The following is a 57,443-nucleotide window of genomic DNA, read 5'->3' on the forward strand; positions in this document are numbered from 1 at the left end:
GTCGGCCCCGGGGGCAGGTGGATCCAGGTCGCCTCGAACAGCACCCGGAATCCGTGCGGGGTCAGGTCCAGGTCGGCGAAGCTGTCCTTCACCGACGCCCCCGGGCCGTCGTCGATGCGGGCCAGCACGGCTGCCGGGTCGACGCCGGGGCGAAGGGTCACCGCGTCGGGGTACCAGGGCGGCGAACGGCGCGACACCGACCAGGCGTCCGCGTCGGTCACGCCGGTCAGACCGTGCGCCCGGCACACCAGGTCGCACCAGGCGGCGTTGTCCCGCGCGGCGGCCCCGATCACCGGACGATCCTAGCGCCGAGCCGGCTCCCAGCGCACACCCAGTGACCTGCCAGGCAAGGGTGGTGCACTGGGGTGAGCCGAGGGAAGGAGCCGCAGATGGGCTGGTTCAGCCGACGGCCGCGTGCCGCGCAGGGCACCCCGACGAAGCTCGACCGCGAGGCGACCAGGGAGGACCTGGCCGCGCTGGAGGAGTTCGTGACCAGCCGGCGGGGAGTGGAGTTCTACCTGGAACCCGAGACGACCGCCACCGACACCACCGTCGTGGCGATCGCCCACGACGGCGAGTGGATCCGCCGCCGGACCGGCACCCCGCGCACGGCCGGTGGCATCGCCCGCAAGCACGCCGTGCCGCTGTACGAGGCGGAGCGTACCGGCTATCCGGAGCGCATGCGGGCCTGGAACCGGTCCCATCCGGAACGCCGGGCCTGCTGAGCGGGATCAGCCGCCGACCGCCTCCCGCGCCTGGTCGGGGGGCATCGCCGTGCCTCCCGTCATCCGGGCGCCGGCTCCCTGTGCGGTCCCGTCACGTTGACCGGCCCGGCGGGGTGTGGCAGCATTCGCGGCCTGACGGCAGTGAAGGAAGCCGGTGCGATTCCGGCGCGGTCCCGCCACTGTCACCGGGGAGCGATCCCCCCTCGTGAGTCACGGCCGTGGGTGCACGGTTGGAAGGCCGGGGGTGAGCGTCGATCCGGGAGCCAGGATACTTCGGCCGTCGGAGCGTGACCCCAGGGCGTGGACACCCGAGGAGGACCCCGATGAGGCCTGGCCTCTGCCGTACCGACGCTACGCGTCCCCGGTCGCTCGACGACCGTCTCGCCGATCTCGGCTCCACCGGCCGGCCCGTGGTCGCCGGCCCGGCTCCTGGCCCCACCCCCACCGTCGTTCACCGCTGAGGTCCGCGCCGCGCCGTCCCCGCGCGCCGTCCACCCCGAGGTGAGCGTGCCGCCGGCTCGTCGCGTCCGCTGACCGCCGCGACCACTCCCTTCCGCGCCACCGGTGCCACGGTGCCGGCTCGCGTCACCGTACGGAGTCACACGTGCGCATCCTGCTGCTGTCCGCCGCCGACACCGATCTGCTGGCCGCCCGCGCCAGCGCCGCCGACTACCGGCTCGCCAACCCCGCCCGGGTCGCCACCGACGCCGTGCCCGCTCTGCTCGACGGCGTCGACCTCGCCGTCGTACGCCTGCTCGGCGGCCGGCAGGCGTGGCCCGACGGTCTCGCCGCGGTGCTCGCCTCCGGCGTGCCCACGGTCGTGCTCGGCGGCGAGGCCGTGCCCGACGCCGACCTGATGGCGGCCTCCACCGTGCCGTCGGGGGTGGCCACCCAGGCGCTGGCCTACCTGGTCGAGGGGGGCCCCGACAACCTGGGCGAGCTGGCCCGCTTCCTGTCCGACACGGTGCTGCTCACCGGCGAGGGTTTCGCCCCGCCCGCGGCCACCCCCGCCTACGGGGTGCACGGCGACCGTCCCACCCGCCCGGACCGCCCGACGGTCGGCATCGTCTTTTACCGGGCGCACGCCCTGGCCGGCAACACCGGCTTCGTCGACGTGCTGGCCGACGCGGTCGAGGCGGCCGGCGGCAACGCGCTGCCCATCCACTGCGGATCCCTGCGCGGCCTGACCGCCGGGGCCGGCCCGCTGGGGCTGTTCGCCCGCTGCGACACCCTCGTGGTCACCGTCCTGGCCGCCGGTGGAACCGTCGCCGCCGACGCCTCCGGTGGGGGCGACCCCGACGCCTGGGACGTCGGCGCGCTGGCCGCCCTGGACGTCCCGGTCATCCAGGCCCTGTGCCTGACCAGCACCCGGGAGCAGTGGGCCGGCAGCGACGCCGGACTGTCCCCGCTGGACGCCGCGATGCAGGTGGCCATCCCCGAGTTCGACGGCCGGATCATCGCCGTGCCGTTCTCGTTCAAGCGGATCGACCCCGACGGGCTGTCGGTGTACGTCGCCGACCCCGAACGCGCCGCCCGGGTCGCCGGGATCGCGGTGCGGCACGCCCGGCTGCGGCACGTCCCCCACGCCGATCGGCGGGTGGCGGTGGTGCTCAGCTCGTACCCGACGAAGCACTCCCGGGTCGGCAACGCCGTGGGTCTGGACACCCCGGCCAGCGCGGTGCGGCTGCTCGCCGCGATGGCCGACGCCGGCTACCACCTCGGCGACGGTCCGCCGCCCGGCGACGGCGACGCGCTGATCCACGCGTTGATCGCCGCCGGCGGGCACGACGTGGAGTGGCTCACCCCCGACCAGTTGGCCGCCGCCGAGGCGCGGGTGCCGGGAGACGTCTACCGGCGCTGGTTCGACCGGCTGCCCGCGCCGCTGCGGGAACGGATGCGCGAGCACTGGGGCGAGCCGCCCGGTGGGCTGTACACCGACGGCGGCGACATCGTGCTCGCCGGACTGCGCTTCGGCAACGTGACCCTGCTGATCCAGCCGCCGCGCGGCTTCGGCGAGAACCCGGTCGCCATCTACCACGACCCCGACCTGCCGCCCAGCCACCACTACCTGGCCGCCTACCGGTGGCTGGCCGCGCCCGCCGCCGACGGCGGGTTCGGCGCGGACGCCGTGGTGCACCTGGGCAAGCACGGCACCCTGGAGTGGCTGCCGGGCAAGGGGCTCGGACTGGCCACCGACTGCGCCCCCGACGCCGTCCTCGGCGACCTGCCGCTGGTGTACCCGTTCATCGTCAACGACCCCGGCGAGGGCACCCAGGCCAAGCGGCGCGCCCACGCCGTCGTCGTCGACCACCTGGTGCCGCCGATGGCCCGCGCCGAGACCTACGGCGACCTGGCGAAGCTGGAACAGCTTCTCGACGAGTACGCCACCGTGCAGGCCCTCGACCCGGCGAAGGTGCCCACGGTGCAGGCCCAGATCTGGGAGCTGGTGCGCGCCGCGCAGCTGCATCACGACCTGCACCAGGCCGACATGCCCGCCGCCGACGACTTCGACGACTTCGTGCTGCACCTCGACGGGTACCTGTGCGAGGTCAAGGACGTGCAGATCCGTGACGGCCTGCACGTGCTCGCCGCCGTGCCCACCGGCGAGACGCGGGTCAACCTGGTCCTGGCCGTGCTGCGCGCCCCCCAGGTGTGGGGCGGGACCCGCGCCCTACCCGGCCTGCGGCAGGCCCTCGCCGCCAGCGTCGGCCTCGACGAGGCGGACCTGCTGGCCGAGCCGGGGCGGCGGATCGCCGTGCCGGCGCAGCTGACCGACGCCGTCGACGGGCCGGCCGTCACCGCCGCCGACGCGGTCGACCTGATCGAGGCCATGGCCCGGCGCCTGGTCGTCGGCATGGAAACCCTCGGCTGGCATGCCGAGGACGCCGAGGCGGTGGTCGCGGAGGTCGTCGGCGCTCCCGTGCCGGACGCCGCCGCCGTGCTGCGCTTCGCCGCCGCCGAACTGGTGCCCCGCCTCGACCGCACCACCGACGAGATCGACCGGGTGCTCGGCGCGCTCGACGGCCGGTTCGTTCCGCCCGGCCCGTCCGGCTCGCCCACCCGGGGTCTGGTCAACGTGCTGCCCACCGGCCGCAACTTCTACTCCGTCGACCCGAAGGCCATCCCGTCCCGCAACGCCTGGGACGTCGGGGTCGCCCTGGCCGACTCGTTGCTGGCCCGGCACGTCGCCGACACCGGGGAGTACCCGCGCGCGGTCGGGCTCACCGTGTGGGGCACCAGCGCCATGCGCACGCAGGGCGACGACGTCGCCGAGGTGCTCGCCCTGCTCGGTTGCCGCCCCACCTGGGATGACCGGTCCCGGCGGGTCACCGGGTTCGAGGTGGTGCCGCTGGCCGACCTGGGTCGCCCCCGCGTCGACGTCACCGTGCGCATCTCCGGGTTCTTCCGCGACGCGTTCCCGCACGTCGTCGCGCTGATCGACGACGCGGTGCGGTGCGTGGCGGCGCTCGACGAGCCCGCCGAGCAGAACTTCGTCGCCGCGCACGTCGCCGCCGACCTCGCCGGCCACGGCGACGCCCGGCGGGCCACCGCCCGCATCTTCGGCTCCAAGCCGGGCGCGTACGGGGCGGGACTGCTGCCCCTGATCGACGCCCGTACCTGGCGCGACGACGCCGACCTCGCCGAGGTGTACGCGGTGTGGGGCGGCTACGCCTACGGCCGGGGCCTGGACGGGCGGGAGGCCCGCGCCGACATGGAGCGGTCCTTCGCCCGCATCGCGGTGGCGGTGAAGAACCAGGACACCCGCGAGCACGACATCGTCGACTCCGACGACTACTTCCAGTACCACGGCGGGATGGTGGCGATGGTCCGTCACCTGACCGGCACGGCCCCGGCCGCGTACGTGGGGGACTCGGCGATGCCGCACGACGTGCGGACCCGCGCCCTCGGCGAGGAGACCCGCCGGGTGTTCCGCGCCCGGGTGGTCAACCCACGGTGGATCGCCGCGATGCGCCGGCACGGCTACAAGGGCGCATTCGAGCTGGCCGCCACCGTGGACTACCTGTTCGGCTACGACGCCACCGCCGGTGTGGTCGACGACTGGATGTACGAGCACCTCGCCGCCGCGTACGTCTTCGACGCGCAGACCCGGGAGTTCCTGGAGACGGCCAACCCGTGGGCGCTGCGCGGCATCACCGAACGGCTCCTGGAGGCCGCCGACCGGGGCCTGTGGGCGAAGCCGGAACCGGCCACCCTGGACCGGCTGCGGGAGGCGTACCTGACCAGCGAGGGCGACCTGGAGGACCGGCAGTGAGCGCGAGGAGTGAGCCGGGTTTGCGAGCGCCGCAGTCGCGATCGAAGGAGCCGCAGTGAGCGCGAGGAGTGAGCCGGGTTTGCGAGCGCCGCAGTCGCGATCGAAGGAGCCGCAGTGAGCGCGAGGAGTGAGCCGGGTTTGCGAGCGCCGCAGTCGCGATCGAAGGAGCCGGCACAGTGACCCCGTTCCCGTTCTCGGCCGTGCTCGGCATGGACGACATGCGTCTGGCGCTGCTGCTCAACGCGGTCAGCCCCGCCATCGGCGGGGTCCTGGTGCGGGGCGAGAAGGGCACCGCGAAGTCGACCGCCGTGCGGGCCCTGGCCGCCCTGTTGCCGCCCGTGGACCGGGTCGCCGGTTGCCGGTTCGCCTGTGACCCGGCGGCCCCCGACCCCGGCTGCCCGGACGGGCCGCACCCGACCCCCGCGGGGGCCGAGCGCCGCCCGGCCCGCCTGGTGGAGTTGCCGGTCGGCGCCGCCGAGGACCGGGTGGTCGGCTCGCTGGACCTGGAGAAGGCCCTGTCCGAGGGGGTACGCGCCTTCGAGCCGGGCCTGCTCGCCGCCGCCCATCGGGGGGTGCTCTACGTCGACGAGGTGAACCTGCTCCACGACCACCTGGTCGACCTGCTGCTCGACGCGGCGGCGATGGGCCGCTGCCACGTCGAGCGGGAGGGCGTCTCGGTCAGCCACGCCGCCCGCTTCCTGCTGGTCGGCACGATGAACCCGGAGGAGGGGGAGCTGCGTCCGCAGCTGCTGGACCGGTTCGGTCTCACCGTCGAGGTCGCCGCCAGCCGCGACCCGGAGGTGCGGGCGGAGGTGGTGCGCCGTCGTCTCGCCGCCGACGCCGACCCGGCCGGGTTCGCCGCCGGCTGGGCCGGGGCCGACGGGCGGGTCGCGGAGCGGGTGGCCGCCGCCCGGGCCCGGCTGGACGCGGTGCTGCTGCCGGACGCGGCGCTGCGCCGGATCGCCGAGGTCTGCGCGGAGTTCGACGTCGACGGTATGCGCGCCGACATCGTCACCGCCCGGACGGCTGTCGCGCACGCCGCCTGGCACGGGCGGGACCGGGTCACCGCCGACGACGTGCGGGTCGCCGCCCGGCTCGCCCTGCCGCACCGCCGCCGCCGCGACCCGTTCGACACCCCGGGGCTGGACGAGAAGCGCCTCGACGAGGCGTTGGAGCGGGCCCGCGCGGCGCATCCCGACGACCCGGACGACGACAGTGGCCCGGCCGACCCGGACGGTGGCCCCGACGGTCCCGGTGGACCGAGCGGTCCCGGTGGTCCCGGCGGCCCCGGTGGTCCCGGTGGACCGGGTGGGCACGATGGTTCCGGTGGACCGGCCGGCGGTCGGCCGGGGGGCTCCCCCGACGGCGCACCGGACGTCGACGACCCCGAGCGGCGGCCGGGAAGCGGCCCGCCGGAGCGCGGCGGGGACGCCGCCGGGCGGGGGCCGGCCGGCGGCGACGGGTGGGACCCCGACGTCGACGGGTGGGACCCCGACGGGGAGCGGCCGGATGCCGACGGCGACGGACGTGCCGACGGCGGCGACCCGCGTACCAACCGGACGGGTCTCCACGAGGGGCGGCCCGGCCGTGACGGCGACGACGGGCGGGCGGCGCGGCCGGTCGCCGTACCCGAGCAGGGGTTGAAAGCGCGGCTGCTCACCGCGCCCGGCGTCGGCGACGGGGTGCCCGGCCGGCGTTCCCGGGCCCGCACCGGACGGGGCCGCACCACGGGTGCCCGGGTGCCCGCCGGACCACCGGGGGCGCTGCACCTGCCGGCGACGGTGCGGGCCGCCGCCCCGCACCAGAGCGCCCGGGGCCGCCACGGCGGGCCGCTGCGGCTACGCCCCGCCGACGTGCGCGAGGCGGTCCGCGAGGGGCGCGAGGGCAACCTCGTGCTGTTCGTGGTCGACGCCAGCGGCTCGATGGGCGCGCAGGAGCGCATGTCGGCGGTCAAGGGTGCGGTCCTGGCCCTGCTCACCGACGCCTACCAGCGCCGGGACAAGGTGGCGGTGATCGCGTTCCGGGGGACGGACGCGCAACTGCTGCTGCCGGCCACCTCCTCCGTCCTGGCCGCCTCGGCCCGGATGGCGCAGCTGCCCACCGGGGGGCGCACCCCGCTCGCGGAGGGGCTGTTCGCCGCGGCCGAGGTTCTGCGGGTGGAGCGGCTGCGTGACCCGCGACGGCGTCCGCTGGTGCTCGTGGTCACCGACGGCCGGGCCACCGCCGGCCACCGGCCCCTGGACCGGGCCGCCCGGGCGGCGGCCGTGCTGCGGGCCACCGGCGCGCCCTGCGTGGTCGTCGACTGCGAATCCGGTCCGGTCCGGCTCGGCCTGGCCCGCCGCCTCGCCGCCCAGCTCGACGCCGATCACCGCCCGCTGGCCGCCGTCACCACCGGCCCCCTCGCCGAGCTGGCCGCCGTTCGCACCGCCCGACTTGAACCGGAGCGTCGCCCCACGGCAGCCGCCGAGGGGCCGCCCACCACCGCCACCGGCCGAAGGAGCGTCGTCTGATGCCGCAGGGAAAGCCCACGCACGTGCCCGCCGACGGGCTGACCACCCGGCAGCGACGGCAGCGGCCGCTGACCATCGTGCACACCGGACAGATGAAGGGGAAGTCGACCGCCGCGTTCGGTCTGGCGCTGCGCGCCTGGACGGCGGGCCTGCCGGTCGGCGTGTTCCAGTTCGTCAAGAGCGCCAAGTGGCGGGTCGGGGAGGAGAACGCCTTCCGCGCCCTCGGCGAGGTGCACGAGCGTACCGGCCAGGGCGCGCCCGTGGCCTGGCACAAGATGGGCGAGGGCTGGTCCTGGATCCAGCGCGGTGGTGACGCCGACCACGCCGCCGACGCCCTGGAGGGCTGGCGGCAGATCCAGCGCGACCTGGCCGCGCAGCGCTACGGCATGTACGTCCTCGACGAGTTCACCTACCCGATGACGTGGGGCTGGGTGGACGTCGACGAGGTGGTGGAGACCCTGCGTAACCGGCCCGGCTTCCAACACGTCGTGATCACCGGCCGGGACGCCGACCCCCGGCTCGTCGAGGCCGCCGACCTCGTCGCCGAGCTGACCAAGGTCAAGCACCCGATGGACGCCGGCCAGAAGGGACAGAAGGGCATCGAGTGGTGACCCCGACACCCGACGACGCTCCCGCCTGGGCGCTGCCCCGCATCGTGGTCGCCGCGCCGGCCAGCGGACACGGCAAGACCACCGTCGCCACCGGCCTGCTCGCCGCGCTGCGGCGCCGGGGTCTCGACGTCAGCCCGCACAAGGTCGGCCCCGACTACATCGACCCCGGCTACCACGGGCTCGCCGCCGGCCGGCCCGGCCGCAACCTCGACCCGTGGCTGGTCGGCGAGGAGCGCGTCGCGTCCCTGCTGCGCCACGGCGCGAGCGTCCCCGCTCCCGCCGACGTCGCCGTGATCGAGGGGGTGATGGGGCTGCACGACGGCGCGGTCGGCCGACGCGGGTACGCCTCCACCGCCCACGTCGCCCGGCTGGTCGACGCGCCGGTGCTGCTGGTGCTCGACACCACCGCCCAGGGGCGCTCCGCCGCCGCGTCGGTGCTCGGCATGGCCGCCTTCGACCCGGGGGTGCGCATCGGCGGCGTGGTGCTCAACCGGGTCGGCTCGCCCCGGCACGAGTCCCTGCTGCGGGCCGCGCTCGCCGAGGTGGACGTACCGGTGCTGGGGGCGCTCCGCCGGGCCGTCGAGGTGGCCGCGCCGTCGCGGCACCTCGGGCTGGTGCCGGTCGCCGAGCGGGCCCCGGAGTCGCTGGCCGTCGTCGACGCCCTGGCCGGGCTGGTGGAGGCCACCGTGGACGTCGACGCCGTGCTCGACCTGGCCCGCTCGGCCCCGCCGCTGACCGCGCCGTCCTGGGACCCGGCCGCCGCCGTCGGTGGACCCGCCGCGACCACCGGCCCGGTCGTCGCCGTCGCCGGCGGGCCGGCCTTCACCTTCTCGTACGCCGAAACCCCCGAGCTGCTCGCCGCCGCCGGCGCCACCGTCGTGCGCTTCGACCCGCTGCGCGACGCGGCGCTGCCGGCCGGTGCCCGCGCCGTGGTCGTCGGCGGCGGCTTCCCCGAGGTGTACGCCGAGGCGCTGAGCGCCAACACCGGGCTGCGCGCCGACCTGGCCGACTTCGACGGGCCGGTCGTCGCCGAGTGCGCCGGGCTGCTCTACCTCGGCCGGGCCCTCGACGACGCCCCGATGTGCGGGCGGCTGCCGCACACCGCCCGGATGACCGGCCGGCTCACCCTCGGCTACCGCGACGCCGTCGCCGCCGCCGACTCCCCGGTCCACCGGGCGGGGGAGTCGGTACGCGGCCACGAGTTCCACCGCACCGTCACCGACCCGCCGCACGGCCGGCATCCGGCGTGGCGGTTCGACGGTGCCGACCACGGCTTCGTCGCCGGTCGGGTGCACGCCTCCTACCTGCACACCCACTGGGCCGGCCACCCGCACGCCGCACGTCGTCTCGTCGAGGCGGCGAGCCGGTGAGCGCGGCTGCGCCCCCCGGCCCGGCGGATGCCGGTCGATCGGGCGTGGCACCGGCCGGGGCGACGCTGACCGGGGTCGGCGTCGGGCCCGGCGATCCGGAACTGCTCACCCTGCGGGCGGTGCGGGTGCTGCGCCAGGCCGACCTGGTGGTCGTACCCGTGCTGGACCGGCCCGACGCGGACGGTTCCGCGCCGCCCGGACGGGCGGAGACCACGGTCCGCGCGCACGTGGCCGAGGACCGGCTGCGCCGGCTGCCGTTCGCCCTCGACGACACCGGCGGCGTCACCGCCCGGCGGGAACGCGCCTGGGACGCCGCCGCGGCGGCGGTGGTGGCCGCGTTCGACGGCGGGGCCTGCTCGGTCGCCTTCGCCACCATCGGCGACCCCAACGTGTACTCCACCTTCGGCTACCTGGCGCAGACCGTTCGGACCCTGCGCCCGGACGTGGTCCTGGCCACCGTGCCCGGTGTCACCGCCATGCAGGACCTGGCGGCCCGCAGCGGCGTGTCGCTGTGCGAGGGCCGCGAACCGCTGACCCTGCTGCCGGCGACCGCCGGGCTGGCCGCCTTCGCCGACGCCCTCGCCGGGCCGGGCACGGTGGTGGCCTACAAGGGCTGGCGGCGGCATCGGGACCTCGTCGCCGAGCTGCGCCGCGCCGGCCGGCTCGACGGCGCCGTGCTCGGCCGCTCCCTCGGCCTGCCCGACGAACGGATCGGCCCCGTCGGGGCCGACGACGACCACCTGCCCTACCTGTCGACACTGCTCGTCCCGGCCCGCCGGGCGCACCGGGGAGGAAAGCTGTGACCGCCACCGCGAAGGTGTGGTTCGTCGGGGCTGGCCCCGGCGCGGCCGACCTGCTCACCCTGCGCGCCGCCCGGGTGATCGCCGCCGCCGACGTGGTGGTCTGGGCAGCCAGCCTGGTGCACGCCGACGTGCTGGCCCACGCCCGGCCGGACGCCGAGATCGTCGACTCGTCCCGGCTGACCGTCGAGGGGGTGCTCCCCCTGTACCGGCGGGCCGCCGCCGAGGGGCTGACCGTGGCCCGGATCCACTCCGGTGACCCCGCCCTGTGGGGTGCCGTGCAGGAACAACTCGACCTGTGCCGGGCCCTCGACCTGGCCGTCGAGATCGTACCCGGGGTCTCCTCCTTCACCGCCGTCGCCGCGCTCGTCGGCCGGGAGCTGACCGTCCCCGAGGTCGCCCAGTCGGTCATCCTCACCCGCCTCGAGGGCGGCAAGACCCCCATGCCGCCCGGCGAGCGGGTACGCGACTTCGCCCGGCACGGCACCACCATGGCACTGTTCCTGTCCGCCGCCCGTTCCGGTCAGGCCCAGGCCGAACTGCTGGCCGGCGGCTACCCGCCGGACACCCCCGTGGTGGTGGCCCACCAGGCGACCTGGCCCGACGAGTTGGTGGTGCGTTGCACCCTGGGGGAGTTGGCGGCCACCGTCAGGGAACACCGGCTGTGGAAGCACACCCTGTTCCTGGTGGGGCCCGCCCTGGCCGCCACCGGCACCCGGTCACACCTCTACCACCCGGGGCACTTCCACGGTTACCGGCGGGCCGAGCCGGCGGCCCGGGCCGCCCTGCGGGCCCACCCCGCCCCGCCCGCCGCCGCCGGCACCGCCCCGCCCGGCGGGGAGGAGACCGCCCGGTGACGTACGCCGAGCCGCCGCTGCGCGAGCCGGACCTGCCGCGCACGGCGAAGGTCCGGCCCACCGCGCTGCGTACCGGCTGGACCACCGGGGCCTGCGCCACGGCGGCGGCGAAGGCCGCGACGACGGCGCTGCTCACCGGCGTGGCCCAGACGGAGGTGGAGATCGCGTTACCCGCCGGGCGGCGGGTGCGGTTCCCCGTCGCCCGCTGCGACGTCGCCCGGGACCGCGCCGAGGCCGTGGTGGTCAAGGACGCCGGCGACGACCCCGACGTCACCCACGGGGCGGAACTGACCGCCACCGTCGGCTGGTCGCCCGATCCGGGCCTGCGCCTCGACGGCGGGCCGGGGGTCGGCACCGTCACCCGGCCGGGCCTCGGGCTCACGGTCGGCGGGCCGGCCATCAACGACACCCCCCGCCGCATGATCGGCGAGGCGGTCGGCGAGGTCGTCGACCTGACCATCCGGGGCGTGCACGTGGTGGTCAGCGTGCCCCGGGGCGAGATCATGGCCCGGAAGACCACCAACCGGCGGCTCGGCATCGTCGGCGGCATCTCGATCCTCGGCACCACCGGGATCGTCCGCCCCTTCTCCACCGCCTCCTGGCGGGCCAGCGTGGTGCAGGCCGTGCACGTGATGGCCGCGCAGGGCGAGCGCACCGTGGTGCTGTGCACGGGCGGGCGCACCGAACGCGCCGCCCGGAACCTGCTGCCGGACCTGCCCGAGGTGTGCTTCGTGGAGGTCGGCGACTTCACCGGCGCGGCGGTCACCGCCGCGGTCGCCGACGACATGCCGTCGGTGGTGTTCGTCGGGATGGCCGGCAAGCTCGCCAAACTGGCCGCCGGCGTGCTGATGACCCACTACACCCGGTCGAAGGTCGACCTGTCGCTGCTCGGCGCGGTCACCGCCGAGGCCGGCGGCGACGCCGACCTGGTCGCGCGGGTCACGGCCGCGAACACCGGCCGGCACGCCTACGAGCTGTGGGACGACGCCGGCCTGCTGCGTCCCGCCGGGGACCTGCTCTGCCGGCGGGTACGCCGGGTGCTGCTGCGCCACGCCGGGCACGCCGTCACCGCCGACGTGGCGATGGTCGACTTCACCGGTGCGCGCCTGGTCGCCTCGTCGGGCCGGTGGACGTGACGACCCGGACCGGGCCCGACCCGGTGCCGGCGGTGACCGTGGTCGGGATGGACGCGGCCGGTGCCCCGCCGCACCCCGTCGTCGCCGCCCTGCTGACCGACGCCGCCCTGGTGGTGGGCGCGGCCCGGCACCTGGCCGCCGTCGCCGTGCCGTCGGGCTGCCCGACCGTGGTCCTCGGACCTCTCGCGCCGGCCGTGGACCGGATCCGTGCCGCCGTCGACGCCGGCACCGGCGTGGTCGTGCTCGCCAGCGGCGACCCCGGCCTGTTCGGTGTGGTCCGGCGGTTGCGGGCGGCCGGGCTCGCCGTGCGGGTGCTGCCGGCGGTGTCCAGCGTTGCCGCCGCGTTCGCCCGTGCCGGGCTGCCCTGGGACGGTGCCGCCGTGGTCACCGCGCACGGGCGTGACCTGCGGCCGGCGCTCAACGCGTGCCGGGCGCTGCCGGCCGTCGCCGTGCTCACCGCCCCCGGTGCCGGGGCCGCCGAGATCGCCGCGGGGCTGGCCGGCTGGCCCCGCCGGCTGCTGGTGGCCGAACACCTCGGCACCGACCGGGAACGGGTGGTCGACACCACCGCCGCGCAGGCCGCCGGCCGGGCCTGGGCCGACCCGCACGTGCTGCTCAGCCTCGCCGAACCGGACCCGGCGGGCGGCATGCGCGCCGACAACCAGCCCGCCGCCGCGCCGGCCGGTGGCTGGGCGCTGCCCGAGTCCGCGTACGCCCACCGCGACTCGATGATCACGAAGGCGGAGGTACGGGCCCTGGTGGTGGCCCGGCTGCGTCCCCGCCTCGGCCGGCTCGTCTGGGACGTCGGCGCGGGCAGCGGCTCGGTCGGCATCGAGTGCGCCCTGCTCGGCGCGGCGGTCGTCGCCGTGGACCGGGATCCGGCCGCGCCGGTCGCGGCCAACGCCGCCCGGCACGGCGTGCGGGTGCGGGTGGTGACCGGCACCGCCCCGGATGCCCTGGCCGGGCTGCCCGACCCGGACGCCGTCTTCGTCGGTGGTGGCGGCGTCGAGGTGCTCGACGCCGTGGTGCGCCGGCGGCCGCCCCGGGTGGTCGCCGCCCTCGCCGCCCTGGACCGGGTCGGTCCCGCCGTGGCCCGGTTGCGTGCCGCCGGCTACACCGTCGACGGCAGCCAGCTCAGCGCCGCCCGCCTGGCCGACCTGCCCGGCGGTTCCGTCCGACTCGCGGCCACCAACCCCGTGGTCGTCCTCACCGGGGAGTGCCCGTGACCGATCACCTGACCAGCGGCCCGGCGGCGTCGGCACGGGCCGACGGCTGCGCCCCCCGGGCGGGACACCGTCCCGGCCGGGTCGGACTCGTCGCGGCCACCGCCGCCGGCCGCCGCCACGCCGCCGTGCTCGCCGCCGCCTGGCCGCACGCGCACGTCGTCGAGGCCGACGGTGTCGCCGAGGCGCTGCGTACCGCCTGGGCCGGGTGCGACGCCGTCGTGGCGTTCCTCGCCACCGGGGCGGTGGTGCGGATCGTCGCGCCACTGCTGCGTGACAAGCACACCGATCCCGCCGTGGTGGTGGTCGACGAGGCCGCCCGGCACGCCGTGGCGCTGCTCGGCGGTCACGCCGGCGGCGCCAACGACCTCGCCGGGCGGGTGGCCGCCGTGCTCGGCGCCACCCCGGTCGTCACCACCGCCACCGACGCCGTGGGCCTGCCCGGCCTGGACACCCTCGGCTGGCCCGTCGAGGGTGCGGTCGCCGCCGTCGGGCGGGCCATCCTCGACGGCGAGCCGGTCCGGCTGGTCGCCGACGCGGCCTGGCCGCTGCCCGCCCTGCCGGACACCGTCGCGCCCGACGCGCCCGGCCCGTACCGGTTGCTGGTCACCGACCGGCTGGTCGAACCGGACCCGTACACCGCCGTGCTGCGGCCCCCGTCGCTGGTCGCCGGTGTCGGTGCCAGCCGGGGCGTGCCGGCCGCCGAGGTGCGCGACCTGCTGCACCGGGTGCTCGCCGACGCCAACCTCAGCCCGGCCAGCCTGCGACACCTGGCCAGCGCCGACATCAAGGCCGACGAGGCCGGCATCGTGGCCACCGCCGACGCGTGCGGCGTACCCCTGGTGACGTATCCGGCGGCGGAGCTGGCGGCGGTCGACGTGCCCCATCCCAGCGAGGTGGTCCGGGCGGCGGTCGGCACCCCCAGTGTCGCGGAGGCCGCCGCGCTGCTCGGCGGCGACGCCGCGCTGCTGGTGCCGAAGACCGCCACGGCGATGGCCACCGTCGCGGTGGCCCGGCACGCCCCGCGCGGCCGGCTGGCGATCGTCGGTCTCGGGCCCGGTGCGGCCGACCTGCGCACCCCGCGTGCGGTGGCCGAGCTGCGGCGCGCCGCCGTGGTCGTCGGACTCGACCAGTACGTCGACCAGGTCCGTGACGTGCTCCGGCCGGGCACCCGGGTGCTCGCCACCGGCCTCGGCGCGGAGGAGGCACGGGCCCGGACCGCCGTGGCCGAGGCCACCGCCGGTCAGGCGGTCGCGCTGGTCGGCTCCGGTGACGCCGGGGTGTACGCGATGGCCAGCCCCGCCCTGGAGTACGCCGACCACCGCGTCGACGTGGTCGGCGTGCCCGGGGTCACCGCCGCCCTCGCCGCCGGAGCCCTGCTCGGCGCTCCGCTCGGCCACGACCACGTGTACCTGAGCCTGTCCGACCTGCACACCCCGTGGGAGGTCATCACCCGTCGGGTGACCGCCGCCGCCGAGGCCGACCTGGTGGCGCTGCTGTACAACCCGCGCAGCCGGGCCCGGGACTGGCAGCTCACCGCCGCCCTGGAGATCCTCGCCGGGCACCGGCCGCCCGACACCCCGGTCGGGGTGGTCCGTAACGCCAGCCGCCCCGGCGAGCGGGTCCACCTGGCGACCCTGGCCACCCTCGACCCGGCGGTGGTGGACATGTACAGCGTCGTGGTGGTCGGCAGCAGCCGCACCCGGACCGTGGCCGGCCGGATGGTCACCCCCCGGGGATACCGGTGGCGGAAGTGACCGCCGCCGGAGGTGGCCGGCCCGGTCCCGGCAGCCGGGCGGCCGAGGAGGCCGGTCGTCGGGCCGCCGTCGTCGTCGACGCCTGCCAGGGCTGCGGCGCGTGCCTGCTCACCTGCCCCACCCACGCCCTGTGGCCCGTGCCCGGTGGCCTCGCCGTCCGCGCCGACCGCTGCACCGGGTGCCTGGAGTGCCTGGAGATCTGCCCGGTCGACGCCATCCGCGTCACCGGCACCCGACCCGAAGGAGACCGATGAGTTCGACCACGGCCGGCAGCCCGGCGACGACAGGCGGGGAGCGGGGGCGGTGAGCCGGGTCGTGCACCCGATCGAGCGGGAGTCGTACCGGATCCTGCGGGAGCGCGTCGCCCTGTCGCACCTGCCACCGTTGACCCGGGCGGTGGTCGAGCGGGTGGTGCACGCCAGCGCCGACCTCGACTACGTCGGCGACCTGGTCTGTGACGAGTCCGCCCTGCGACGGGGCCGGGACGCGCTGCGCGCCGGCGCACCCGTGGTCACCGACGTGGCGATGGTCGCCGCCGGGATCACCACCCGCGACACGGTCTGCCCGGTCGCCGAGCCCGCCACCGCCGAGCTGGCCCGCGCGAGCGGGCTCACCCGTTCCGCCGCGGCGGTGCGCGTCGCGCTGGACCGGGTCGGCCCCGGCGCGGTCTGGGTGGTCGGCTGCGCCCCGACCGCGCTGGAGGAACTGCTCACCCTGGACGCCCGGCCGGCCCTCGTGGTGGGGCTGCCCGTCGGGTTCGTCGGCGCCGCCGAGAGCAAGGCGGCGCTGCGGGCCAGTGGCCTGCCCGGGTTGTCCAACCGCAGCGAGAAGGGCGGGTCGGCGGTCGCCGCCGCCGCCTGCAACGCGCTGCTCCACGCCGAGGAGGAGTCATGACGGGGTTGGTCATCGTGGGGCACGGCACCCGCAGCGAGGCCGGCGTCGCGCAGTTCGCCGCGCTGGTCGACCGGGTCCGGCGCCGCGCCGCCGGTGACGTGGCGGACGTCGCGGGCGGCTTCATCGAACTGTCCCGCCCGCCGCTGACCGACGCGGTCACCGAACTGGTCGACCGGGGCCACCGTGCCCTGGTCGCCCTGCCGCTGGTGCTGACGGCCGCCGGTCACGGCAAGGGCGACATCCCCGCCGCGATGGCCCGCGAGCAGCGCCGCCACCCCGGGCTGACCTACCGGTACGGTCGGCCGCTCGGCCCGCACCCGCTGCTGCACACGGTCCTGGAGGAACGGATCGACGCGGCGCTGGCCGGTGCCGGCCGGGCCGACACCTGGGTGGCGCTGATCGGGCGCGGCTCCACCGACCCGGACGCCAACGCCGAGGTCGCCAAGGTGGCCCGGCTGCTGTGGGAGGGGCGTGGGTACGCCGGCGTGGAGCCCGGATTCGTCTCCCTCGCCGAGCCGTCGGTGCCGGCCGTGCTGGAGCGGCTGCGTCGGCTCGGCGCGCGGCGGATCGTCGTCGCGCCGTACTTCCTGTTCGCCGGGGTGCTGCCGGACCGGATCGTCGCCCGGACCGGCGAGTTCGCCGCCGCGCATCCCGATCTGGACGTGCGGGTCGCCGACCTCATCGGAGACTGCGACGCCCTCGCCGACCTGGTGCTGCAACGGCACGCCGAGGCGCTGGGCGGGGACATCCGGATGAACTGCGACACCTGCGCCTACCGGGTGCTGATGCCCGGCTTCGCCGACAAGGTGGGCCGCCCGCAGACCCCGCACGACCATCCCGACGACCCGGTCGGCGGCCACCACCACGGCCACGGCCACCACCTCCACGACGGCCACGGTCGCGGGCGCGACCACGGCCACGACCACGGGCACGACGGTCACGGCCACGGTCACGGGCACGACGGTCACGGCCACGGTCACGGGCACGACGGTCACGGCCACGGTCACGGGCACGACGGGCACGGGCACGGGCCGGCGCTCGCGCCCGGCCAGGTCGCGGTGGTCGGCGGCGGGCCCGGCCCCGACGACCTGATCACCGTACGCGGGCGGGCGCTGGTCGACGCGGCGGACGTCGTGGTGGTCGACCGGCTCGCTCCGCAGGGGCTGCTGACCGGGCTGCGCCCCGACGTGCTCGTGGTGGACGCGGCGAAGGTGCCCCGGGGCCCCGCCGTGGGGCAGGACACCATCAACGCCACCCTGGTCGCGCACGCCCGCGCGGGCCGACGGGTGGTCCGGCTCAAGGGCGGCGACCCGTACGTGTTCGGCCGCGGCCACGAGGAGGTGCAGGCGTGTCTCGCCGCCGGGGTGCCGGTGACGGTGGTGCCGGGGGTGACCAGCGCGGTGGCGGCGGCGGAGCTGGCCGGGGTGCCCGTCACCCACCGGGGGGTCGCCCACGACCTGACGGTGGTCTCCGGGCACCTGCCGCCCGGGCATCCCGACTCGCTGGTCGACTGGCCGGCGCTGGGCCGGGGGCGCGGCACCCTGGTGCTGCTGATGGCGGTGGACACGATCGCGAAGATCGCGACGGCGCTGGTGGAGCACGGCCGCGCCCCGGACACCCCGGTGCTGGTGGTGCAGGACGCCGGCCATCCCGGGCAGCGGGTGGAGTCCACCCGGCTGGACGAGGTCGGTGCGCTGGCCGTCCGCGAGGGCGTCGCCGCGCCGGCCGTGTTCGTGGTGGGGGAGGTGGTCCGGCTGCGGGCCGCCGTGGACTGAACGAGCCGCCATCGCAAGGTCCAGCCGCCCGAGCGGAGGTCGGTCGGGGCACCCGGCCGGCCAGGGCCGGATGTGCGGGTCGGGACATTCGGCTGGCCAGGGCGGGCGTGGTCGGGTCAGCCGGCCAGGGGGCGGGTCGGGTATCCGGCCTGCCGGGGCGGGGTGCGGGGTGCGGCGCTCAGCCGGCCAGGGCGCGGGCGGCGGCGTGGCCGGCGGTGGCGGCGGCGAGGCCGGCGGCCAGACTCAGCAGCACGTACGCCACGGCCCGCGCGCGGTCGCCGCGCCGGGTCAGGGCCAACGTCTCGTAACTCAGCGTGGACCAGGTCGTCAGGGCGCCGCAGAAGCCCGTGCCGAGCCCGGCGGCGACGGCCGGACTCGCCGCCCCGCCGAGCACCGCGCCGAGCAGCAGCGACCCGGCGACGTTGACGCTCAGCGTGCCCCAGGGCAGGCCGGAACCCAGCCGGGCCTGCACGGCCCGGTCGGTGAGGTAGCGCAGCGGTGCGCCGAGGGCCGCGCCGACCGCGACGAGCAGGGCGGTCACCGGGCATCCCCGGCGGCGGGGCCGAGCAGCCGGCGGGTGGCGGTGTCGCCCAGCCACACCGCCACCAGTGCGCCGACCACGGTCGCGGTCAGGTAGCCGGCCGCGGTCGCCACCGCCCCGGCGGCGAGCGCCCGGTGGACGTCGACCACGGACGTGGAGAAGGTGGTGAAGCCGCCGAGCACGCCCACACCGAGGAACGGTCGGGTCAGCGGCCGACCGCCGCCGGCCCTGTCGAGGACCGCCATCAGCACTCCGATCAGCAGGCAGCCGGTGACGTTGACGCCGAGGGTCGACCATCCGAAGCCCGCCGGCGGGTAGGGGAACGCCTGCCCGAGGCCGGCGCGGGCCAGGGCGCCGAGCGCACCACCGGCGGCCACCGCGCCGAGCACCGCCACCGGGCGCGCGGGCCATTCGTTGCGGTCGGCGGGTACGCGCAGGTCGACGTCGGGGTCGACGCGCGGCTCGGGTGCCTCGGACACGGTCCTCCCACCGGTTCGGGGTGCCCCGGCGAGCATAGCCAGCCAGGTCCGGCGGCGGGCGCGGCGACCGGGCCCGGCCCCACCACGCCGCCGGCCCGGAGCGGGGCCGAGGTGCCAGCCCCGGACCGTACCGTGTCAGGATCGGCGGGCGGCCGGGCCGGGACGGCCCCGGTGTCCCCGTTGCCGCCGTGACGCACAGGAGGCACCGATGCAGGACACCGCCCCGCCCTCCGGGGCCAGCGAGGTCGCCGGGCGGACAGCCGCACACGACATGTTCGACGCCGACGTGGCGTCCCGCGCACTGGGCGTCGAGCTGGTCTCGGCGGGCGGGGGCTTCGCCGAGGCCCGGATGCGGGTCGTCCCGACGATGGTCAACGGTCACCGGATCGCTCACGGCGGGTACGTCTTCCTGCTGGCCGACACCGCCTTCGCACTCGCCTGCAACAGCCACGGCCCGGCCACCGTCGCCGCCGGCGGCGAGATCACCTTCGTCCGCCCCGCCCACGAGGGTGACCTGCTGGTGGCCCGTGCCGCCGAGCGGACCCGCTTCGGCCGCAGCGGCATCTACGACGTCACGGTCAGCGGTGCCGACGGCCAGGTCGTGGCCGAGTTCCGGGGCCACAGCCGCACCCTGACGGCCGCACCCGCCACCCCCGGCCCCTCGAACGACACCGCCCCGTGACCTTAGCCCCCGGCTGCCCTTCGACGCCGGGCTGTGCCCGGACGACCCGGTCGAGCCGCGGGATCGAGGCCGTGCCCACGCCGGTCGAGGCGGCGCGACGGCAGGTGGGGCTGCGGTGAGCGGGCGACCGCGCGGCGGGTCGTCCCTGTCACCGGGGTCCGGCACGATGTCCGGATGGGACACATCGTGCTCTTCCACTCCGTGTACGGCCTGCGTCCGGCCGTCCTGACCGCCGCCGACCGGCTGCGCGGGGCCGGCCACGAGGTGCACACCCCCGACCTCTACGCCGCCGCCGCCGTCGACACGGTGCAGGAGGGTTTCGCCCTGCTCGAACGCACCGGCCTGGACACGGTGCTCGACCGGGCTCGGGCGGCGGTGCGTCCGCTGCCGGCCGACACCGTGCTCGCCGGCTTCTCGATGGGGGCGGGGGTGGCCGGTGCGATGCTCGCCGAGCGTCCCGACACCGCCGGGTTGCTGCTGCTGCACGGCACCGGGGGCTCGCCGGCGGCCGTACGCCCCGGCCTGCGGGTCGCGCTGCACCTGGCCGACCCCGACGAGTACGACGCGCCCGCGGAGGTCGACGAGTGGCACCGGGCCATGACGACGGCGGGCGCCGAGGTCGAACGGCACCGCTACCCGGGCGTCGGTCACCTGTTCACCGATCCCGCGGTGCCCGACCACGACCAGGCCGCCGCCACCCTCGCCTGGGAGCGGGTGCTGACGTTCCTCGCCCCGCGCTGACCCGGGCACCCTCCTCGCCCGACCGGCGAGCGCGGCGCGGGCCGCCCTCGGCAGCCGGGCGTACGCGACCTGCCGCACCGCCGGCTCGGCGAACGCCAGACCACCGGCCGGGTGGGCGACCAGCAGTCCCCGCCCGGTCAGGGTGCGCAGCGCCGACGTGACCCAGTCCGGTGACCGGCCGAGCAGGCGGGCCAACCCGGCGGGCGGGAAACCGTCGGGCAACGCCGACGCCGCCATCAGCGCCGCCCGTGGCGCGCCGTCGAGGCGGTCCAGGCGGGCGTCCACCCGTCGGCGTACGGACTCCGGCACGGGTGGTGCCCCCGGCTCGTCGGCGTCGAGCGCCTCGACGTACGCGGTGGCGTGCCCCGGGTTGCCGCCCACCAGCGGCAACAGCCGGTGCACGAGCCGCACGGGCCGATCCGCCCGGCGCAGCAGGTGCCGCAGCAGCCGGCCCGTGGTGAGCGCGTCCAACGGACGTAGGCGCACGACCGCGTCGGCGGGGATGTCGGCCTCGTCCTCCGGCGGGTGCGTGACGATCACGGTCACCGGCACCCGGCGCGCGGTGGCCGCGTCGACCAGTGCTCGCAGGTGCCGGCGCAGGTCCGGGCCGGCCCGGTCGACGTCGTCGACCGCCACCACCACCGGCGTCCGGGCGGCCAGGACCAGCACGGCCTCGCGCCACAGCGCCACCGCCCGCAGGGCCGCCCGGGAGGTCGGCGCGTCGAGCAGGGTCTGCAAGGTGGCCGTCGCCGCCGGCCGGCGGGCCGGCGGCAGCAGGCCGGCCAGCGTCGCGGCGAGCCGGGAACGCACCGCCTGCGGCGGGTCCGTCGGGCCTGCCCCGACCAGGGCGCGCACCAGGTCGACGACGGCGGACGGCCCGTGTGGGCACGGTGGGCAGCCGATGACGTGCCACCGGCCCAGCCCACGGGCGCGGGCCAGTTCGTGCAGCAGGCGGGTGCGTCCGCCGCCGGGCGGTCCGACCAGCGACACCCAGCGGCCGGTGCGCCGTCGGACGGTCAGCCGGAGCTGGTCCCCGACGGCGGCGACCTCCCGCCGTCGGCCGAGGAACGGCCCGTCGTGGCGGGCGGGGCGCCGCCGGGCGGGGCCGGTGGCGTGCCACACGGTGACCGGCGCGTCCTTGCCGGGCACGGTCACCGGCCCGACGGCGCACTGCGCGACCAGGCCGTCGACGGCCCGGTGCGTGGCCGCGCAGAGCGCCACCCCGCCCGGTGGGGCGCAGCCCTGCAACCGGGCGGCCAGGGAGATCACCGACCCGCTGGCCACCGCATGCCCGCCGTCGCGCGCGGCGGCCAGTTCCACCACGGTCTCCCCGGTTGCCACACCCACCCGGACCAGCAGCCGGGGGTGGCCGCGCGTGGGGCGGCGGTCCAGGGCGCGCTGGATCTCCAGCCCGGCCCGAACGGCCCGGTAGGCGTCCCAGCCGTCGGCGGTACGCGCGCCGAACAGTGCCATCACCGCGTCGCCGACGTACTTCTCGACCACCCCGTGCCAGCGGCGCAGCACCCGGGCCACGGTGCCGAAGTATCCGCGTTGCAGGGCCCGCACGTCCTCCGGATCGAGCCGGTCGACCAGCGCGGTCGACCCGACGATGTCGACGAACAGCACGGTGACCGTCCGTCTCTCCTGCGGCACCGGCCAGCGCACGACCCGCCCGGGACGGGCGACCACGGTGGACCTTGACATGTGACGCACCCACCTTCCGGCCTGGGGAAACGTGCCCACGCTGCGCAGCCTCCCAGCACCGGCCCGACGGGGGATCGGCAGAACGACGTATGTCTGCCGACCGCAACCTTCAGTCGCATTGTCGACGCGAGGGGTACGACAGGTGGGGGTCGGCGGTAGAGGCGTGCGGGTCGCAGTGACTAGGCTCCTGGCATGGCCAGCGACCTGGACACCCTCCCGCTCGTCGGTCGGTCGGACATGGTGGCGACGGTGCGGTCCGCGCTGCTCGACGACGTGGCGCCGGGGCAGACGGCGGCGGTGTTCCTCACCGGCGAGAGCGGCGTGGGCAAGACCCGCCTGTTGCACGAGGTCGGCGCGCGACTGCGCGACGCCGGGGCCGTGGTGCTCACCGGGTCCTGTCTGGACATCGGCGACGCGTCGCCGCTGCACCCACTGCGGCAGGCGTTGCGGCGTCTCGACGCCACGACGGCCACTCCCGACGCGTCGGCGGTGCGCGCGCTGCTGGCCGTGTTCACCGACGGGGCCACGGGCCCGGACGGCGCGGGTGCGCTGCTGGAACGGGTCTCCCGCGGGCTGAACGTCATCGCGGGGGGCCGGCCACTGGTGCTCGTCCTCGACGACCTGCAGTGGGTCGACCGCACCACCCGGCAGTTGCTGCTCTACCTGCTCGCCGGGCTGGGCGACCTGCCCCTGTCGGTGCTGGCCGCGGTGCGCTCGGAGTCGTTGCAGGGCGCCCACCCGTTGCGTCGGGTGCTGACCGAGCTGCGTCGACTGCGGTCGGTGCGGGTGCTGGACCTGGGTCCGCTGGACCGGGCGGCCACCGGGCAGCTCGCCGAGGCCGTCGTCGGTGGCCCGCTCACACCGGAGGCCGCCGAGCGGCTCTGGGCGCGCAGCGGCGGGAACCCGTTCGTGGTGGAGGAGCTGTCGCGGGCCCTGCGGGACGGGTGCGACGGCGTGTCGGACACGCTGCGGGAGGTGTTCCTGGCCCGCGTCGACGCGTTGCCGCAGCCTGCCCACGCGGTGGTCCACGCCGTCGCGGCGGGGGTGGAACCGGTCGACCACCGGGTGCTCGCCCGGGTCGTCGGCCTGCCGGAAGGCGCCCTGATCGACGCGGTGCGCGCCGCCGTCGACCACCGGCTGCTGACCGGCTCCGACGACGGCTACCGGCTGCGGCACCGGCTGGTGGCCGAGGTGCTGGAACACGAGTTGCTGCCCGCCGAGCGCGCCGTGCTGCACCGGCGTTACGCCGAGGCGCTGACGGCCGTCCCGGGCGAGCTGTACCAGGCCCGGCTCGCCCACCACTGGCAGCTGGCCGGGGAGCCGGCGCGGGCGCTGCCGGCGTCGGTGGCGGCGGCGCGGGAGGCGCAGCGGCTGCACGGGTACGCCGAGGCACACCGGCACTGGTCGGTGGCGTTGCACCTGGCGGCGGAGCTGCCCGACGCGAACCGGGCGGAGCTGCTGGAGCACGCGGCGGAGTCGGCGCACCACAGCGGCGAGCACGCGCGCGCGTTGGCGCTGCTGGAGGAGTTGGCCGCCGCCGAGGCGGCCCCGCCGGTCTGCGAGGTGCACATCCGCCGGGCCCGTTACCTGGCCGCCGCCGGCCGTTCGGCGCTCGCCGAGGCGGAGTACGGGCGGGCGCTGGCAGCGGCCGACTGCACGGACCGGCAACGGGCGACCGCCGCGGCCCGCCTGGCCGAGCTGCTGCTGCACCTGGGCCGGTACGCCGACGCGGGGGAGCGGGCCCGGGAGGCCCTCGCCCTGGCCGAGCAGGTCGACGGGGCGACCTCGGAGGTGGTCCTGGCCAGTGCGGCGCTGGGCTACTCCGAGGCGTTCCTGGAGGATCCGGACGCCGGGCTGGCGGTGATGCGTCAGGCGCTGGCCACCGCCGAACGGGCGGGCCGGCCGGAGGACGTCGCCTGCGCCTACCTGCACCTGGCGGAGCTGCTGACCGGCCCGTTGAACATCTGCGAGGAGGGTGTCGTGGTGGCCCGGCGCGGTGCCGAGCGGGTCGCCGAGCTGGGCCTGGGCCGCACCTGGGAGACCCGGCTGCTGGCGATCGCCACCAACGGGCTGTTCCGGATCGGCCAGTGGGCCGAGGCGGAGAAGGTCGTGGCGGTGGCGTTGCGGCACCGGCCCTCGGGCGCGGACGCGGTGGAGCTGCTGCTGGCCCGTTGCCGCCTGTCGGTGGGCTACGGTGACGTCGAGGCCGCCGACCGTGATCTGGAGTCGGTGGCGACCATGCTCGCCGGCGGCGGTGCCCGGCACGTGATTCCGCTGCTGACGCTGCGGGCCGGCCTGGCGATGTGGCAGGGGCGGCACGACCTGGCCCGCCAGGCGGTGCAGCGCGGCCTCACCGAGACCCGCTCCGACGACCTGGTGATCCTGGCGGTGCTGGTGTGGCACGGGCTGCGTGCCGAGGCCGAGGCGCACGCCAGCCGTACGGTCGAGGTCGACGACACGTCGGTGCGTCGGCTGCGGGAGATCGCCGAGCGGGTGGCCCGACGCAGCGAGGGTGCGGTGCGTTCGGTGCGGGAGATGGTCGACGGCTACCTGACGTTGTGCGCGGCCGAGGTGAGCCGTCTCGACGGCAGTGATCCGGAGTTGTGGGCGCGCTCGGCCGCCGAGTGGGACGGGCGCAACCATCCCTACCCGGCCGCGTACGCCCGGCTGCGGCAGGCGGAGGCGCTGTTGGCCCGTCGCCGCAAGGGCGCCACGGCGGGGCGGCTGCTGCGGGAGGCGTACGCGACGGCGCAGGGTCTCGGTGCGGTGCCGCTGACCCGGGAGATCCACACCCTGGCCGGGCGGGCCCGGGTGTCCCTGGAGGCGCCCGCACCGGCTCCCACCGCCGCCGGTGCGGGCGCGGACGAGCTCGCCACGTTGACCTCCCGGGAGCGGGAGGTGCTCGCCGCGGTGGCCGAGGGGCTGACGAACCGGGAGATCGGGCAGCGGCTGTTCATCAGCGAACGCACCATCGGCGTACACGTGTCGCACATCTTCGACAAGCTCCAGGTGCGTACCCGGGTGCAGGCCAGCGCGATCTGGCTGCGGTCACGTACCTAGCCGGGGCGGCACGGATACGTCGTTCTACTGATCCCGCGCGGGACGCCGGCTGACAGGCTGGTGCCCGTCGACGCGGCACCGTGGGGTGTCCGCCGGGTGTGGTGGAGGCGAGATGAGCGAACCGGTCTGGGGGCCCGTGCACCGGGACATCGTCGACCTGCTCGCCGACCATCCCGCCGACGTGCCGGCCGTGGTCGACCATCTCACCAAGCTCCAGGACCTGCTGGTACGGCTGCCGCCGCTGGAGGACAGCTGCCCGCTGGCCGACTTCAACAAGCTGTACCTGACCATCACGTCCAGCGTGCTCGACGGGCTGTACGACGGCCGCTTCGTCGACCCGGGCTTCCTGTCCCGGCTCGACGTGGAGTTCGCCGCCCGGTACTTCGACGCGCTGCGGCTGTGGACCGACGGCAGCCAGAGCACCCCGAAGGCGTGGTCGTGCCTGTTCGAGCGGATGCGCGGCCCGGACGCCCGTCCGCTGCCCTCGGCGGCGGCCGGCGTCAACGCCCACATCAACTTCGACCTGCCGTTCGCCCTGGTGACCACCTTCGACCACCTGGAGTCCGAGCCGGTCGACGGCACCGACCAGCACCGCGACTATCTGGAGATCAACAGGATCTTCGCGGACCGGATCCCCGGCCTGCGGCGGGGCTACCTGGAGCGGTGGCAACTGCTCATCGACATGCTCAACGGCGACATCGACGACTGGTACCAGGGGGAACTGGTCGAATACACCCGCGACGTCGCCTGGCGCAACGCGCAGAAGATCTGGCGGTGCAGGCACGATCCGCACCGGCGCGAGTGTGAGCGTACGCGGCTGGACGACAACGCCGCGGCGCTCGGCCGGCTGCTGCTGTCGCCTCTCGGGGCGTTCCTGCAGTAGCCGGGGGACGGGGGGTCCCCGCGCCCCGACCGGGGCGCGGGGACACGTCCCGCAGGGCGGGGAGCGACCCGGGGGGCGCGGGGGCCGGCCGGCCCGGGGGGTGTCGGCCGTCCCCCGCGGGGTACGCCGCCGCCATGACCGTTCCGCCCCGGCGGCGTCCCGCCGCGCGTCCCCGTCCCCGTCCCGCCGTGCGGCCGCGTCCCGCCCGCCCCGGCGACGTACGCCGTCCGGATCGGGGCGGCCGGCGGTGAGCACCACCTTCCCGTTCCGGTTCGACCCCCGGTACCGTCCGGCCCTTGCCCTGCTGGGCGTGCGGCCGTCGACCGCGCGGGTGGTGGTGGGACAGGGCGAGGTGCGGGTCCGCTTCGGCCCGTGGCGGGTGCGCGCCGACCTGGCCGACGTGGTGGCGGTGGAGCCCGGCGGGCCGTACCGCTGGTGGAAGGTGATCGGTCCGCACCTGTCCCTCGCCGACGGGGGTGTCACCTTCGGCACCAGCGTCGCCGCCGGTGTGTGTCTGCGGTTTCGCCGCCCGGTGCCGGCGCTGCTGCCGGGTGGGCTGCTGCGGCATCCCGGTGTCACCGTCACCGTGGCCGATCCGCCGGCCCTGACCCGTGCCCTGACCACCCCCTGAGCGCCGGATCGCCCGCCTGCGCAGGTTCGACCGTTCCGGCTGGCCGGCGCCCGAACAGCGCCTACGGTCGGGGCAGGAGGGGTGAGGGACGGGACATGACCGACGAGGGGAACAGACCCCGGCGCGGCCGGGGGCGGCGACGTCCCGCGCCGTCGGTCCCCGGGGTGTCGCTGCGCGCCGCCCGCGACCCCGCCGGGCCGGGGGAGCGGGCCGGGCGGGCGGTCGTGGTGCCCGAACGCGTCGCGGTGCGGGCGCGCCGCCCCGAGCCGGAGAGCCGGCTGCGACGGTGGCTGTTCCGGCACCGGGTGCAGCCGGTCGGCCCGGAGACGGCGGAGGGGCACGCCCGGACGCACGCCTGGTGGCAGGTCATGTGCCTGACCGGTGTCGACTACTTCTCCACCCTGTCGTACCTGCCGGGCATCGCGGCCTTGGCGGCCGGGGCGCTGTCGCCGCTGGCGACCCTGCTCATCGTGGCGTTGACGCTGTTCGGAATGCTGCCGATGTATCGGCGGGTGGCCCGGGAGAGTCCGCACGGGCAGGGTTCGGTGGCGATGCTGGAGCGGCTGTTGCCGTTCTGGCGGGGCAAGTTCTCCGTCCTGGTCCTGCTCGGCTTCGTCGCCACCTCCTGGATCATCACGATCACCCTGTCCTCGGCGGACGCCACGGTGCACCTGTTGGAGAATCCGCTGCTGCCGGAGGCGTTCGGCGGCACCGGCGTCGCGGTGGCCGTGACGGTGGTGCTGCTGCTGGTACTCGGCGGGGTGTTCCTGCTGGGGTTCCGCGAGGCGGTGGTGGTGGCAATCCCGTTGGTGGCCGCGTTCCTGACGGTGAACGCCGTGGTCGTGGCGGTGTCCCTGGCCGAGATCGCGGCCCGGCCGAACCTTCTGGCGGACTGGCGGGCGGCGCTGGCGGCCGGCGGCGGTGCGGGAGACGTGGCGTTGACGGCGGTGCTCGCCTTCCCGCTGCTGGTGCTCGGTCTGTCCGGGTTCGAGACCGGGGTGAGCATGATGCCGCTGGTCGCCGGGCGGGGCGTCGACCGGGAGGCCCGACTGGCCGCCCGGATCCGCAACACCCGTCGGCTGCTCACGGCCGCCGCGCTGATCATGTCGGTGTACCTGCTCTCCACCACCTTCGTGACCACGGTGCTCATCCCGCCGGAGCTGTTCGAGCCGGGCGGTGCGGCCAACGGCCGGGCGCTGGCCCACCTGGCGCACGAGCACGTGGGGGAGGCGTTCGGCACCGTCTACGACGTCAGCAGCATCCTGATCCTGTGGTTCGCCGGGGCGTCGGCGATGGCCGGGCTGATCAACATCGTGCCGCGTTACCTGCCCTCGTACGGGATGGCTCCCGAGTGGGCCCGCGCGGTGCGGCCGGTGGTGATCGTCTACACGGTGGTCAGCATCGCCCTCACCGTGGTCTTCCGCGCGGACGTGGACGCCCAGGCCGGGGCGTACGCGACGGGGATCCTGGCGATGATGGTCTCCGGTGCCCTCGCGGTGGCGATCTCCGCCGGGCGCCGCCGACGCCGCGGGGCCGCGGCCGGCTTCACCGTGCTGACGCTCGTCCTGTCGTACGCGCTTGTCGAGAACGTCGTGGCCAAGCCGGACGGGATCGCGATCTCGGGGCTGTTCATCGTCGGGGTCATCGCCGTCTCACTGGTCTCCCGGGTGACCCGGACGACGGAGCTGCGCGCCGACCGGATCGAGTTCGACGAGGCGGCCCGGCGGTTCGTCGCCGAGTCGGTGGCCCACGACGGGCGGCTGCACCTCATCGCCAACAAGCGGCACGGCGGCGCGGTGAAGGAGTACCGGGTCAAGGAGCGGGCCCAGCGGGGAATGAACCCGGTGCCGGGGGCGACCGACATCCTCTTCCTGGAGATCGACGTGGTGGATCCGTCGGGCTTCAGCCGGGTGCTGCGGGTGTGCGGGGTCGAGGTGGGCGGGTTCCGGGTGCTGCGGGCGAGCAGCCCTGCCGTGCCCAACGCCATCGCGGCGATCCTGCTGGCGCTACGTGATGTCACCGGCGTACGCCCGCACGCGCACTTCGAGTGGTCCGAGGGGCATCCGATCGCGCACCTGTTGCGGTACCTGATCCTCGGCCGGGGTGACACGCCGCCGGTGGTGCGGGAGATCCTGCGCACGTCGGAGCCGGATCCGACGCGCCGCCCGGGGATCCACGTCGGCGGTTGACCGGTGCCGCCACCGGTAGGCGGATATGAACGCGAACCGGGTGTTTATTCATGTTTGCCGGATTTGGCCTGGTCTACGCCTTAACGTGGCGACTGGTGGCTCACCACGTCGGCCACCTCGCACCCGGAGGGCGCGCCCCTGTTCCGCACCCACGACAGGCAGGAGACCTCATGTCCATGTACCCAGGCAACAGACGGGCCGCGCCGCGACGCCGGTCCCGCTGGCTGCCGACCGGCGCCCTGGTGGCCGGCAGTCTGGTGGCCGGCAGCCTGATGGGCGGCGCGGCCGGTCCGACCGGCGTCGCCACCGCGCGTGACCTGCCCTTCTCCACCGCGGACTGGCCAGCGGCCGCCGGCCGCGACGGTGGCCCCGCCGACGACCACCACGGCCAACCGGACCGGCGTGCCGGGGCCGGCGACGGCAAGCGCGGCGACGGTCACCGCGACGAGGGCCGTACCCTCCTCGTTCCCTGTGACGAGGCGCGGTTGATCGCGGCCCTCGTCCGGGCCAACGCCGAGGGCGGGGCCACGCTGCGCCTCGCTCCGGAGTGCACCTACACGCTCACGCACGCCTTCCAGCAGGTCGACGAGTACGACGGCGGCCTCCGCGACGCCCGGGAGGCAGCCGACACCGCCGAGAACCCGGGCGACGCCGAGGCTGCGCCGCGCCGGCCGGAGGACGACACGGCCGGACTGCCCGTCATCTACCAGCCGATCGTCGTCGAAGGCGCGGGCGCCACCATCGTCCGCGACGTGCACGCCGAGAACTTCCGCTTCTTCACCGTCCGCGACGGCGGGGAGTTGACCCTGCGCGACGTGACCCTGCGCAACGGCCGGTCCGCCGCCGAGGGCGGCAGCATCCACGTCGTGCACGGCGCGACCGCCGTCGTGGAACGCACCACCATCCTCGGCAGCACGTCACTGTCGGCCGAGGGTGGCGGCGGCGGCATCTTCAACGACGGCAACCTGGTCGCCGACGGGGTCACCTTCATCGGCAACCGGGCCGCCGGCCCGGCGGGCAAGGGCGGGGGCCTGCTCAACGGCGGCGTGCTGACCCTGCGCAACGCCGACTTCCGACACAACAACGCCGCCCTGTACGGCGGTGGGCTCGCCAACTTCCGGGCCGCGTCCGAGGTCACGTCGTCCCGCTTCGCCCGCAACACCGCGGCCCAGGGCGGTGGACTGGCCAACTTCTCGGCGCGGATGAAGGCCAACGGTCTCGAGCTGACCGCCAACACCGCCGAGGTCGGGGGCGGCCTGGCCAACTCCGACGCCGTGCTGGTGGCCCGCGGGATGGCGATCCGCGACAACACCGCCACCGGCAAGGGCGGCGGCATCTCCACCTTCCAGGGGCTGCTCCCGCTGGATGACAGCGTGGTCGCCGGCAACGTGACCCGTGGGCAGGGCGGCGGTATCCACGCCGAGAAGTCCAACCTGCTGGTGCGCACCAGCAACGTCGAGGGCAACGAGGCCGCCGGCAGCCGGTCCCAGGGTGCGGGCGTGCACGTCACCTCCGGCACGGCCTCGTTCTACCGGAGCACGGTCGTCGGCAACGCGGCCACCGGGAAGCCGGGCGGCATCTTCGCCGACCGGGCCCGGGTGAAGGTGGACGACGAGACGGTGATCGTGAAGAACTCGCCGTCGAACTGCGAGGGCAGCCGGATCCCTGTGCCGCACTGCTTCCGCTGACTGTTGACCGGTGCCCCTGCGGCGCATCCGGCCCGGCCCCGGTCCGTGACCGGCGGCGTACGACGGGGCCGGATGCGCCGCGCCGCCTCGGCCCGCGCCACCAGGGCGCGGGCCGGAGCCAGGTGTCCTACTCGGACGGCTGGGGGAGGTCGCAGTCGATCTGCGGGTTCGCGCCGATGTAGTTCAACGGTCCGGCGACGATGGTGACCAGGATGGTGCCGGCCTCGGCGCAGTTCTTGTCGTCGCCCGCGTAGTAGCCGCGCTGGCCGGCGGCGATCGCGCCGATGATCAGCCAGATGACGACGAGGACTCCGAATATCGACGTGCCGCGCATCGCTGCCTCCAGGAGGATGTGGTGGTTTCGAGGTGCAGGCGTTGTACCCAGTCACGCCAAACGGCTAACGGTGCCGCAGTCGGGCCGGGGGTTCATCGACGCGGGACTCGTCGGCCCGGATCTCGTGCGGGTGCGGAACCGGGCGGCGGGCTATCGGATCGGCGACCCAGGGGCTGACCGGCGCGCCGCGCGGGCGTACAACTGCGACAGGGCACGGTTCGAGGAGGAAGCATGGACGCCCGGACACCGCCGCTGTACGGCGATCGTCCCGACGACGTCGCCGTCGCGGCCCGCGCGCTGGCCGCCGGGGCGGTCGTGGCGACCGGCTTCGGGAACATGTACGCGCTCGTGACGCGCCCCGACCCGGCCACCGTGCGTCGGGTCAACCTGGCCAAGGGCCGGCCGGCCGGCCAGGTCGGCAGCGTGACGACCGTGCCCGCCCGGATCGCCGCCCTGTACGACTGGGCACAGGTTCCGCGCCGGCTGCCCGTCCGGCGGGTGCGTCACCTGATGGACATCCTCTACGCCGCCGGCCCCTTCGGTTTCCGTGGCCCGGCCGCCGCCGGGCTGCCCGACCACCTCACCCGCCTCGACGGCGCGGTGCGCACCGTGCAGGTGATCGCACCCGGGCCGGCCTGCCCGTCGAACCTGTTCCTGGCCCGCGCGCTCGCCGAGACCGGTGCGGACCACCTGCACATCACCTCGGCCAACCGGTCCCGGCACCGCACCGGCGCGGTCGACGAGCCGGCGCACTGGAAGGCTGAGGGCGTGCTCGCCGACCTCGCGGGGCTCGCCGACCTCGTCCTGCTCGCGCATCCCGACGAGGCCGCGGCGCGGGCGGCCTACCCCGGGCACCTGCCGATGTCGGTGACGGTGCTGGCGTTCCACGCGCCGGCCGGCGACCCGGAGGATCCGCCGGTGCTCACCGTCGAGCGGCACGGCTCGCTGCACGTCGACCAGGTGCGCCGGGCCGCCGCGCCGCTCGGTCTCCAGGTACGCCTCGGCGTGGGTGCCGGCACCCGGCTACGGTCGCGGTCGTACGCCGCCGAGCTGGTCTGACCGGTCCGGTCCTCGGCGTTGCCGTCGCCGGGGCGCGGCGGCAGCGGGCCGGCTTAGGCTGGTACCGGGCCGTGACCGCGGCCCCGGGACGCCACCCGGCCGGCCAGCAGACCCGCCAGCGGCACCGGCCCCACCCCGTGCCCTCCGGCGTCGATCAGGCGGCTGAGCGGGCTCCGCTTGACCGGGCTTCGCTCATCGACCGCACGACCGCCGGGGCGGGCACGGGGTGGGAGGGCGGGTCAGGCGTCGGCGGAGGTGGGCAGGGCGGCGGCCCCGGAGCCGGCCGCCAACACCTTGGCCTGCTGCGGCCAGGTGGCCAGGCTGGCGGTGGCGCGCAGTCCGGCGGCGCGGACGGTGTCCCGCAGCGCGGCCTCGTCCAGCTCGGCGAGCTGCGCGTACGTCCGGATGCCCGCGTCGTGCAGGGCGGCGGCCATCTTCGGCCCGACGCCCTGGATCCGTCGGAAGTCGTCGGTGGCCTGCGTCCCAGCCGCCTGTGCCGGAGCTGCCTGAGCGGGTACGGCGACCGGTGCGGCGGCGACCGGCGAGGTGACGGTCTCCGTGGCCGACTCGGTCGGGTCGACGGCCGGGGCCGGTTCCTCGACGGTGCGGTGCTGCGCCGCCACGGTAGCGGCCGGCGCGGCGAGACGCTCCGGTGCGGCCGGTTCGGTGGCCGGTTCCGTGGCGGCCGGTTGCGGTGCGGCCGGTTCGGCGGCGGGCTCCGGGGCGGACAGTTCCGGTGCGGCCGGCTCGGCGGCCGGTACCGGCGCGGAGTCGCCGGTGGTCCGCCCGTCGGTGGTCGGCTCCGGGCCGGAGAGGTCGGTGGTCCGCCGGTCGGTGTCGGTCGCACCCTGGTCCGTGCGGACCTCGTCGGCGAGCACCCCCGCCGTCGGGGCGGGATCCACAGCCGCGACCGGTGCCGGGTCGACGGTCGCCTTCGGCTGTCCGCTCCCCACGGTGGCGGCGGGTGGCGGCTCGTCCAGCACGGCGGCGACCGGGTCACCCTCCACGATGGGCCGGGCGGCCGGCACGTCCCGCCGGCCACGCAGCAGCCAGCCGGCCGCCAGGCCCGCCACCAGAGCCACGATGAGTATCAGCCAGTGCCCGAAAGACCACGCCACAGCAAACCTCCCACAAGGTCACGTCGGAAAAGTCGCGAGAAAAGCTCGCCGCAGCTTCGCACACCGGCAACCGTGACGACAGACAGGACCGCCCGACCGCCGCGCTGGTGGGACGCCGTCAACCGGGGGTGTCGGCCGGGCGACGGACGGTCGCGACCGGACGGGCACCCGCCGCAGCCCCCGTTCCCGGTCGACCTCGCACGACGCCGGCCGACTGCCGGACGGCAGCCCCCGGCGGAGCACGGACGGGGTGACGCCACCGACCCCGGCGCGTCCGCGCCGGGGTCGGTGGTCGGGTGGCTCAGTTCTCCTCGCCCCGGTAGGTGTAGAAGTCGTCGACGAACTTGCGGCGCAGCGGTGGCACCCGGCTGGTGACCCGGAAGTAGCCCCGCGCGCCCAGCAGGGCCAGCCGACCGAAGACCGGCCGGTACATCCGGTCGTCGCCGCTGGTGCCGCTGCGGGAGAGCGAGTCCGCGACACGGGCGAAGCCGTACGGCACCATCTCCGCCTCGTAGTCGGCCACCGCCTGCACGAGCGTCTTCTCCCCGGCGGCGGCCCGGATCAGCTGCCGGCGTAGCAGGTTCGCATCCCTCAGCGCGGTGTTGGCACCGACGCCCCGGCCCGGTGTCATGGTGTGGATGGCATCGCCGAGCAGGGTGACCGTGCTGCTCTTCCACGGTGGCACCGGCTCCGAGGTCGACACCCGGATCGGCAGGGCGCTGGCCGGGTCGGCGCGGGCCAGCAGCTCGCGCAGGTGCGGATGCCAGGTGCGGGTCAGGTCTGCGGCGACCCGGAGGAGGTCCTCGCCGCGGCGCCGCATGACGTCGGAAGGGAACCGGCGGGCGGTGCTCCAGACGACGAGGTTGATGTTGTCCCGGGTGTTGTCGTGACGCAGCCCCGGCCACCGCCGCAGCAACTCGGCGTCCGAGTCGGCGAGGCCGGGCTTCAGCCTGCCGTCGGCGTCCCACTTGAACTCCATCACGTGCAGCACCCCCATCATCCCGGCGGTGCCGAAGATCAGCGAGATGCCCTGTCGTACGCGGGGCGGCAGCAGGTCGCGGGTGTGCGCGGTCAGCGGCACGCGGGTGGCGATGTTGATGGTGCCGGCGTCGCGGATCACCGCGTGGGGCAGGTACTGGCGGCGTACGGCGGAGTGCGTACCGTCGGCCGCGACGAGCAGGTCACCGGTGGCGGTGCCGCCGTCGGCGAAGTGCGCGGTGACGGTCCCGTCGGCGTGCTGGTCGTACCGGGTGAAGGTGCGGCCGAAGTGCACCACGTCCTCCATGCCGGTGAGCAGGACCTGGCGCAGCGTCATCCGGGCCACCGAGCGTTCGGTGTTCACCGGGTCGGTGTCCGGACGCAGTTCGAACGACGCGGTCTCGCGCAGCCGCTGGCTGATGACCGTGAACCAGCGGGGCGCGCGGGCGCAGGTGACCAGGAAGAGGTCGAACAGGTCCGGCGGCAGGCAGTCACGCAGCGCCCGGCTGCCGGTCGGGCCGATGCCGACCCGGTAGCCCAGCAGGCCGTCCGCACGGGTGCGGTAGCGCTCGTAAACGGCCACGCTGATCCCTGCCCGCCGCAGCCCCTGGGCCAGGCACAGCCCGCCGGTGCCCGCGCCGACGATCAGGACGTGGGGGCGTTCGCCGGTCATCGTCACGCCCGCCTCACCCGGCGGCCCGGGGCGCCGGCACCTCGGCGGCGTCCCAGGTGTAGAAGCAACCGGCGATCGCGTCGCGCGGCGAGCGCCAGGTCGGCAGGTACGGCGAGGTGTGCGCGGACAACCGGTCGTTGACCTGTCGGTAGAGCGGGTGGTCGCGGGCCGCGGCCAGGGCGTCGGCCTCGACGTTCGCGGTCTCCATGACGTGGACCAGCAGGTCGTGCAGGCAGTACAGGGACCGGTGGCGGACCCCGGTCAGGCCGGGCAGCTCGGTCGCGTCGGACTCGGCGAAGATCTGCGCCACACGCCCCTCCGCACCGGGGATGATCCTGCTGACGATCACTAGACGACTCATCGGACCCCTCTCGCCGGTGGCCACGCCGTCGGGTCGCGGGCCACGGACTGCTGTGCCGACCACCCTGCCCCGGGCACTGTCACCTGCCCGTCAACGCGGTGTCCGGGTGCGGTGACGCCGCTCAGCGACGTGGCGCGGGCGCGGTGACGCCGCTCAGCGACGTGGCGCGGTACGGGCGGCCGGGCCGTGGCGGGCGACGTCGGTGGTCCGGGTGGCGCGGCGGATCGGCGCGAGCGTGTCGTCGAGCAGGGCGCTCATCGCCGGCGACGGTTCCAGCCGCAGCTCCCGCAACAGCAGGTCGCGGTAGACGTAGTAGGCATGCACCGCCTCGAAGGCGTTGCCCTCCGCGAGGTGGATGCGCACCACCAGCCGGTGCGGGGTCTCGCGCAACGGCTCGGCGGCCATCGCCTCCAGCGCCGCGTCGAGTGCCTCGCCGTGCCGGCCGGCCGCGAGGTACTGGCCGGCGACCTGTTCGAGCATGTGCAGCCGCAGTTGGCGCAGGCGTTCCCGGTCGGCGAGGACCCAGTCGTCGTACCAGCCGGGCAGCAGGTCGTGCCGGCCGGCGTCCAGGGCGGCCGTCGCACCGTGCGGGTCCTGCCCCTCGCGTACCCGCACGGCGGTGTCGACAAGGTCGTCCACGTCCACCCCGACCGCGGGGTCGAGGCGCACCGTGTCCGTTGTGGTGGTGAGCGGGCAGCAGGGGTCCTGGCGCAACCGCCACAGCGCGGTACGCAGCGACGACAGGGCGCGGTCCTCCGCGGCGTCCGGCCAGAGCAGCCCGGCCAGGTGGCTGCGGGTGGCGCCGGGTCGCAACCCGATCAGGGCGATGACCCGCTGCAACCCCCGGGGCACGACGACCGGTTGGTCGTCGTGCGTGAGGCGGAAGCCGCCGAGCAGGTGCAACCGGACCTCGACGGGACGGGGCCCGGTGGTCGACAGCGGTGGATCAGCGGCCACGCGGCACCCCCTGGGAAGACAACCGGATCCGTGCGGTGTCCCCGGCACGGTCGCCGCGACGCCACTGTCGACTCGCTCCCGCCGCGCGTCCGGGTCGACGTCGACCCCGATGCGCCCGGCTCGGCCCGGGCCGCCGGACTGACCGCGACGAAGATTATCAATTACCGTTACGCTGAGTCAACCTCGGTGTCCGTGGTCCAACTCCAGCGTGGATCCGCGAGAACGGCTCTGAACTGCAACAACGTTAACTGCTTGCCGCATCACGCCGTTGCTGTGGACCACCACTGCACAGGTGGCATCAACGCACCGTCACCAGCATGTCAAGTGGGTGAGCGGGTTCCGTGACGCCCGGGTGACGGCGGCGTCCGCATCGTGTCGGGCAGTCGTCCGGCGCACCCGGTGCCGTCGTCACCGGCACCGGCACCGGCACCGGCGCACGGTGGGGGGAGGCCCAGGCATGGACCGTACGTTGATCGTCGCGAAGGTGGTGCCCACCGCCGAGACCGCGATCGCCGACATCTTCGCCGAGTCCGACCGCGGCGAGCTGCCCCACCTGGTGGGCGTCCGGCACCGCTCGCTCTACCGGCTGCACGACCTCTACGTGCACCTGATCGAGACCGGGACGCCCGGCGACGGCGCGGTGGAGGCCGTCCGGGACCACCCCGAGTTCATCCGGGTCAGCGAACGCCTGCGCCCCCACATCTCGCCCTACCTGCCGACCTGGCGGACCCCCCGGGACGCCATGGCGCACTGCTTCTACCGCTTCGACGCCAGCCCCGTCGGGCGGCCGTCGTGACCGCCACCACACCGACCGGAGACCAGCTCTGGTCCCGCTGCGCGGGCTGTGCCACCCTCCTGTACCGCAAACGGCTGCGCCGCAACCTCGACGTGTGCCCCGAGTGTGGACGGCACGCCCGGCTGGCCGCGCCGGAACGGCTGCGTCAGCTCGTCGACCCCGACTCGTTCACCGCGCTGCCCGACCGGGCGGTGCAGGTCGACCCGATCGTCTTCGTCGACGAGCTGCCGTACCCGCACCGGCTCAGCGCCGCCCGGGCCGCCACCGGCCTCGCCGAGGCGGTGCTGTGCGGCACCGCCACCATCGGCCGGCACCGCTGCGCCCTCGCCGTGATGGACTTCCGGTTCCTCGGCGGCAGCCTCGGCTGCGCCGTCGGAGAGCTGATCGTCCGCACCGCCGAGCGGGCCCTCGACGCCGGTGTCCCCCTGGTCCTGGTCACCGCCTCCGGCGGGGCCCGGATGCAGGAGGGTGCGCTGGCACTGATGCAGATGGCCACCGTCAGCCAGGCCGTCGCCGGGCTGCGCGAGGCCGGACTGCTCACCGTCAGCGTCCTCACCGACCCCACGTACGGGGGAGTGGCGGCGTCCTTCGCCACCAACACCGACGTGCTGATCGCCGAGAGCGGTGCCCGGATGGGCTTCGCCGGCCCCCGGGTCATCCGGCAGGTCACCGGCCGGTCCCTGCCCGAGGGCTTCCAGACCGCCCACTTCCTGCTGCGGTACGGCCAGGTCGACATGGTGACGCCGCGGCACGCCCTGCGGGGCCGGATCGCGGCGCTGCTGGCCGCCGCGGCGGCGGGCCGCCGGCCCGGTACGCGGCCCGGCGTACCCGCGCGGGATCCGGCATCGCGCCCGGCGCGGGCGGACGACGGATCCCACCCGGCCCCCACCCGCCCCGCCGACGCCTGGGAGACCGTGCGTCTGGCCCGGCATCCCGGCCGACCCACCACGCTGGACTATCTGGAGACCGCGTTCGACGGATTCGTGGAGCTGCACGGCGACCGCCTCGGTCGAGACTGCCCCGCCGTGGTCGGCGGCCTAGCCCGGCTCGACGGCCGGCACGTGGTGGTGGTCGGCCACCAGAAGGGACACGACAGCGCGGAACTGGCCGCCCGGAACTTCGGCATGGCCAGCCCCGCCGGGCACCGCAAGGCGCTGCGGCTGATGCGGCTCGCCGCCCGGCTCGGACTGCCCGTGGTTACCCTGGTGGACACGCCCGGCGCGGATCCCGGAGTGGACGCCGAGCAGCAGGGGCAGGCCGCCGCCATCGCGGAGAACATCCTGGCACTCAGCGTCCTGCCCACCCCGGTCGTCGCGGTGGTCACCGGCGAGGGTGGCAGCGGCGGGGCGCTCGCCCTGGCCGTCGCCGACCGGGTGCTCATGCTCCAGCACGCCGTCTACTCGGTGATCAGCCCCGAGGGCTGCGCGGCGATTCTGTGGCCGGGACGCGCCGCCACCGCGCAGGCCGCGCGGGCGCTGCGGCTGACCGCGCCGGACCTGCACCGCCTCGGCATCATCGACGAGATCGTCCCCGAGCCGCGGCCCGCCGCCCACCACGATCCGCAGGCCACGGCACACGCGGTCCGCGAGGCGGTGTCGGCGAACCTGCTGCCGCTGCTGGACGTGCCCACCCCGTCGCTGGTGCGTCGCCGCCGGCAGCGGTTCCGACGCTTCGGCGCTGCCCGCTCCGGCATCCGGGCGGGTTCCCGGTGAGCGGCGGGTCCGTCCCCGCCGGAACTCCGGCGACCGGGACCGACGTCGGGACGCACCAGCCCGCGCCACTGCGCCCGGCCGTTCCGCCGCCGGTGCGGCCCCGCCCCGCACCCGCACCGGCCGGGCCCGCCGTCCAGGACGGCCCGACCCGGCCCGCGCCCGCCGGGTGGCCCCCCGCCCGGCCTGTCCCCGGGACACCACCGACCCGCCCGGTACCGCCCACTCCCGCAACGAGCAGGCCCACGAAGCCGGCCGATCCGCCGCCTGCCGATCCGCCGCCCGCTCCCGTCGCCGACACCGGCGCGACCGGTGCCCCGGGCGGGTCGCCGGTCGCCGCACCCGTCGCGGATCCGGTCGCCACGCCAACGGCCGACGTGCCGCCCACCGACGTCGGCGCGGTGCCCACCGACGTGCCGCCCACCGACGTCGGCGCGGTGCCCGCCGACGTGGTCGCGGTGCTGGGTGACCTGCACCGGCAGGTGCGCCAGCTCGTCACCGAACTCGGCCGGCCGGTGCGCCGGATCCGGCTGCGCAGCGGGGTGACGGAACTGGAGGTGCAGTGGTACGACCCGGCGGGGCCGAGACCGTCGCCCCCGCCACCCGTGCCGTCCGTCGGCCCGGTGGCCGCGTCACCCACCGGCGTGCCGCCGGGTTCCGAACAGGACCTGCCGCCGGGTCCCGGGCGGGCCGAGCCGCCCACCCGGGCGGTCGTGCGGGCCCCGATGGTCGGCACCTTCCACTGCGCCCCGGAGCCCGGCGCCGCGCCGTACGTGGCCGTCGGTGACCGGGTCCGCCCGGGGCAGGTCGTCGGCATCGTCGAGGCGATGAAGCTGATGAACGAGGTCACCGCCGAGCGGGCCGGCCGGGTGGCCGAGGTGCTGGCCGTCGACGGTCAGCCCGTCGAGTACGACCAGCCGCTGCTCGCCCTGGATCCGGCCTGAGGAGGCGGGTCGATGTTCGAGAAGGTGCTGATCGCCAACCGGGGCGAGATCGCGTTGCGGGTGCTGCGGGCCTGCCGGGAACTGGGCATCCGCACCGCCGTCGTGTACTCCGCCGCCGACGCCGACTCGGCGGCGGTGCGGCTGGCCGACGAGACCGTCCGCATCGGCCCTGCGGCCAGCCGGCGCAGCTACCTCGACGCCGCCGCCGTCATCGAGGCGGCCCGCATGGTCGGCGCGCAGGCGGTGCACCCCGGATACGGCTTCCTCTCCGAGAACGCCGACTTCGCCGAGATCTGCGTCGACAACGGGCTCACCTTCGTCGGCCCGCCGCCGGAGGTGATGTCCGCGTTGGCCGACAAGTCCTCGGCGCGGGCGCTGATGCGCCGGGCCGGCCTGCCGCTGCCCCCGGGGGCGGTCGCCGCGGTGCCCAGCGCGGCCGAGGCCGCCGAGGTGGCCGCCGCCGTCGGCTACCCGGTCATCGTGAAGGCCGCCGCGGGCGGCGGTGGGCGCGGGATGACGGTGGTCCACTCGCCGGCCGACCTGTCCCGGGCGTACGCGCGCACCCGCGCCGTCGCGCAGGCCGCCTTCGGCGACGACCGGGTGTACGTCGAGCGGTACCTGACCGAGGCCCGTCACGTCGAGGTGCAGCTGCTCTGCGACGGCCACGGCAACGGGGTGCACCTGGGCACCCGGGACTGTTCGGTGCAGCGCCGCCACCAGAAGCTGGTCGAGGAGGCGCCGGCCCCGTCGTTGACCACCGCCACCCTGGACGCCGTAGCCGCCGCCGCGCTGCGGGGTGCGCTCGCCGTCGGCTTCACCGGCGCCGGCACCATGGAGTTCCTGGTCGACGCCGAGGAGCGGTTCCACTTCCTGGAGATCAACTGCCGGATCCAGGTGGAGCACCCCGTCACCGAGATGATCACCGGGATCGACATCGTGCACGAGCAGCTGCACGTCGCCGCCGGCACCGCCCTGCGCTGGCGCCAGGAGGACGTCCGCCTGCACGGGGTGGCCGTCGAGTGCCGGGTCAACGTGGAGGACCCCGATCGGGACTTCGCCCCGACCCCCGGCCGGCTCGACCGTTTCGTCCCGCCCGGCGGCCCGTTCACCCGCGTCGACACCCACGGCCACGCCGGCTACACCGTCGGGCCCTGGTACGACTCCCTGCTCGCCAAGGTCGCCGTCTGGGCGCCCGACCGGGAGCTGGCCCTCAACCGCCTCGAACGCGCCCTGAACGAGTTCGAGATCACCGGGCCGGGGGTGCGTACCACCATCCCCTTCGTCCGGCGGGTGCTCGACGACGCCGCCTTCCGCAAGGGCCGCTACTCGACCGGCCTGGTCGACCGGCTGCTCGCCGAACCGTCCGTCGTACCACCGAGGAGGACCCGATGACCGTCACCGACGGCCGCCCGCTCGCCGCCGAGATCACCGCCATCCTGGTGACCAACTGCGGCCTGGACCCCGACGCCGCGGCCCGCGCGCCGGCCGCCTCCCTGGAGGAGCTGGGGATGGACTCCCTCGCCCTGCTGGAGCTGTCCGCCGTGCTCGCCGACCGGTGGCAGGTCACCCTCCCCGAACAGGCCGGGCAGCTCAGCATCCCCGCCGTCGCCGGGATGGTCGCCCGCCGCGTCGATCCGCCCGGCCACACCGAGAACAGCGTCGTCATCGCCGCGCCGCTGCCGCTGGTCTGGGAGGTCACCAACGACGTCGCCGGCTGGCCCGACCTCTTCACCGAGTACGCCAACGCCGAGATCCTCGCCCGCGACGGCGACACCGTGCGGTTCCGGCTCACCATGCACCCCGACGAGAACGGGGTGGCCTGGAGCTGGGTCAGCGAACGCACCCCCGATCCGGCCACCCGACAGGTGCGGGCCCGCCGGGTGGAGACCGGGCCGTTCGAGTACATGAACATCCACTGGACCTACACCGAGGAACCCGACGGCACCCGGATGACCTGGGTGCAGGACTTCGCGATGAAGCCCACCGCACCGGTCGACAACGCCGGCATGGCCGAGCGGATCAACACCAACAGCGTGGTGCAGTTGGCCATCATCCGGGACCGCATCGAACGGCTGGCCCGCAGAGGCCGGTCCGACGACCCGGAGCCGACGGCCACATTCCCGACGGGAGGCGACGATGAGTGACCTGACACTGGTGGCCGCCCGGGACGTCCCGGCCGACCGCCGCCGCGGGGGCGAGCTGCGCGTCCTGCTGGGTCCCCGCACCGTCGGCAGCACCTCCGGCTTCATGGGCGTGGCGACCATGGCGCCGGGGGAGCGCATCGCCGAGCACTACCACCCCTACAGTGAGGAGTTCCTCTACGTCGTACGCGGCACCGTCACCGTCGACCTCGACGACGAGCCTGTGCCCCTCGCCGCCGGGGAGGCGCTGTTCGTGGCCCGCAACGTGCGGCACCGACTGCGCAACACCGGCGACGAGCCCGCCGAGGTCGTCTTCCACCTCGGACCGCTGGCCCCCCGCCCCGAACTCGGCCACGTCGACACCGAACTGGTCGACCAGCGGGACGGGTCGTGACCGGCCGCCGGACCGTGGTCACCGGCGTCGGGGTGGTCGCCCCCGGCGGTGTCACCCGCGACCGGTTCTGGAAGACGATCACCGAGGGGCGCACCGCCACCCGCCGGATCACCTTCTTCGACCCGTCGCCGTTCCGCTCCCAGATCGCCGCCGAGTGCGACTTCGACCCCGACGCCGCCGGACTCAGCCCGGCCGAGCGGCAACGCGCCGACCGGTACGTGCAGTTCGCGCTGGCCTGCGCCGCCGAGGCCCTCGCCGACAGCGGCCTCGACCTCACCGACGAGCTGCGCGACCGGGCCGGCGTGGTACTCGGCACCGCCGTCGGCGGCACGATGGCCCTGGAACAGGAGTACGTCCGGGTCAGCGACTCCGGTCGACACTGGCTGGTCGACGCCGCCCTCGGTGGCCCGTACCTGTACCAGGCGCTGGTGCCCAGCAGCCTGGCCGCCGACGTGGCCTGCCGGCACGGCCTGCACGGCCCCGCGCAGGTGGTGTCCACCGGCTGCACCTCCGGCATCGACGCCGTCGGCTACGCCCACCAGCTCGTCGCCGACGGCGAGGCCGACGTCGTGCTCGCCGGGGCGGCTGACTCACCCATCTCCCCGGTGACGGTCGCCTCGTTCGACGCCATCAGGGCCACCAGCCCGGACAACGACGATCCGGCGCACGCGTCCCGCCCGTTCGACGCCGACCGGCACGGGTTCGTCCTCGCCGAGGGCGCGGCGGTGCTCGTGTTGGAGGAGGCCGAACACGCCCGCCGCCGGGGCGCGCACGTCTACTGCGAGGTCGCCGGGTACGCCGGGCGCAGCAACGGTTTCCACATGACCGGCCTGCGCCCCGACGGGATCGAGCTGGGGTTGGCCATCGCCGACACGCTGCGGCAGGCCCGGCTGGACCCGGCCGCGGTGTCCTACATCAGCGCCCACGGATCCGGTACCCGGCAGAACGACCGGCACGAGACGGCGGCCTTCAAGCGGGCGCTCGGGCAGTCGGCGTACCAGGTGCCGATCAGTTCGATCAAGTCGATGGTGGGGCACTCGCTGGGCGCGATCGGCGCGATCGAGATGGCCGCCTGCGCCCTGGCCGTCGAGTACGGCGTGGTGCCCCCCACGGCCAACTGGGCCACCCGCGACCCCGAATGCGACCTGGACTACGTGCCCAACGAGGCGAGGGACCTGCCCGTGGACGTCGCCCTGTCGGTGGGCAGCGGCTTCGGCGGCTTCCAGTCCGCGATGCTGTTCCGTCGCCTGCCCCGGCAGGCCGCCGCGTGAGCCCCGCCGGCCAGCCCGCCACACCCGGCCCGGCGACTGTCGCCCCCGCCGCGCGACCGTCCACCGCCCGCGCCGTGGTCACCGGCATCGGCGTCGTCGCGCCCAGCGGGATCGGCGCCGACGTGCACTGGCGCACCCTGACCGCCGGCAACTACCGCGTCGGCCCGCTCACCCTGTTCGACGCCACCGGCTACCCCACCCGACTCGGCGGGGAGGTGCCCGACTTCGACCCGGCCGGGTACGCCGACAACCGGGCCCTCGTGCAGACCGACCGGTGGACCCACCTCGGCTTCGCCGCCACCCGGCTCGCCCTGGCCGACGCCGGCCTGCCCGAGCAGGCGCCCGACCCGTACGCCTGGGCGGTCACCCTGGCCAGCTCGTCCGGCGGCAACCTGTTCGGGCAGCGGGAACTGCAACGCCTGTGGTCGTCGCCGTCGCGCACCGTCGGGGCGTACCAGTCGATCGCCTGGTTCTACGCGGCCAGCGTCGGCCAACTGTCCATCCGCCACCAGTTCAAGGGCCCCTGCGGGGTGCTCGTCGCCGAGTCCGCCGGTGGGCTGGACAGCCTCGCCCATGCCGTGCGCACCGTCCGTCGGGGCACCCCCGTGGTCGTCGCCGGGGCGACCGAGTGCCCGCTGAGCCCGTACGCGCTGGCCTGTCAGCTCCGCTCCGGGCTGCTCAGCGACGTCGCCGACCCGCGGGCGTACCGGCCGTTCGACGCCGCCGCCAGCGGTTACCTGCCCGCCGAGGGCGGTGCCGTGTTCGTGGTGGAGGAGTACGGTCACGCCCTGGCCCGGGGGGCCCGCATCTACGGTGAGGTCGCCGGCTGGGGTGCCACCCACGACGCCGTCCACACCGGAGCGGATCACGGCGGTGACCCGGTGCAGTACGCCCGCGCCATGCGGCTGGCGCTCGACCGGGCCACGGTGGACCCGGCACAGGTGGACCTGGTGCTGCCCGACGCGCTCGGGGTGCCCCGACACGACCTGGCCGAGGCGCGGGCGCTGCGCGCCGTCTTCGGCGACCGGCCACCGCCGGTGAGCACGCACAAACCGCTGACCGGGCGGGCGCACCAGGGCGGCGCGGCGCTGGACGTGGCCACGGCGTTGCTCGCCTTCGCCCACGACACGCTGCCCGCCTCCGTCGGCCCCGACGAGGTGGCTCCCGGCTGTGAGCTGGACTTCCTACGTGAGTGCCGGCGACCCCGGGAACGGATCGCGCTGGTCTGCGCACGGGGCTTCGACGGGTTCAACAGTGCGCTGGTGTTGCGCGGTGCGCCGCCGGCGGGACAGGGGTGGTGATGACGGCACAACGGCGGGCCCGCGTGGTCTTCCTGGTCCGCGTGCGACAGGAGCGCACCGACGACTTCCTGCGCGCGTACGAGCAGGTGCGGCATCTGGTCGCGGACGGGGTGCCCGGCCACCTGGTCGACCAGGTGTGTCGCTCGTCGACCGATCCGGAGCAGTGGTTGATCACCAGCGAGTGGGCCAGCCTGGCCGACTTCGAGGCGTGGGAGCGCAGCCCCGAGCACCGGGATCTGGTGCGGCCGATGCGGGAGTGCTTCACCGACGCCCGGTCGTTGCGTTTCCACGTGCACGCCCAGACGCCACCTCCGGCGTGACGGTCACGGGGACGGCCGGTTCGAGTCCCACGCGGCGGCCAGTCGCTTGGGTGCGCGGGCGTACCACGCCTCCACCACCAGCTCGGCCAGTTCGGCGACGTCGACGCGGTCGAGCCGCACCAGCACCGCCGGGTAGCCGTCGAAGTGCGCCGTGGTGAGGTAGACCGCCGGGTCGTCGGCGAGCAGGGCCTCCTTGACGCCCAGGTCCGCCACCCGCACCCCGAGCACCGGGCCGTCGGGCGCGGCCGGACCCAGCTCGTCGATCTCGTTGCGGCGCAGGGGCCGCTCCCAGACGAACGCCTTGCCCCGCACCGTCCAGGCCGGCAACCCGCCGTAGGACGGGCGCTCGTCGGTCTCCGGCAGCCCGAGCACGATGCGACGCACGTCGTCGAAGGTGGCCACGACGTGACGATACGCGACCGACCGTGCGGGCCGGGAGAGCCGAGGAGCACCGGGGCCCGGCGATTCGACCCACCGTCACGGTGGCGACCGGTGGCCGGGTGGATTGACGCCCGTCCTCGACCCCGATACGGTCCGGGCGCATCCGCCATCCCGGCGTACCCGAGAAGGGGCCGCATGCCGACCGACCCGCCGGCCGCCTGCCTGGCCGATCTGGCCGAGCGGGCCCGCGCCGTGCTGCCCGCCGACGTCTGGGACTACGTCGAGGGCGGCAGCGGCGCCGAGGTCACCCTGCGGGCCAACCGGGCCGCCCTGGACCGGGTGGCGGTGCTGCCCCGGATGCTGCGTGGGGTGCACACCCCCGACCTGCGGGTGGAACTGCTGGGCCGACCGTCCGCGCTGCCGGTGGCGGTCGCGCCGATGGCCTACCAACGGCTGGTGCACCCCGACGGTGAGTGGGCGCTGGCCACGGCGGCGCGGGACGCGGGCGTGCCCTACGTGGCCAGCACCCTGGCCAGCACCGCCGTGGAGCAGGTGGCCGCGACCGGCGCCGAGGTCTGGTTCCAACTCTACTGGCTGCGCGACCGGGGTCTCGTCGTCGACCTGCTGGACCGGGTCGGCGCCGCCGGATGCCGGGCCCTGGTGGTCACCGTCGACGTGCCCCTGCTCGGCCGCCGCCTGCGCGACCTGCGCAACGCGTTCCGCCTGCCGGCCGGGGTGACCGCCGCGAACCTGCGCGGCGGGCGCGGCGACCTCGCCCACGGCGGTGCCCCCGGCGTCACCCCGGTCGCCACCGCGTCGGCCTTCGCCCCGGCGCTGCGCTGGTCGGACCTCGACTGGCTGCGCGGGCGGACCGACCTGCCGCTGGTCGTCAAGGGGGTGCTCGATCCCCGTGACGCGGTCGAGGCCGTCGGGGTGGGCGCGGACGCGGTGGTGGTGTCCAACCACGGCGGCCGGCAGCTCGACGGGGCCCCGGCCAGCGCCGCCGTGCTGCCCGAGGTGGTGGCGGGCGTCGGCGACCGGTGCGAGGTCCTGCTCGACAGCGGTGTCCGGTCCGGCACCGACGTGCTGCGGGCGTTGGCCCTCGGCGCGAGCGGCGTCCTGCTCGGCCGGCCGCTGCTGTGGGGTCTCGCCGCCGGTGGCCGCGCCGGTGCCGGACGGGCGTTGTCGATCCTCGCCGACGAGTTGCGCGACGCCCTCACCCTGGCCGGCTGTGCCGACCCGGCCGCCGCGCGGAACCTGCGGACCATGCGTACGGACTGACCCAGCGCGTTCACCACGACGCAAACTGCGACGGCCGGGCTGCCGTGGTCCTGGGTGGACGGTCATAATGGGCGACATGGTTGCCTGGGAGTACGCCCTGCTGGTCCGCCGCTACCAGGGGCAGGGCCGCAATTTCCACGTGTCGTTCGTCTGGTACGGCCCGGACGGTTCCCGGAAGGACATCACGGCGTACGGCGACACCGCGATCGCGCACCTCAACCGGGCCGGCCGGGATGGCTGGGAACTGGTCTCCGCCGCGGAGGACGTGAACAACGTGCAGGGCAGCACCGAGGTGCACCGCTACCACCTGAAGCGCCCGCTGGCCTGAGTCCGGCCGGTGACCGCCGCGGCGGCGGCGCGGTTGCGGCATGTCGGGGTATCCGGGTGACCGGATACCCCGACATGCCGCACACCGCGTCGAGCATCGTCTCAGGCCGGGACGGCGGTGGGTCAGCCCAGGTCGACGTGGGGATACAGCGGGAAACCGGCCAGCAGTTCGGTGGCCTGCCGGCTGATCTTGTCGGCGAGGGCCGGGTCGAGCACGTACTTCGCCTTGGAGGCGGTGCCGTCCGGGTTCGCGCCGGCCGTGGTCTGGCTCAGCACGGTGTGGATCAGCTCGGCCGTGGCGTCCATTTCGGCTGTGCCGAGGCCCCGGCTGGTCAGCGCCGGCGTGCCGATGCGGATGCCGGAGGTGTACCAGGCGCCGTTCGGGTCCTGCGGGACGGAGTTGCGGTTGGTGACGATGCCCGAGTCGAGCAGCGCCTGCTCGGCCTGCCGGCCGGTCAGGCCGTAGCCGGACACGTCGATGAGCACCAGGTGGTTGTCGGTGCCGCCGGTGACCAGGGTCGCGCCCCGCCGGGCCAGCCCCTCGGCGAGTGCCTGCGCGTTGGCGACGATGCGCCGGGCGTAGTCGGCGAAGTCGGGACGGCGGGCCTCGGCCAGCGCGACGGCCTTGGCGGCCATCACGTGCGGCAGTGGGCCACCGAGGACCATCGGGCAGCCCCGGTCGACCTGGTCGGCCAGTTCCGGCCCGCACAGCACCATGCCGCCGCGCGGGCCGCGCAGCGACTTGTGGGTGGTGGTGGTGACGATGTGCGCGTGCGGCACCGGGTCGAAGTCGCCGGTGAAGACCTTGCCGGCGACGAGGCCGGCGAAGTGTGCCATGTCGACCATGAACGTGGCTCCGACGGAGTCGGCGATCTCGCGCATGATCCGGAAGTTGACCTTGCGCGGGTACGCCGAGTAGCCGGCGACGAGGACCAGCGGCTTGAACTCGCGCGCCGCCTCGGCGACCTTGTCGTAGTCGACCAGGCCGGTGGCCGGGTCGGTGCCGTAGCTGCGCTGGTCGAACATCTTGCCCGAGATGTTCGGCCGGAAGCCGTGGGTCAGGTGGCCGCCCGCGTCCAGCGACATGCCCAGCATCCGCTGGTTGCCCAACTCCCGGCGCAGCGCGAACCAGTCCGCCTCGGTGAGGTCGTTGACGTGCCGGGCCTGGGCCCGCTTCAGCGCCGGTGCCTCCACCCGGTCGGCCAGGACCGCCCAGAAGGCGACCAGGTTGGCGTCGATGCCCGAGTGCGGCTGCACGTAGGCGTGCGCCGCGCCGAACAGCTCCCGGGCGTGTTCGGCGGCGAGGGCCTCGACCGTGTCGACGTTCTGACAGCCGGCGTAGAAGCGACGGCCGACCGTGCCCTCGGCGTACTTGTCGCTGAACCAGTTGCCCATCGCCAGCAGCGTCGCCGGGGAGGCGTAGTTCTCGCTGGCGATCAGTTTGAGCGACTCCCGCTGGTCGGCCAGCTCGGCGCCGATGGCGTCGGCCACCCGTGGTTCGACGGCCCGGATGACCTCGAGAGCACTGCGGAAAGCGGTGGATTCGGCATTCGGCGACGGCATGGAACCTCCAGGAGACGTTCGGAAGGCCCAGGCGCTCGGCGTGCGTCCTTGCGACGGGACCGCTTCCCGATGGTGCTCCATCCCCACGCGCCAGTCACGGCCCGTGCTGATCCTACCGCCTCCGTCCGTGCCCATCCGCACGCCGTCCCCGGGCACCCCTCGCCGTCGACGCCGGGTGTCCGTAAGATCGACGCATGGTCAGTGGCGGAGGCGGCGACGGGAGCCTGCTCGCCATCAGCGACCTGCACGTCGGTCACTCGGGCAACCGGGAGGTGGTCGAGGGCCTGCGGCCCACCGCGCCGGGCGACTGGCTGCTGGTGGCCGGCGACGTCGGCGACACGGTGGCCGACGTCGAATGGGCCCTCGGGCTGCTCGCCCGGCGGTTCGACACCGTGGTGTGGGCGCCCGGCAACCACGAACTGTGGACCCCGCCGGCCGACCCGGTCGACCTGCGCGGCGTGGCCCGCTACGAGTATCTCGTGGCCATGTGCCGGCGGCTCGGTGTGCTGACCCCGGAGGACCCGTACCCGGTCTGGCGGGGCCCCGGCGGCCCGGTGCTCGTCGCGCCGCTGTTCCTGCTGTACGACCACAGTTGGCGCCCCGACGGCCTGGACACCGTCGAGGCGGCGCTCGCCGAGGCGTACCGGACCGGGGTCGTGTGCACCGACGAGTTCCTGCTGCACCCCGACCCGTACCCCAGCAGGTCGGCCTGGTGCGCGGCGCGCGTCGAGGCGACGGCCCGCCGGCTCGCGGACCGGCCGCCCGGCATGCCCACCGTGCTGGTGAACCACTTCCCGCTGGTGCGTGAACCGACCCGGGTGCTGCGCTACCCGATCTTCGCCCAGTGGTGCGGCACCGAGGCCACCGCCGACTGGCACCGCCGCTACGACGCCGCCGTCGCCGTGTACGGCCACCTGCACATCCCGCGCACCACCCGGCACGACGGCGTGCGCTTCGAGGAGGTCTCGGTGGGCTACCCGCGGGAGTGGCGGCCGCGGGGCGGGCCCCCGGCCCCGCGGCGGATCCTGCCCGCCTGAAGCCGGCGGTCGCAGCCGCGCCGGCCGCGGTGCGCGGGTGCCGGAGATCCCGCTGCGGGATCAGACCAGGGGGTCCAGGGCGTGGCCCAGCCGTGGTGCGAGCGTCCCGGCGTAGGTGGCGGTGATGTGGTTGGTGTCGCGGTAGACGAGCACGCGCGCGACTCACCGGGCGTCAAACTCGGCGGCCCCGCCGATGACCGGCGCGCACCGGTCGCGGGGGCAGATCGCGTCGTTCAGGTCCACCAGATGGACGTCGGGGCCAGCTCCCACAGGCGGGTGGTGGTGACGAAGTAGGCGCGGGCGGGGTTGTCCCCGGTCAGCCAGACCGGCCAGGCCAGAGAGGGGACCGCGACCAGGGCGAGCGCGGCCACCAGGTGCCCGGTCCGGAGCCGGTGGCGGGCGAACCAGGCTGCGCCCACCAGCAGCAGCGGCCACAACAGGTAGAACTGCTCCTCGACGGCGAGGGACCAGAAGTGCTGCAGCATGCTGGGCGCGCGGTTGGCCGCCAGATAGTCCACGGACTGTTCCGCCAGGCGCCAGTTCATCGCGTACAAGCCGCTGAAGACCACGTCCCAGCCGGTGGACGACCAGCGGGTGCGGGGCAGGAAGGCGAAGGTGAGGGCCAGGGTGGCCACGAGCACGAGCCCGGCCGCCGGGAGCAGCCGCCGGGCGCGGCGGGCGTAGAAGTCGACGAGCGAGATCTTCCCGGTGCGTTCCAGTTCGGTCACCAGCAGGCCGGTGATGAGGAACCCGGAGATGACGAAGAAGACGTCGACGCCGACGAAGCCGCCGGGGAGCAGTTGTTGGCTGGCATGGCCGACGAGCACCAGGGCCACGGCGACCGCGCGCAGGCCCTCGACGTCCCCGCGGAACCTGACGCGCGGGCTCGCCGTCGGTCGGATGGCTGTGTCCGTCACTCGCTGCACCTATTGATCACACGGGGGGTGACGATCCGCCCAGGAAGATATCGGACCTCGGGTGCGTTCCGGCTGTTTTGCCTGATCGGGGTCTGGCGTGTCGTCGATCCCTGGCCGACCTGCGCGACCCCGGGGAGTGGACGCGGGCGACGTGTGCCGACGGCTTGCCGGGGTAGACGGGTCGGGCTCGACAACCAACGTCTGGAGGTGTGCCGTGGCCACCATGGTCAAGGAGCCGGTCAGTCCGGTGAAGGACAAGAACTACGACCTCATCCACGCGGTGCAGATGTCGTTGCAGCACATCTGGCAGCTGGAGACGTACATCGCGGACGCGGAGGCCCGGGGCGACAGCGAACTCGCCACCTGGTTCCGCAAGATCCAGGAGAACAACCGCAAGGCGGGCGCACAGGGCAAGGAGATGCTGATGGCGCGCCTACAGGGCGAGCGTCACTGACCCCGCACCACGAGGGGTGGGTAGTCCTCGCCGGACCGCCGCCGGGTGCGCCCCCGCAGGACCGGGCACACCCGGTGCCGGCGTAACCCGGACGGGCCGTAACCATCCGCCGTGTCGGCGTGGCCCGAACGGGCCGCAACCCACCGCCGTGTCGGCGGGTTGCGGCTGGCCGCGCGACAACCGCCCGCCGCGACGGCCCGCCCGATACCGTGTGGGCGTGGCGACGCCGGCCGAGGAGATCCGGGTGGGGCAGCGGCTGGTCCGCGTCTCCAACCCCGACAAGCCGTACTTTCCGGAGCGGGGGCTGACCAAGCGGGACGTGGTCGACTACTTCCTGTCCGTCGGCGACGGCATACTGCGTGCCCTGCGGAACCGGCCGACGATGCTGGAACGGTGGCCGCGCGGCGTCTTCGAGGGCGCGACGATCGGCACCCGGCAGGACAACCGGGGTGACGCGTTCTACCAGAAGCGGGTGCCGGCGGGCGCGCCCGACTGGGTGGGAACCGCGCACATCACCTTCCCCAGCGGACGCACGGCCGACGAGGTCGCCCCGGGAGAGTTGGCCGTGGTGGCCTGGGCGGCCAACCTGGGCACCCTGCGCTTCCACCCCTGGCCCGTGACGAAGGACGACGTGGAGCGGCCCGATCAGCTGCGCATCGACCTCGACCCGATGCCGGGTGTCGACTTCGCGCAGGTGGTGCCGGTGGCCCACGAGGTGCGGGCGTTCCTCGACGAACTGGGCCTGGTCGGCCACCCGAAGACCACCGGCGGCCGGGGCCTGCACGTCTACCTGTCGATCGAGCCGCGGTGGAGCTTCGGCGACTGTCGACGCGCCGTGCTGGCGCTGGGCCGCGAGATGCAGCGCCGCCGCCCCGACCTGGTCACCACCACCTGGTGGCGGGACCAGCGGGACCGGCCGGTCTTCGTCGACTACAACCAGATGGCCCGCGACCACACGATGACGTCGGCGTACTCGATCCGCCCGACGCCCGCAGCCCTGGTCTCCGCCCCGCTGGACTGGTCGGAGCTGGACGACGCCCGGCCGACGGACTTCGACGTCACCACGATGCCGGCCCGGTTCGCCGAGCGCGGCGACCCGCACGCCGGCCTCGACGACCGCCGCTTCTCGCTGGAGCCGCTGCTGGAACTGGCCGACCGTGCGGGCCTGGCCGCCCCGCCCGAGCGCTGACGCCTCACTCCCACGGGCTGCGGGTGCCGGCGAACTCCTCGAAGACCAGCCAGCTGCGCGTCGAGAGCACCCCGGCGATGTTCTGCACCCGGTCCAGCACCACGTCGCGCAGGGTGGCGTTGTCGGGTGCCCGGACCAGCGCGAGCACGTCGTGTTCGCCGCTGAGCAGCGCCACGTGTTCGACGTAGCGCACCCGGGCCAGCTCCGCCGAGACCTCCCGCCAGCTGTTCTGCTGAATGGTCAGCGCGATGTACGCCGAGGTGCCCAGCCCGGCCGGCTCCGGGGCCACCCGCGCCGCGAACCCGGTGATGACGCCGTCGCGCAGCAGCCGCTCCACCCGCGCGTACGCGTTGGTACGTGAGACGTGCACCCGCTCGGCGAGGGTCCGCACGGACATCCGCCCGTCGTGGGCCAGTTCGTCGAGGATGCGCCGGTCCACCTCGTCGAGGGTGGCGACCGATCGTCCCGTTCCCCCCGGCCTGCCCTGCTCCGCGCCGGCCTCCTGGCTCATCCCAGCCCTCCTTCCGTGCCATTCATCCCGCGTTCACCGGGCATCTTGAGTCAATCATCCAACGGCAGGAGCATAGGTCCACCACACGTCCAGGAGGTCCCGCCGTGACGACCACACCCCCGGCAGTCCGCAGGGCATCCCCGCGGAAGCGCCGACCGGCCACCCCGGCCACCCCCGACCAGTCCGCCGGCCTGCTGCCGCAGGCGGAGCCGGTGCGGCTGCTGAACCCGGACGGCACCCCGCTGCCGGCCCGCGCCGACTACCCCGAGCCGCCCGGCGAGGCGCTGCGCGAGATGTACCGGCGCATGATCGTCGGCCGGCGCTTCGACGCCCAGGCCACCGCCCTGACCAAACAGGGTCGCCTCGCCGTCTACCCCTCCTCGCGCGGCCAGGAGGCGTGCCAGGTCGGCGGGGTGCTCGCCCTGCGCGACGACGACTGGGTGTTCCCCACCTACCGCGAGTCGATGGCGCTGACCGCGCGGGGCATCGACCCCGTCGAGGTGCTCACCCTGCTGCGCGGCGACTGGCACTGCGGGTACGACCCCGCCGCCCGGCGCACCGCCCCGCAGTGCACCCCTCTGGCGACCCAGTGCGTGCACGCCGCCGGCCTGGCCTACGGCGAGTCGTACCAGGGGCGCGACACCGTCGCGCTGGCCTTCATCGGCGACGGTGCCACCAGCGAGGGCGACTTCCACGAGGGGGTCAACTTCGCCGCCGTGTTCAAGGCCCCCGTCGTCTTCTTCGTGCAGAACAACAAGTACGCCATCAGCGTCCCGCTGTCCCGACAGACCGCCGCCCCGTCGCTGGCGTACAAGGGCGTCGGGTACGGCGTACCCAGCGAACAGGTCGACGGCAACGACCCGGTGGCGGTGCTCGCCGTGCTCACCCGCGCCGTCGCACACGCCCGCGCCGGCCACGGTCCCTTCCTGGTCGAGGCGCACACCTACCGGATGGAACCGCACACCAACGCCGACGACGCCACCCGCTACCGCGACGCCGACGAGGTCGAGGCCTGGCGCGACCGCGATCCCGTCGCCCGGCTGGAGACCTACCTGCGGGGGCTCGGCGTGCTCGACGACGCCGCCGTCGCGGAGATCGCCGAGGAGGCCGAGGCGTACGCCGCCGCGCTGCGCGAGCGGATGAACAGCCAGCCGACGGTCGACCCGCTGAGCCTGTTCGACCACGTCTACGCCGAACCCACCCCGCAACTGGTCGAGCAACGGGCGCAGGTCCGCGCCGAGTTGGTCGCCGCCGGCGACGAGCAGGGAGACGCCTGATGGCCACCATGACGATGGCGAAAGCCCTCAACGCCGCGCTCGCCGACGCCCTGCTCGACGACGAGCGGGTCGTCGTCTTCGGCGAGGACGTCGGGCAGCTCGGCGGGGTCTTCCGGATCACCGACGGGTTGCAGGCCCGCTTCGGCGACAAGCGCTGCTTCGACACCCCCCTCGCCGAGGCCGGCATCGTCGGCTTCGCCGTCGGGCTGGCCATGTCGGGCCTGCGCCCGGTGGTCGAGATGCAGTTCGACGCGTTCGCGTACCCGGCCTTCGAGCAGATCGCCTCGCACGTGGCGAAACTGCGCAACCGCACCCGTGGCGCGCTGAGCGTGCCCATGGTCATCCGGGTCCCGTACGCCGGCGGCATCGGCGGCGTCGAACACCACTGCGACTCGTCCGAGGCGTACTACGCGCACACCCCCGGCCTGAAGGTCGTCACCCCGGCGACGGTGGACGACGCGTACTCGTTGCTGCGGGAGGCCATCGACGACCCCGACCCGGTGATCTTCATGGAGCCCAAGAAGCTCTACTTCACCAGCGCCGAGGCGTCCCTGCCGGCGCGCACGGAGCCCTTCGGCCGGGCGGTGGTCCGCCGGCCGGGACGCGACGCCACCCTGGTCGCGTACGGGCCGGCGGTCCCGGTCGCGCTGGAGGCCGCCGAGGCCGCCCGCGAGGAGGGCTGGGACCTGGAGGTCGTCGACATACGCACCATCGTGCCGTTCGACGACGCCACCGTCGTGGAGTCGGTGCGACGCACCGGCCGTTGTGTGGTGGTCCAGGAGGCGCAGGGCTTCGCCGGGGTGGGCGCGGAGATCGCGGCCCGGGTGCAGGAACGCTGCTTCCACGCCCTGCACGCGCCGGTGCTGCGGGTGTCCGGGTTGGACATCCCCTACCCGGCCCCGATGCTGGAACACACCCACCTGCCGAGCGTCGACCGGGTCCTGGACACCGTGGCCCGACTCCAGTGGGACGACCAACCCGACGGGCGTTGGCTGGCCGAGGGAGCGGCGGCATGAGCGAGCAGGTGTTCCTGCTGCCGGATCTCGGCGAGGGGCTGACCGAGGCCGAGATCGTCGAGTGGCGGGTCGCCGTCGGGGACACCGTCACCGTCGACCAGAGTGTGGTGGAGGTGGAGACCGCCAAGGCGGTCGTGGACGTGCCCTGCCCGTACGCCGGGCGGGTCGTCGCCCTGCACGGCGCGGCGGGGGAGGTGCGGCCGGTGGGTCAACCGCTGATCACCGTGGCCCCGCTCGACGCCGCGTCGTCGCCGGCGGGCGGCGAGCCGGCCGGACACGCGGTGTACCGCGAGGAGGAGCGGGCCGGCTCCGGCAACGTCCTCATCGGCTACGGCACGGGCCACGGCGGCGCCGGCCGGCGGCGTCGCCGCCCCCGCCTCGCCGGGGTCGACGACTCGACCCGCACGGCCCCGCTACCCGCCCCGACCGGCGCGGGCGCGACATCCGCCGCGACGGACCCACCCGCCGTCGCGCCGTCCTCGCCCGGTCCGGCCGCGTTGTCCTCGCCCGGTCCGGCCGCGCCCGCCCGAGCGGGTGACGGCGCGGCGCTGGTCATCTCGCCGATCGTGCGCCGGCTCGCCCGCGAGCACGGCGTCGACCTGGCCACCCTCGCCGGCACCGGCCCCGGCGGGGTGATCCGCCGCGCCGACGTGGAGGCGGCCCTCGGCACCGCCCCGGCCCCGGACACCGCTCGGGGCCTGAGCGCCGTACCCGACCCGAGCCCGGACAACGGCACCGCGCTGCCCGGGGCGCAGCCGCAGGACCCCACCGGCGGCGACGTGATCGTCCCGCTGACCGGAATCCGCAAGGCGATCGCCGACAAGTTGTCCCGCAGCCGGCGGGAGATCCCCGAGGTGACCATCTGGGTCGACGTGGACGCCACCGGCCTGCTGGAGACCCGCGCGGCGATCAACGCGGCCCGGCCCGACCAGCCCGTCGGCCTGCTCGCCCTGCTCGCCCGGATCTGCCTGTCGGGCCTACGCCGGTTCCCGCAGCTCAACGCCCGGGTCGACACCGAGGGGCAGCGGATCGTGCAGTCCGCCGGGGTGCACCTGGGCATCGCCGCACAGACCGACCGGGGCCTGGTCGTCCCGGTGCTGCGGGACGCCCAGCGGCTCACCACCACCGAACTGGCCGCCGAACTGGCCGCCACCACAGCCGCCGCGCGGGCCGGCACGCTCGCTCCGGCCCGGCTGACCGGGGGCACCTTCACCCTGAACAACTACGGGGTGTTCGGTGTCGACGGCTCCACCCCGATCATCAACCACCCCGAGGCGGCGCTGCTCGGGGTGGGCCGGATCGTGGACAAGCCGTGGGTGGTCGACGGTCAGCTCGCGGTGCGCAAGGTGACCCAACTCAGCCTCACGTTCGACCACCGGGTCTGCGACGGTGGGGTGGCCGGCGGGTTCCTGCGGCACGTCGCCGACTGCGTGGAACAGCCCGCCCTGCTGATCGCCACCGTCTGAGGGTCCCGCGCGACGCCCCGGCACCCACCCGGTGCCGGGGCGTCGCCTTCCCGGGGGGGCCGGGAGGGCACCGTACGGCCGGCGAACCGGACGTCGACCGCCGAACGTGGCCATCCGGTCGCCGGGGACGTGATTCGCCATTGACCTGTTTCAGGTCAACAGCGGTCCTGTTCTCCCCGGGTTGTTCCGCGAACGGGGCAATAGTCGAGCCGGACTCGCGACAATGTGGCGAAGGGACGAGTGACAAAACGGGGGGACAGATCATGGAGTGGAGGCGGCGATTGGCGCTGCTGGCGGTGACCGTCGCGGCGACGCCCCTGGCGCTGGGCGGGTGCACCGCCGACCGGGAACCGGGAGAGCGGGCGGCGCCGGAGCGGACGGCACCGCTGGAACTGGTCGTCACGCCCACCGACCGGGCCCGGGACGTGCCGCTCACCACGGAGGTCGGGACCAGGGTGCGCAACGGGCGGGTGACCGCCGTACGGGTCGTCGACGACAGGGGCGCGGCCGTCGAGGTGGAGCCCCGGGAGGACGGTTCCGGCTGGGTGCCCCGCTCGACGTTGGAGCCGAGGCGCTCCTACACCGCCGAGGTGACCGCCACCGCCGACTCCGGTGCCACCACCACCCGGAAAACGACGTTCACCACCCAGCCGAAATCGACCAGGCCGGCGGTAACGAGCACTTTGTACTTCGCCGGCGACCGCACGTACGGCACGGCGATGCCGGTGACGGTCGCATTCGACCCGCCCATTCCGAAGGAAGCCAGGGCGGATGTGCAACGACGGTTGTTCGTGCGGACGGATCCGCCGCAGCCGGGCACCTGGTCGTGGGTGTCCGACGGCAGTCAGGTCTACTACCGGGCCCCGGACTTCTGGCGACCGGGGACGAGAATCAGCGTGCGGGCGGGGCTGGCTGGGCTGCCCATCGGCAAGGACGCGGTCGGTGACGCCGACCGCAGGGCCACCTCCACCATCGGCCGGCAGGTCGCGCTGGAGATCGACAACGCGACCAAGCAGATGTCGGTGATCCAGGACGGCACGGTGGTCCGCAGGATCCCGGTGAGCCTCGGCAAGCCGAGCACACCGACGTCCAGCGGCAAGATGGTGATCATGGAGAAGCGCGACTTCACCACGTTCGAC

At 75.2% G+C, this 57,443-nt stretch carries 50 protein-coding genes, 2 pseudogenes and 2 riboswitches (2 of these 54 only partly in view); of the genes and pseudogenes, 39 read left to right on the forward strand and 13 right to left on the reverse strand.

Going from position 1 to position 57,443, the window contains the following annotated elements; all coding sequences use genetic code 11:
* Window positions 1-293, reverse strand: the 5' end (the start) of a protein-coding gene (locus tag GA0070616_RS25270) for a hypothetical protein (RefSeq protein WP_091088405.1). The gene continues 364 nt to the left of window position 1, outside the view; the window shows 293 of its 657 coding nt (coding positions 1-293); it begins with the start codon at window positions 291-293; its stop codon lies off the left edge, out of view.
* Window positions 294-389: 96 nt separating this feature from the next.
* On the opposite strand from GA0070616_RS25270, the gene GA0070616_RS25275 reads away from it, so the two are divergent.
* From GA0070616_RS25275 to cobA, 13 genes and pseudogenes are all read left to right on the forward strand, one after another.
* Window positions 390-725: a hypothetical protein gene (locus GA0070616_RS25275; RefSeq protein WP_091088408.1), complete on the forward strand. Its 336-nt coding sequence runs from the start codon at window positions 390-392 to the stop codon at window positions 723-725.
* 119 nt (window positions 726-844) lie between these two features.
* Window positions 845-1,021, forward strand: a riboswitch (cobalamin riboswitch).
* Window positions 1,022-1,329: 308 nt separating this feature from the next.
* On the forward strand, window positions 1,330-4,998 hold the full coding sequence (gene cobN / locus GA0070616_RS25280; RefSeq protein ID WP_091088411.1) for a cobaltochelatase subunit CobN: 3,669 nt from the start codon (window positions 1,330-1,332) through the stop codon (window positions 4,996-4,998).
* Window positions 4,999-5,112: 114 nt separating this feature from the next.
* Window positions 5,113-7,508 (forward strand): annotated as a pseudogene (locus GA0070616_RS25285) (VWA domain-containing protein).
* A complete protein-coding gene (cobO, locus tag GA0070616_RS25290) occupies window positions 7,508-8,119 on the forward strand; it encodes a cob(I)yrinic acid a,c-diamide adenosyltransferase (RefSeq protein WP_091088414.1) in 612 nt (203 codons plus the stop codon). The pseudogene GA0070616_RS25285 and the gene cobO overlap by 1 nt, the downstream one beginning before the upstream one ends.
* A complete protein-coding gene (locus GA0070616_RS25295) occupies window positions 8,116-9,489 on the forward strand; it encodes a cobyrinic acid a,c-diamide synthase CobB (RefSeq protein WP_245712895.1) in 1,374 nt (457 codons plus the stop codon). The genes cobO and GA0070616_RS25295 overlap by 4 nt, the downstream gene beginning before the upstream one ends.
* Before the next feature lie 44 nt (window positions 9,490-9,533).
* On the forward strand, window positions 9,534-10,292 hold the full coding sequence (cobI, locus tag GA0070616_RS25300; protein ID WP_091088418.1) for a precorrin-2 C(20)-methyltransferase: 759 nt from the start codon (window positions 9,534-9,536) through the stop codon (window positions 10,290-10,292).
* Complete coding sequence (cobM, locus tag GA0070616_RS25305) at window positions 10,289-11,146, forward strand: precorrin-4 C(11)-methyltransferase (RefSeq protein WP_091088422.1); 858 nt, start codon at window positions 10,289-10,291, stop codon at window positions 11,144-11,146. Before cobI ends, cobM begins: the two co-directional genes overlap by 4 nt.
* Window positions 11,143-12,282, forward strand: a complete 1,140-nt coding sequence (locus tag GA0070616_RS25310; RefSeq protein ID WP_091088425.1) for a cobalt-precorrin-5B (C(1))-methyltransferase — start codon at window positions 11,143-11,145, stop codon at window positions 12,280-12,282. The genes cobM and GA0070616_RS25310 overlap by 4 nt, the downstream gene beginning before the upstream one ends.
* Complete coding sequence (gene cbiE, locus GA0070616_RS25315) at window positions 12,273-13,508, forward strand: precorrin-6y C5,15-methyltransferase (decarboxylating) subunit CbiE (protein WP_342672291.1); 1,236 nt, start codon at window positions 12,273-12,275, stop codon at window positions 13,506-13,508. The genes GA0070616_RS25310 and cbiE overlap by 10 nt, the downstream gene beginning before the upstream one ends.
* Before the next feature lie 125 nt (window positions 13,509-13,633).
* Entirely contained in the window at window positions 13,634-15,262 is a 1,629-nt protein-coding gene (gene cobJ, locus GA0070616_RS25320) for a precorrin-3B C(17)-methyltransferase (RefSeq protein ID WP_245713033.1), read from the forward strand.
* A complete protein-coding gene (locus tag GA0070616_RS25325) occupies window positions 15,259-15,516 on the forward strand; it encodes a ferredoxin family protein (protein ID WP_091088429.1) in 258 nt (85 codons plus the stop codon). The genes cobJ and GA0070616_RS25325 overlap by 4 nt, the downstream gene beginning before the upstream one ends.
* A gap of 49 nt (window positions 15,517-15,565) precedes the next feature.
* Window positions 15,566-16,156, forward strand: coding sequence for a precorrin-8X methylmutase (locus GA0070616_RS25330; RefSeq protein ID WP_091088432.1), 591 nt, complete (start codon window positions 15,566-15,568; stop codon window positions 16,154-16,156).
* Window positions 16,153-17,931, forward strand: coding sequence for a uroporphyrinogen-III C-methyltransferase (gene cobA / locus GA0070616_RS25335; RefSeq protein WP_091088436.1), 1,779 nt, complete (start codon window positions 16,153-16,155; stop codon window positions 17,929-17,931). The genes GA0070616_RS25330 and cobA overlap by 4 nt, the downstream gene beginning before the upstream one ends.
* 178 nt (window positions 17,932-18,109) lie before the next feature.
* Here the strand turns inward: cobA and GA0070616_RS25340 are convergent, their stop codons facing one another.
* Together GA0070616_RS25340 and GA0070616_RS25345 are read right to left on the reverse strand one after the other, a co-directional pair.
* On the reverse strand, window positions 18,110-18,472 hold the full coding sequence (locus GA0070616_RS25340; protein ID WP_091091621.1) for a fluoride efflux transporter FluC: 363 nt from the start codon (window positions 18,470-18,472) through the stop codon (window positions 18,110-18,112).
* Window positions 18,469-18,951 (reverse strand): fluoride efflux transporter FluC, encoded by a 483-nt coding sequence (locus tag GA0070616_RS25345; protein WP_139128994.1) that lies wholly within the window; start codon window positions 18,949-18,951, stop codon window positions 18,469-18,471. The genes GA0070616_RS25340 and GA0070616_RS25345 overlap by 4 nt, the downstream gene beginning before the upstream one ends.
* Before the next feature lie 208 nt (window positions 18,952-19,159).
* Here GA0070616_RS25345 and paaI point away from each other — a divergent pair, with 208 nt between their 5' ends.
* Window positions 19,160-19,633, forward strand: a complete 474-nt coding sequence (gene paaI, locus GA0070616_RS25350; protein ID WP_091088442.1) for a hydroxyphenylacetyl-CoA thioesterase PaaI — start codon at window positions 19,160-19,162, stop codon at window positions 19,631-19,633.
* 174 nt (window positions 19,634-19,807) lie between these two features.
* Complete coding sequence (locus GA0070616_RS25355) at window positions 19,808-20,374, forward strand: dienelactone hydrolase family protein (protein WP_091088444.1); 567 nt, start codon at window positions 19,808-19,810, stop codon at window positions 20,372-20,374.
* A gap of 594 nt (window positions 20,375-20,968) precedes the next feature.
* Here the strand turns inward: GA0070616_RS25355 and GA0070616_RS29505 are convergent.
* Window positions 20,969-22,078 (reverse strand): annotated as a pseudogene (locus GA0070616_RS29505) (adenylate/guanylate cyclase domain-containing protein); the annotation flags it as partial.
* A gap of 192 nt (window positions 22,079-22,270) precedes the next feature.
* Between GA0070616_RS29505 and GA0070616_RS25365 the strand changes: the two are divergent.
* From GA0070616_RS25365 to GA0070616_RS25385, 5 genes are all read left to right on the forward strand, one after another.
* Window positions 22,271-25,138, forward strand: a complete 2,868-nt coding sequence (locus GA0070616_RS25365; protein WP_091088448.1) for a helix-turn-helix transcriptional regulator — start codon at window positions 22,271-22,273, stop codon at window positions 25,136-25,138.
* 112 nt (window positions 25,139-25,250) lie between these two features.
* Complete coding sequence (locus GA0070616_RS25370) at window positions 25,251-26,021, forward strand: DUF5995 family protein (protein ID WP_091088451.1); 771 nt, start codon at window positions 25,251-25,253, stop codon at window positions 26,019-26,021.
* Between the two features lie 247 nt (window positions 26,022-26,268).
* Window positions 26,269-26,652: a hypothetical protein gene (locus GA0070616_RS25375; RefSeq protein WP_091088455.1), complete on the forward strand. Its 384-nt coding sequence runs from the start codon at window positions 26,269-26,271 to the stop codon at window positions 26,650-26,652.
* 95 nt (window positions 26,653-26,747) lie between these two features.
* The gene (locus GA0070616_RS25380; RefSeq protein WP_091088459.1) at window positions 26,748-28,841 is read left to right on the forward strand and encodes an APC family permease; all 2,094 of its coding nucleotides are present in this window, start codon (window positions 26,748-26,750) and stop codon (window positions 28,839-28,841) included.
* A 170-nt stretch (window positions 28,842-29,011) separates the two neighbouring features.
* Entirely contained in the window at window positions 29,012-30,529 is a 1,518-nt protein-coding gene (locus GA0070616_RS25385) for a right-handed parallel beta-helix repeat-containing protein (protein ID WP_091088462.1), read from the forward strand.
* Window positions 30,530-30,656: 127 nt separating this feature from the next.
* Here the strand turns inward: GA0070616_RS25385 and GA0070616_RS25390 are convergent, their stop codons facing one another.
* Entirely contained in the window at window positions 30,657-30,863 is a 207-nt protein-coding gene (locus GA0070616_RS25390) for a hypothetical protein (protein ID WP_091088465.1), read from the reverse strand.
* 231 nt (window positions 30,864-31,094) lie between these two features.
* Here GA0070616_RS25390 and GA0070616_RS25395 point away from each other — a divergent pair, with 231 nt between their 5' ends.
* Window positions 31,095-31,922 carry a hypothetical protein gene (locus tag GA0070616_RS25395; RefSeq protein ID WP_091088468.1) on the forward strand — a complete coding sequence of 276 codons (828 nt, stop codon included), beginning with the start codon at window positions 31,095-31,097 and terminating at the stop codon, window positions 31,920-31,922.
* 239 nt (window positions 31,923-32,161) lie between these two features.
* On the opposite strand, the gene GA0070616_RS25400 is transcribed toward GA0070616_RS25395, so the two are convergent.
* The 4 genes from GA0070616_RS25400 to GA0070616_RS25415 form a co-directional block, all read right to left on the reverse strand.
* Window positions 32,162-33,040 carry a helix-hairpin-helix domain-containing protein gene (locus GA0070616_RS25400; protein WP_091088470.1) on the reverse strand — a complete coding sequence of 293 codons (879 nt, stop codon included), beginning with the start codon at window positions 33,038-33,040 and terminating at the stop codon, window positions 32,162-32,164.
* 301 nt (window positions 33,041-33,341) lie between these two features.
* A complete protein-coding gene (locus GA0070616_RS25405) occupies window positions 33,342-34,691 on the reverse strand; it encodes an FAD-dependent oxidoreductase (protein WP_091091625.1) in 1,350 nt (449 codons plus the stop codon).
* A 13-nt stretch (window positions 34,692-34,704) separates the two neighbouring features.
* A complete protein-coding gene (locus GA0070616_RS25410) occupies window positions 34,705-35,052 on the reverse strand; it encodes a TcmI family type II polyketide cyclase (protein ID WP_091091628.1) in 348 nt (115 codons plus the stop codon).
* A gap of 153 nt (window positions 35,053-35,205) precedes the next feature.
* The gene (locus GA0070616_RS25415) at window positions 35,206-36,009 is read right to left on the reverse strand and encodes an AfsR/SARP family transcriptional regulator (RefSeq protein ID WP_091088473.1); all 804 of its coding nucleotides are present in this window, start codon (window positions 36,007-36,009) and stop codon (window positions 35,206-35,208) included.
* A gap of 457 nt (window positions 36,010-36,466) precedes the next feature.
* On the opposite strand from GA0070616_RS25415, the gene GA0070616_RS25420 reads away from it, so the two are divergent.
* The 9 genes from GA0070616_RS25420 to GA0070616_RS25460 all read left to right on the forward strand — a co-directional run bounded on the left by GA0070616_RS25420 (window position 36,467) and on the right by GA0070616_RS25460 (window position 44,885).
* Window positions 36,467-36,805, forward strand: coding sequence for a TcmI family type II polyketide cyclase (locus tag GA0070616_RS25420; protein ID WP_091088477.1), 339 nt, complete (start codon window positions 36,467-36,469; stop codon window positions 36,803-36,805).
* Window positions 36,802-38,517, forward strand: a complete 1,716-nt coding sequence (locus tag GA0070616_RS25425) for an acetyl-CoA carboxylase carboxyltransferase subunit alpha (protein WP_091088481.1) — start codon at window positions 36,802-36,804, stop codon at window positions 38,515-38,517. Before GA0070616_RS25420 ends, GA0070616_RS25425 begins: the two co-directional genes overlap by 4 nt.
* A 374-nt stretch (window positions 38,518-38,891) precedes the next feature.
* Window positions 38,892-39,458, forward strand: a complete 567-nt coding sequence (locus GA0070616_RS25430; protein ID WP_091088484.1) for an acetyl-CoA carboxylase biotin carboxyl carrier protein — start codon at window positions 38,892-38,894, stop codon at window positions 39,456-39,458.
* 12 nt (window positions 39,459-39,470) lie between these two features.
* Window positions 39,471-40,850 carry an acetyl-CoA carboxylase biotin carboxylase subunit gene (locus GA0070616_RS25435; protein WP_091088488.1) on the forward strand — a complete coding sequence of 460 codons (1,380 nt, stop codon included), beginning with the start codon at window positions 39,471-39,473 and terminating at the stop codon, window positions 40,848-40,850.
* Complete coding sequence (locus GA0070616_RS25440; protein ID WP_091088493.1) at window positions 40,847-41,602, forward strand: SRPBCC family protein; 756 nt, start codon at window positions 40,847-40,849, stop codon at window positions 41,600-41,602. The genes GA0070616_RS25435 and GA0070616_RS25440 overlap by 4 nt, the downstream gene beginning before the upstream one ends.
* Window positions 41,595-41,993, forward strand: a complete 399-nt coding sequence (locus GA0070616_RS25445) for a cupin domain-containing protein (protein ID WP_091088496.1) — start codon at window positions 41,595-41,597, stop codon at window positions 41,991-41,993. Before GA0070616_RS25440 ends, GA0070616_RS25445 begins: the two co-directional genes overlap by 8 nt.
* On the forward strand, window positions 41,990-43,264 hold the full coding sequence (locus tag GA0070616_RS25450; RefSeq protein ID WP_091088500.1) for a beta-ketoacyl-[acyl-carrier-protein] synthase family protein: 1,275 nt from the start codon (window positions 41,990-41,992) through the stop codon (window positions 43,262-43,264). Before GA0070616_RS25445 ends, GA0070616_RS25450 begins: the two co-directional genes overlap by 4 nt.
* A gap of 74 nt (window positions 43,265-43,338) precedes the next feature.
* On the forward strand, window positions 43,339-44,565 hold the full coding sequence (locus GA0070616_RS25455; RefSeq protein WP_175440303.1) for a beta-ketoacyl synthase N-terminal-like domain-containing protein: 1,227 nt from the start codon (window positions 43,339-43,341) through the stop codon (window positions 44,563-44,565).
* Entirely contained in the window at window positions 44,565-44,885 is a 321-nt protein-coding gene (locus tag GA0070616_RS25460; RefSeq protein ID WP_091091631.1) for an antibiotic biosynthesis monooxygenase family protein, read from the forward strand. The genes GA0070616_RS25455 and GA0070616_RS25460 overlap by 1 nt, the downstream gene beginning before the upstream one ends.
* A 3-nt stretch (window positions 44,886-44,888) precedes the next feature.
* Here the strand turns inward: GA0070616_RS25460 and GA0070616_RS25465 are convergent, their stop codons facing one another.
* The gene (locus GA0070616_RS25465) at window positions 44,889-45,287 is read right to left on the reverse strand and encodes an MmcQ/YjbR family DNA-binding protein (RefSeq protein WP_091088506.1); all 399 of its coding nucleotides are present in this window, start codon (window positions 45,285-45,287) and stop codon (window positions 44,889-44,891) included.
* A 174-nt stretch (window positions 45,288-45,461) separates the two neighbouring features.
* Between GA0070616_RS25465 and GA0070616_RS25470 the strand changes: the two genes are divergently transcribed.
* Both GA0070616_RS25470 and GA0070616_RS25475 read left to right on the forward strand, forming a co-directional pair.
* Window positions 45,462-46,547: an alpha-hydroxy acid oxidase gene (locus GA0070616_RS25470; RefSeq protein ID WP_091088509.1), complete on the forward strand. Its 1,086-nt coding sequence runs from the start codon at window positions 45,462-45,464 to the stop codon at window positions 46,545-46,547.
* Between the two features lie 67 nt (window positions 46,548-46,614).
* Entirely contained in the window at window positions 46,615-46,875 is a 261-nt protein-coding gene (locus tag GA0070616_RS25475) for a hypothetical protein (protein WP_091088513.1), read from the forward strand.
* A gap of 122 nt (window positions 46,876-46,997) precedes the next feature.
* Here GA0070616_RS25475 and GA0070616_RS25480 read toward each other — a convergent pair whose 3' ends face one another.
* Window positions 46,998-48,437, reverse strand: coding sequence for a glycine hydroxymethyltransferase (locus GA0070616_RS25480; RefSeq protein WP_091088517.1), 1,440 nt, complete (start codon window positions 48,435-48,437; stop codon window positions 46,998-47,000).
* Window positions 48,438-48,455: 18 nt separating this feature from the next.
* Window positions 48,456-48,545: riboswitch (ZMP/ZTP riboswitch) on the reverse strand.
* Window positions 48,546-48,631: 86 nt separating this feature from the next.
* Here GA0070616_RS25480 and GA0070616_RS25485 point away from each other — a divergent pair.
* Entirely contained in the window at window positions 48,632-49,474 is an 843-nt protein-coding gene (locus tag GA0070616_RS25485) for a metallophosphoesterase family protein (RefSeq protein WP_091088520.1), read from the forward strand.
* 233 nt (window positions 49,475-49,707) lie between these two features.
* On the opposite strand, the gene GA0070616_RS25490 is transcribed toward GA0070616_RS25485, so the two are convergent.
* Window positions 49,708-50,391, reverse strand: a complete 684-nt coding sequence (locus GA0070616_RS25490; protein ID WP_175440203.1) for an acyltransferase family protein — start codon at window positions 50,389-50,391, stop codon at window positions 49,708-49,710.
* A 223-nt stretch (window positions 50,392-50,614) separates the two neighbouring features.
* Here GA0070616_RS25490 and GA0070616_RS25495 point away from each other — a divergent pair, with 223 nt between their 5' ends.
* Together GA0070616_RS25495 and GA0070616_RS25500 are read left to right on the forward strand one after the other, a co-directional pair.
* Window positions 50,615-50,845, forward strand: a complete 231-nt coding sequence (locus GA0070616_RS25495) for a hypothetical protein (protein ID WP_091091638.1) — start codon at window positions 50,615-50,617, stop codon at window positions 50,843-50,845.
* 217 nt (window positions 50,846-51,062) lie between these two features.
* Window positions 51,063-52,034 (forward strand): DNA polymerase domain-containing protein, encoded by a 972-nt coding sequence (locus tag GA0070616_RS25500; RefSeq protein WP_091091641.1) that lies wholly within the window; start codon window positions 51,063-51,065, stop codon window positions 52,032-52,034.
* 4 nt (window positions 52,035-52,038) lie between these two features.
* On the opposite strand, the gene GA0070616_RS25505 is transcribed toward GA0070616_RS25500, so the two are convergent.
* A complete protein-coding gene (locus GA0070616_RS25505; protein ID WP_091088524.1) occupies window positions 52,039-52,545 on the reverse strand; it encodes an Lrp/AsnC family transcriptional regulator in 507 nt (168 codons plus the stop codon).
* A 104-nt stretch (window positions 52,546-52,649) separates the two neighbouring features.
* On the opposite strand from GA0070616_RS25505, the gene pdhA reads away from it, so the two are divergent.
* The 4 genes from pdhA to GA0070616_RS25525 form a co-directional block, all read left to right on the forward strand.
* Window positions 52,650-53,822: a pyruvate dehydrogenase (acetyl-transferring) E1 component subunit alpha gene (pdhA, locus tag GA0070616_RS25510; protein WP_091088527.1), complete on the forward strand. Its 1,173-nt coding sequence runs from the start codon at window positions 52,650-52,652 to the stop codon at window positions 53,820-53,822.
* A complete protein-coding gene (locus GA0070616_RS25515; protein WP_091088531.1) occupies window positions 53,822-54,838 on the forward strand; it encodes an alpha-ketoacid dehydrogenase subunit beta in 1,017 nt (338 codons plus the stop codon). Before pdhA ends, GA0070616_RS25515 begins: the two co-directional genes overlap by 1 nt.
* Window positions 54,835-56,304, forward strand: coding sequence for a dihydrolipoamide acetyltransferase family protein (locus GA0070616_RS25520; RefSeq protein WP_091088534.1), 1,470 nt, complete (start codon window positions 54,835-54,837; stop codon window positions 56,302-56,304). The genes GA0070616_RS25515 and GA0070616_RS25520 overlap by 4 nt, the downstream gene beginning before the upstream one ends.
* Before the next feature lie 263 nt (window positions 56,305-56,567).
* On the forward strand, window positions 56,568-57,443 hold the 5' portion of the coding sequence (locus GA0070616_RS25525; protein ID WP_091088538.1) for a L,D-transpeptidase. The gene runs 393 nt beyond the window's last position; only the first 876 of its 1,269 coding nucleotides appear in the window; the start codon lies at window positions 56,568-56,570; the stop codon falls past the right edge of the window.

Origin of the sequence: Micromonospora nigra, from assembly GCF_900091585.1 — a bacterium.
Taxonomy (GTDB): Bacteria; Actinomycetota; Actinomycetes; order Mycobacteriales; family Micromonosporaceae; genus Micromonospora; species Micromonospora nigra.

Coding starts and splice junctions, on each gene's coding strand:
- GA0070616_RS25475 (WP_091088513.1), top strand. CDS start 46,615: ATGGGCGACATGGTTGCCTGGGAGTACGCCCTGCTGGTCCGCCGCTAC.
- GA0070616_RS25410 (WP_091091628.1), bottom strand. CDS start 35,052: ATGAGTCGTCTAGTGATCGTCAGCAGGATCATCCCCGGTGCGGAGGGG.
- GA0070616_RS25390 (WP_091088465.1), bottom strand. CDS start 30,863: ATGCGCGGCACGTCGATATTCGGAGTCCTCGTCGTCATCTGGCTGATC.
- GA0070616_RS25385 (WP_091088462.1), top strand. CDS start 29,012: ATGTCCATGTACCCAGGCAACAGACGGGCCGCGCCGCGACGCCGGTCC.
- GA0070616_RS25395 (WP_091088468.1), top strand. CDS start 31,095: ATGGACGCCCGGACACCGCCGCTGTACGGCGATCGTCCCGACGACGTC.
- GA0070616_RS25355 (WP_091088444.1), top strand. CDS start 19,808: ATGGGACACATCGTGCTCTTCCACTCCGTGTACGGCCTGCGTCCGGCC.
- paaI (WP_091088442.1), top strand. CDS start 19,160: ATGCAGGACACCGCCCCGCCCTCCGGGGCCAGCGAGGTCGCCGGGCGG.
- GA0070616_RS25495 (WP_091091638.1), top strand. CDS start 50,615: ATGGTCAAGGAGCCGGTCAGTCCGGTGAAGGACAAGAACTACGACCTC.
- GA0070616_RS25365 (WP_091088448.1), top strand. CDS start 22,271: ATGGCCAGCGACCTGGACACCCTCCCGCTCGTCGGTCGGTCGGACATG.
- GA0070616_RS25420 (WP_091088477.1), top strand. CDS start 36,467: ATGGACCGTACGTTGATCGTCGCGAAGGTGGTGCCCACCGCCGAGACC.
- GA0070616_RS25505 (WP_091088524.1), bottom strand. CDS start 52,545: ATGAGCCAGGAGGCCGGCGCGGAGCAGGGCAGGCCGGGGGGAACGGGA.
- cobA (WP_091088436.1), top strand. CDS start 16,153: ATGACGGGGTTGGTCATCGTGGGGCACGGCACCCGCAGCGAGGCCGGC.
- GA0070616_RS25485 (WP_091088520.1), top strand. CDS start 48,632: ATGGTCAGTGGCGGAGGCGGCGACGGGAGCCTGCTCGCCATCAGCGAC.
- GA0070616_RS25370 (WP_091088451.1), top strand. CDS start 25,251: ATGAGCGAACCGGTCTGGGGGCCCGTGCACCGGGACATCGTCGACCTG.
- GA0070616_RS25480 (WP_091088517.1), bottom strand. CDS start 48,437: ATGCCGTCGCCGAATGCCGAATCCACCGCTTTCCGCAGTGCTCTCGAG.
- GA0070616_RS25460 (WP_091091631.1), top strand. CDS start 44,565: ATGACGGCACAACGGCGGGCCCGCGTGGTCTTCCTGGTCCGCGTGCGA.
- GA0070616_RS25380 (WP_091088459.1), top strand. CDS start 26,748: ATGACCGACGAGGGGAACAGACCCCGGCGCGGCCGGGGGCGGCGACGT.
- GA0070616_RS25515 (WP_091088531.1), top strand. CDS start 53,822: ATGGCCACCATGACGATGGCGAAAGCCCTCAACGCCGCGCTCGCCGAC.
- GA0070616_RS25470 (WP_091088509.1), top strand. CDS start 45,462: ATGCCGACCGACCCGCCGGCCGCCTGCCTGGCCGATCTGGCCGAGCGG.
- GA0070616_RS25520 (WP_091088534.1), top strand. CDS start 54,835: ATGAGCGAGCAGGTGTTCCTGCTGCCGGATCTCGGCGAGGGGCTGACC.
- GA0070616_RS25445 (WP_091088496.1), top strand. CDS start 41,595: ATGAGTGACCTGACACTGGTGGCCGCCCGGGACGTCCCGGCCGACCGC.
- GA0070616_RS25275 (WP_091088408.1), top strand. CDS start 390: ATGGGCTGGTTCAGCCGACGGCCGCGTGCCGCGCAGGGCACCCCGACG.
- GA0070616_RS25440 (WP_091088493.1), top strand. CDS start 40,847: ATGACCGTCACCGACGGCCGCCCGCTCGCCGCCGAGATCACCGCCATC.
- cobO (WP_091088414.1), top strand. CDS start 7,508: ATGCCGCAGGGAAAGCCCACGCACGTGCCCGCCGACGGGCTGACCACC.
- GA0070616_RS25435 (WP_091088488.1), top strand. CDS start 39,471: ATGTTCGAGAAGGTGCTGATCGCCAACCGGGGCGAGATCGCGTTGCGG.
- GA0070616_RS25405 (WP_091091625.1), bottom strand. CDS start 34,691: ATGACCGGCGAACGCCCCCACGTCCTGATCGTCGGCGCGGGCACCGGC.